At 48.1% G+C, this 57,671-nt stretch carries 42 protein-coding genes and 1 pseudogene (2 of these 43 running past the window's edge); 37 read left to right on the forward strand and 6 right to left on the reverse strand.

What is annotated here, in order from left to right:
* The 10 genes from ABEA66_RS32500 to ABEA66_RS32545 all read left to right on the forward strand — a co-directional run.
* Nucleotides 1-871: the 3' portion of an ABC transporter permease gene (locus ABEA66_RS32500; RefSeq protein ID WP_345594143.1), read on the forward strand. Its footprint begins 92 nt before the window's first position; 871 of the gene's 963 nt are visible here — the last part of the coding sequence; its start codon lies off the left edge, out of view; it ends in the stop codon at nt 869-871.
* Nucleotides 872-886: 15 nt separating this feature from the next.
* On the forward strand, nt 887-1,774 hold the full coding sequence (locus ABEA66_RS32505; RefSeq protein WP_345594145.1) for a carbohydrate ABC transporter permease: 888 nt from the start codon (nt 887-889) through the stop codon (nt 1,772-1,774).
* A 36-nt stretch (nt 1,775-1,810) separates the two neighbouring features.
* Entirely contained in the window at nt 1,811-3,346 is a 1,536-nt protein-coding gene (locus ABEA66_RS32510) for an ABC transporter substrate-binding protein (protein ID WP_345594147.1), read from the forward strand.
* A gap of 22 nt (nt 3,347-3,368) precedes the next feature.
* A complete protein-coding gene (locus ABEA66_RS32515) occupies nt 3,369-4,226 on the forward strand; it encodes a sugar phosphate isomerase/epimerase family protein (protein WP_345594149.1) in 858 nt (285 codons plus the stop codon).
* 92 nt (nt 4,227-4,318) lie between these two features.
* Nucleotides 4,319-6,088, forward strand: a complete 1,770-nt coding sequence (locus tag ABEA66_RS32520; RefSeq protein ID WP_345594151.1) for a sensor histidine kinase — start codon at nt 4,319-4,321, stop codon at nt 6,086-6,088.
* Between the two features lie 2 nt (nt 6,089-6,090).
* Nucleotides 6,091-7,200 carry a Gfo/Idh/MocA family protein gene (locus ABEA66_RS32525; protein ID WP_345594153.1) on the forward strand — a complete coding sequence of 370 codons (1,110 nt, stop codon included), beginning with the start codon at nt 6,091-6,093 and terminating at the stop codon, nt 7,198-7,200.
* A gap of 38 nt (nt 7,201-7,238) precedes the next feature.
* Nucleotides 7,239-8,354 (forward strand): Gfo/Idh/MocA family protein, encoded by a 1,116-nt coding sequence (locus ABEA66_RS32530; protein ID WP_345594155.1) that lies wholly within the window; start codon nt 7,239-7,241, stop codon nt 8,352-8,354.
* A gap of 85 nt (nt 8,355-8,439) precedes the next feature.
* Nucleotides 8,440-9,360 carry a DMT family transporter gene (locus ABEA66_RS32535; protein ID WP_345594157.1) on the forward strand — a complete coding sequence of 307 codons (921 nt, stop codon included), beginning with the start codon at nt 8,440-8,442 and terminating at the stop codon, nt 9,358-9,360.
* Nucleotides 9,361-9,567: 207 nt separating this feature from the next.
* Complete coding sequence (locus ABEA66_RS32540) at nt 9,568-9,852, forward strand: HPr family phosphocarrier protein (protein ID WP_179136190.1); 285 nt, start codon at nt 9,568-9,570, stop codon at nt 9,850-9,852.
* Between the two features lie 44 nt (nt 9,853-9,896).
* Entirely contained in the window at nt 9,897-11,096 is a 1,200-nt protein-coding gene (locus ABEA66_RS32545) for an MFS transporter (RefSeq protein WP_079913086.1), read from the forward strand.
* Nucleotides 11,097-11,470: 374 nt separating this feature from the next.
* On the opposite strand, the gene ABEA66_RS32550 is transcribed toward ABEA66_RS32545, so the two are convergent.
* From ABEA66_RS32550 to ABEA66_RS32560, 3 genes are all read right to left on the reverse strand, one after another.
* A complete protein-coding gene (locus tag ABEA66_RS32550) occupies nt 11,471-13,729 on the reverse strand; it encodes a rhamnogalacturonan lyase family protein (protein WP_345594161.1) in 2,259 nt (752 codons plus the stop codon).
* A gap of 112 nt (nt 13,730-13,841) precedes the next feature.
* Nucleotides 13,842-15,170 (reverse strand): ABC transporter substrate-binding protein, encoded by a 1,329-nt coding sequence (locus ABEA66_RS32555; RefSeq protein ID WP_345594163.1) that lies wholly within the window; start codon nt 15,168-15,170, stop codon nt 13,842-13,844.
* 267 nt (nt 15,171-15,437) lie between these two features.
* The gene (locus ABEA66_RS32560; RefSeq protein WP_345594165.1) at nt 15,438-17,261 is read right to left on the reverse strand and encodes a rhamnogalacturonan lyase family protein; all 1,824 of its coding nucleotides are present in this window, start codon (nt 17,259-17,261) and stop codon (nt 15,438-15,440) included.
* A 459-nt stretch (nt 17,262-17,720) separates the two neighbouring features.
* Between ABEA66_RS32560 and ABEA66_RS32565 the strand changes: the two genes are divergently transcribed.
* From ABEA66_RS32565 to ABEA66_RS32660, 20 genes are all read left to right on the forward strand, one after another.
* Complete coding sequence (locus ABEA66_RS32565) at nt 17,721-18,512, forward strand: Nif3-like dinuclear metal center hexameric protein (protein ID WP_377741283.1); 792 nt, start codon at nt 17,721-17,723, stop codon at nt 18,510-18,512.
* Between the two features lie 202 nt (nt 18,513-18,714).
* Entirely contained in the window at nt 18,715-20,517 is a 1,803-nt protein-coding gene (locus ABEA66_RS32570) for a sensor histidine kinase (RefSeq protein WP_345594169.1), read from the forward strand.
* Nucleotides 20,480-21,292: a response regulator transcription factor gene (locus ABEA66_RS32575; protein ID WP_192700621.1), complete on the forward strand. Its 813-nt coding sequence runs from the start codon at nt 20,480-20,482 to the stop codon at nt 21,290-21,292. Before ABEA66_RS32570 ends, ABEA66_RS32575 begins: the two co-directional genes overlap by 38 nt.
* 101 nt (nt 21,293-21,393) lie before the next feature.
* A complete protein-coding gene (locus tag ABEA66_RS32580; RefSeq protein WP_345594172.1) occupies nt 21,394-22,746 on the forward strand; it encodes an extracellular solute-binding protein in 1,353 nt (450 codons plus the stop codon).
* Between the two features lie 317 nt (nt 22,747-23,063).
* A complete protein-coding gene (locus tag ABEA66_RS32585) occupies nt 23,064-23,945 on the forward strand; it encodes a carbohydrate ABC transporter permease (RefSeq protein WP_345594174.1) in 882 nt (293 codons plus the stop codon).
* A gap of 30 nt (nt 23,946-23,975) precedes the next feature.
* Nucleotides 23,976-24,842, forward strand: coding sequence for a carbohydrate ABC transporter permease (locus ABEA66_RS32590; RefSeq protein ID WP_377741281.1), 867 nt, complete (start codon nt 23,976-23,978; stop codon nt 24,840-24,842).
* Nucleotides 24,843-24,856: 14 nt separating this feature from the next.
* Complete coding sequence (locus ABEA66_RS32595; RefSeq protein ID WP_345594176.1) at nt 24,857-25,834, forward strand: glycoside hydrolase family 43 protein; 978 nt, start codon at nt 24,857-24,859, stop codon at nt 25,832-25,834.
* 314 nt (nt 25,835-26,148) lie between these two features.
* Nucleotides 26,149-27,768, forward strand: a complete 1,620-nt coding sequence (locus ABEA66_RS32600; RefSeq protein WP_345594178.1) for a type 2 periplasmic-binding domain-containing protein — start codon at nt 26,149-26,151, stop codon at nt 27,766-27,768.
* Nucleotides 27,769-27,836: 68 nt separating this feature from the next.
* Complete coding sequence (locus ABEA66_RS32605) at nt 27,837-28,754, forward strand: ABC transporter permease (protein ID WP_225947839.1); 918 nt, start codon at nt 27,837-27,839, stop codon at nt 28,752-28,754.
* A 27-nt stretch (nt 28,755-28,781) separates the two neighbouring features.
* The gene (locus ABEA66_RS32610) at nt 28,782-29,660 is read left to right on the forward strand and encodes a carbohydrate ABC transporter permease (RefSeq protein ID WP_345594181.1); all 879 of its coding nucleotides are present in this window, start codon (nt 28,782-28,784) and stop codon (nt 29,658-29,660) included.
* Between the two features lie 59 nt (nt 29,661-29,719).
* Complete coding sequence (locus ABEA66_RS32615) at nt 29,720-32,002, forward strand: helix-turn-helix domain-containing protein (protein WP_345594183.1); 2,283 nt, start codon at nt 29,720-29,722, stop codon at nt 32,000-32,002.
* Between the two features lie 48 nt (nt 32,003-32,050).
* Nucleotides 32,051-33,814: a glycoside hydrolase family 35 protein gene (locus ABEA66_RS32620; protein WP_345594184.1), complete on the forward strand. Its 1,764-nt coding sequence runs from the start codon at nt 32,051-32,053 to the stop codon at nt 33,812-33,814.
* A 38-nt stretch (nt 33,815-33,852) separates the two neighbouring features.
* On the forward strand, nt 33,853-35,100 hold the full coding sequence (locus ABEA66_RS32625; RefSeq protein ID WP_345594185.1) for an alpha-L-fucosidase: 1,248 nt from the start codon (nt 33,853-33,855) through the stop codon (nt 35,098-35,100).
* A gap of 244 nt (nt 35,101-35,344) precedes the next feature.
* Nucleotides 35,345-36,169 (forward strand): sugar phosphate isomerase/epimerase family protein, encoded by an 825-nt coding sequence (locus ABEA66_RS32630; RefSeq protein WP_345594187.1) that lies wholly within the window; start codon nt 35,345-35,347, stop codon nt 36,167-36,169.
* A 139-nt stretch (nt 36,170-36,308) separates the two neighbouring features.
* Nucleotides 36,309-38,537 carry a helix-turn-helix domain-containing protein gene (locus ABEA66_RS32635; RefSeq protein WP_345594189.1) on the forward strand — a complete coding sequence of 743 codons (2,229 nt, stop codon included), beginning with the start codon at nt 36,309-36,311 and terminating at the stop codon, nt 38,535-38,537.
* 463 nt (nt 38,538-39,000) lie between these two features.
* Nucleotides 39,001-39,942 carry an ABC transporter permease gene (locus ABEA66_RS32640; protein WP_345594191.1) on the forward strand — a complete coding sequence of 314 codons (942 nt, stop codon included), beginning with the start codon at nt 39,001-39,003 and terminating at the stop codon, nt 39,940-39,942.
* A 28-nt stretch (nt 39,943-39,970) separates the two neighbouring features.
* Nucleotides 39,971-40,846, forward strand: a complete 876-nt coding sequence (locus tag ABEA66_RS32645; protein WP_079913129.1) for a carbohydrate ABC transporter permease — start codon at nt 39,971-39,973, stop codon at nt 40,844-40,846.
* Between the two features lie 50 nt (nt 40,847-40,896).
* Entirely contained in the window at nt 40,897-42,459 is a 1,563-nt protein-coding gene (locus ABEA66_RS32650) for an extracellular solute-binding protein (protein ID WP_345594193.1), read from the forward strand.
* A 281-nt stretch (nt 42,460-42,740) separates the two neighbouring features.
* Nucleotides 42,741-44,441, forward strand: coding sequence for an alpha-L-rhamnosidase-related protein (locus ABEA66_RS32655; protein WP_345594195.1), 1,701 nt, complete (start codon nt 42,741-42,743; stop codon nt 44,439-44,441).
* Between the two features lie 218 nt (nt 44,442-44,659).
* Nucleotides 44,660-45,421 (forward strand): hypothetical protein, encoded by a 762-nt coding sequence (locus ABEA66_RS32660; RefSeq protein WP_345594197.1) that lies wholly within the window; start codon nt 44,660-44,662, stop codon nt 45,419-45,421.
* 291 nt (nt 45,422-45,712) lie between these two features.
* On the opposite strand, the gene ABEA66_RS32665 is transcribed toward ABEA66_RS32660, so the two are convergent.
* Both ABEA66_RS32665 and ABEA66_RS32670 read right to left on the reverse strand, forming a co-directional pair.
* Nucleotides 45,713-46,288, reverse strand: a complete 576-nt coding sequence (locus tag ABEA66_RS32665) for a dihydrofolate reductase family protein (protein WP_079913107.1) — start codon at nt 46,286-46,288, stop codon at nt 45,713-45,715.
* Between the two features lie 104 nt (nt 46,289-46,392).
* A pseudogene (locus ABEA66_RS32670) lies at nt 46,393-46,652 on the reverse strand (IS1595 family transposase); the annotation flags it as partial.
* A 508-nt stretch (nt 46,653-47,160) separates the two neighbouring features.
* On the opposite strand from ABEA66_RS32670, the gene ABEA66_RS32675 reads away from it, so the two are divergent.
* Nucleotides 47,161-48,594, forward strand: coding sequence for a DHA2 family efflux MFS transporter permease subunit (locus ABEA66_RS32675; protein WP_345594199.1), 1,434 nt, complete (start codon nt 47,161-47,163; stop codon nt 48,592-48,594).
* Nucleotides 48,595-48,955: 361 nt separating this feature from the next.
* On the opposite strand, the gene ABEA66_RS32680 is transcribed toward ABEA66_RS32675, so the two are convergent.
* Nucleotides 48,956-51,010, reverse strand: coding sequence for a glycoside hydrolase family 31 protein (locus tag ABEA66_RS32680; RefSeq protein WP_345594201.1), 2,055 nt, complete (start codon nt 51,008-51,010; stop codon nt 48,956-48,958).
* A gap of 125 nt (nt 51,011-51,135) precedes the next feature.
* Here ABEA66_RS32680 and ABEA66_RS32685 point away from each other — a divergent pair, with 125 nt between their 5' ends.
* From ABEA66_RS32685 to ABEA66_RS32710, 6 genes are all read left to right on the forward strand, one after another.
* Nucleotides 51,136-52,011 carry an AraC family transcriptional regulator gene (locus ABEA66_RS32685; protein ID WP_079913110.1) on the forward strand — a complete coding sequence of 292 codons (876 nt, stop codon included), beginning with the start codon at nt 51,136-51,138 and terminating at the stop codon, nt 52,009-52,011.
* 153 nt (nt 52,012-52,164) lie between these two features.
* On the forward strand, nt 52,165-53,511 hold the full coding sequence (locus ABEA66_RS32690) for an ABC transporter substrate-binding protein (protein ID WP_345594204.1): 1,347 nt from the start codon (nt 52,165-52,167) through the stop codon (nt 53,509-53,511).
* A 203-nt stretch (nt 53,512-53,714) separates the two neighbouring features.
* Nucleotides 53,715-54,644 carry a carbohydrate ABC transporter permease gene (locus ABEA66_RS32695; protein WP_345594206.1) on the forward strand — a complete coding sequence of 310 codons (930 nt, stop codon included), beginning with the start codon at nt 53,715-53,717 and terminating at the stop codon, nt 54,642-54,644.
* Complete coding sequence (locus ABEA66_RS32700) at nt 54,645-55,472, forward strand: carbohydrate ABC transporter permease (RefSeq protein ID WP_345594208.1); 828 nt, start codon at nt 54,645-54,647, stop codon at nt 55,470-55,472.
* A gap of 166 nt (nt 55,473-55,638) precedes the next feature.
* Complete coding sequence (locus tag ABEA66_RS32705) at nt 55,639-57,078, forward strand: glycosyl hydrolase family 28 protein (RefSeq protein WP_345594210.1); 1,440 nt, start codon at nt 55,639-55,641, stop codon at nt 57,076-57,078.
* A gap of 123 nt (nt 57,079-57,201) precedes the next feature.
* A protein-coding gene (locus ABEA66_RS32710; protein ID WP_345594211.1) for a cache domain-containing sensor histidine kinase crosses the window boundary here: on the forward strand, nt 57,202-57,671 show its beginning. The gene runs 1,306 nt beyond the window's last position; the window shows 470 of its 1,776 coding nt (coding positions 1-470); its start codon is at nt 57,202-57,204; the stop codon falls past the right edge of the window.

Genomic DNA, 57,671 nt, shown 5'->3' on the forward strand with positions numbered 1-57,671 from the left:
TATGATGGCGCCGGGTATACTATATTTGCTCATTAATAACTACCTCCCAATGCTGGGAATTATCATTGCATTCAAGGATGTTAATTTTGCCAAAGGGATTCTCCATAGCGATTGGGTGGGATTTAAAAATTTCGAGTTTCTTTTCAAAACAACGGATGCTTATATTATCACAAGAAATACCTTGTTGTATAATATCGCTTTCATTATTTGTAACCTCATTGCGGCATTGACCTTGGCGATTTTGTTAAATGAGCTGCGGAATCGATTCCTGTCCCGGTTTTATCAAAGTGTAGTTTTATTGCCGTATCTCATTTCGACCGTCATTATCGGTTATCTGGTGTTTGCTTTATTGAGCGGTGATTCGGGCATGATGAACAAGCAGATCTTGCCGATGCTCGGATTGAAGGAAGTGAACTGGTACAGCGAGACGAAGTATTGGCCCCTCATATTAGTTTTTGTGAGTATCTGGAAAGGGGCCGGCCACTTGTGCGTAATCTTCCTTGCAGCTATTGTAGGTATAGATAAGGAATATTACGAAGCAGCAACAGTAGATGGCGCCTCAAGATGGCAGCAGATTAAAGGAATTACCATTCCGCTTGTGACCCCGGTTATAACCATCATGACCTTGCTGGCCGTCGGCCGTATTTTTTACTCGGATTTCGGCCTGTTTTACCAGGTGCCGCTTGATGCCGGAGCGCTGAACCCGGTAACGAATACCATTGATACTTATGTGTATCGTGCCTTATTGACGCTGGGCGATATCGGAATGTCCTCCGCTGCGGGCGTATATCAATCGGTTGTAGGCTTTATATTGGTTCTCTTATCCAACTATATTGTGAGAAAAATCAACAGCGAGAATGCATTGTTCTAGGAGGGGGGAGTTTGGATGAAGCAAAAAGAGAGCGTTTACCAGCTTATGATTCACTTGGTTTTTATCATCATCAGTGCTATGAGTCTGCTTCCCTTTGTTCTATTGGTTACCTCCTCAATAACAGACGAAAACGAAATTATTCGAAGAGGCTACTCCTTCTTGCCTGAGAAAATCAGCTTCGCTGCTTATGACTACCTGTTTCATGATCTTAGCACGATCTTACGGGCATACGGGATCTCCATTTCGGTAACAGTCATAGGGACGTTAACCAGCGTGCTCATCATCTCTATGCTGGCTTACCCCTTATCGAGAAGAGATTTGCCATATAGGAAGCTATTCTCATTCTATGTCTTCTTTACTATGCTGTTCAATGGAGGGCTTGTCTCTACCTACTATTTGTACACACAAGTATTCGATTTGAAAAATACGATTTTTGCCTTGATTATCCCTTACCTGCTGCTCAACGGATTTTATGTTTTGCTGGCAAGAACCTTTTTTATGACATCCATCCCGGTGGCGATTATTGAATCCTCCTACATGGATGGGGCAGGGGAGTTCAGGATCTTCTGGCAGATTGTTATGCCGCTTTCCCTCCCCATTCTGGCCACTGTAGGCCTATTTCAAATTATTCATTACTGGAACGATTGGTTCAACAGCTTGATCTTCATCACCGATAGTAAGCTGTTCAGTCTCCAATATATGCTTAATAAAATTTTGCTGGATATTCAATTTTTAAGCACAGCCGATTTGGGCGGAAATCAAGGCGAGATGCTGGCTGCTCTCCCCAAAGAAGGCGTACGGATGGCGATGGCCGTTATAGGTGTCGTTCCTATTCTTATCACGTATCCGTTCTTTCAGAAATTTTTCGTTAAGGGACTCACGGTTGGCGCGGTTAAAGGCTAAAGCACGGTTAATATATTCCATTTGGGAGGTTGGGTTATGAAGAAAAAGATCAAATCGGTAGGATTGGCTTCGGCATCCATGCTTTTAGTCATGTCTATGCTTGCAGGGTGTTCAGGGGGTGGCAAGCAGGCGGATAACAGCTCCGCTAACAACCCGAAGGAAGGCGGCGGAGCATCCGGATTGGCACCCTATGAAATAACGATGGCCTTCTTCACGACCACATCACAAACTCAAGGCATTCCTGAAGTCGAGAAGGCAATAAGCGAAATCACCAAGAAAAAAATCAATGCAACCGTGAAGCTGCTTCCTATCAGCTATGGCTCTTATGCGCAGCAGCTCAACCTGATGATCGCCTCTAACGAGAAGCTGGATTTGATGGTCAGCGGCGTAGGGGGGACTTACAGCACGCATATTACTCAAGGCCGTCTATTGGCTCTGGATGATTTGCTTGCCAAGCATGGCCAAGACATTACCAAGACGTTAGATCCCGCATTTCTTAATGCAGCCAAAGTAAACGGCAAGATTTACGGAGTGACGAGCAACCGGGATTTGGCCGGAGACAGGTCGCTTACGATGAGAAAAGATCTGATCGACAAATATAAAATTGATCTAAGCAAGCTGACTTCCTACAACGATCTGGACAGTGTGTTCCAAACGATCAAGGAACATGAGCCGAATATCACTCCTTTAGTTCTGTACACAAGCTCCGTTACTCCGGCAGCCGTCATGAGTAATAAATATTTTGATGTGCTTGGAGATTATATGGGCGTGCTGGATTATGAGGATAAAAATTTAAAGGTCGTCAACCTGTATGAGACTCCAAAATACGCAGGGATCCTCGATACGGTCAGAAGATGGTTTGAAAAAGGTTACATTCAGAAGGATGCCGCAACAACCAAGGATAATGGAACCGATCTGATCAAGGCGGACCGCGCCTTCTCGTTCATGACGACCTCAAAGCCCGGTTATGCTATGCAAGCGACTCGTGTTGCAGGGAAAGAAATGGTGGAATACAAAATTTCCGAACCGGTTTCCAACACGAATCAGATTACAAGGTTTATGTGGTCCATTGCTAACAACTCGAAAGACCCCGCTCGTGCGATGATGTTTCTGAATCTGATGTTCTCCGACAAGGATATTATCAATTTGCTCTCTTGGGGAATTGAAGGAAGAGATTATGTGAAAAAATCGGTTAACGTCATCGACTTTCCTCAAGGAATCAACTCAGGTAATGTTCCATACGGGGTGAACCAGGGGTGGTTATTCGGGGATCAATTCAAGTCCTATGTGTTCACGGGGGACCCGGAAGACATCTACAAACAAATGGACAAATTCAATAAGGATGCTATGAAATCTCCGGCGCTTGGCTTTACCTTTGACGCTACGCCAGTAAAGACGGAAATTGCCGCCGTTACGAATGTATTCAACCAGTACAAAAACGGCCTGGAAACGGGGACGCTAGATCCGAAAACAGAGCTTTCTCAATTCAACACAAAACTCAAAGCAGCAGGTATAGACAAAATTATTGCCGAGAAGCAAAAGCAGCTGGATGCATGGTCAAAAACCAAATAATAGAGAACGCGGAGGAATCTATATGACACTATCTATCGGATTACAATTATTTTCGGTGAAAAATGCATTGAAGCAAGATTTTATCGGCACCATAGAGCAATTAGCGCAAATAGGCTACAGCCATCTGGAAATGGTGATTAAAAAAACCGATGACGGGTTCAGTCTTGGGGGAGATCTTCCCCCCTCCGAGGTAAGGAAGCAGCTGGATCGTCTTGGATTAAAGGCGGTAAGCTGTCATACCAGGGTGAATGAAGAGACGGATTGGGAAGGAGTCCTATCTGTTAATCAGGAAATAGGAAGTACCGCTATCGGATGCTCTATCGCCTTTTTTAGCAGCAAGCAGGATGTTTTGGACTTTTGCAAGCAGTTCAATAAATACGGAGAAATCTGCAAAAAGAAAGGCTTGCAATTGTATTACCATAACCATTTTCAGGAATTCCAAGTATTTGAAGGCGAGACGGTCCTGGATTACATGCTGAAGCATACCGATCCGGAACTAGTCAAGTTCGAGCTGGATACCTATTGGGCGGTTAGAGGAGGTGTTGATCCGTTAGCGTGGATGCGCAAATTGGGAGACCGCTGCATCTTTCTTCATCAAAAGGATTTACCGGCATCCGTTCAGCCGGTCAATTGGTTTGAGGTATTTGGGGAAAACAGCCATATTACGATTGATGAGCTTTATCGAACCCAAGATCCGAAGCATTTTACCCAGGTAGGGCAAGGGTGCCTGAATATTAGGGATTACCTGCAGGAAGCCGTCTCACTTGGCCATTCCCGGTATGTTTTTGTCGAGCAGGATGCGACGGATGGGGATGAGATTGAGGGCGTGGCCACCAGCTATAGAAACCTTACGCAGCTGCTTCAACAAGCTACCCTTTAGACGGAACCGCAGGACCGGGGGACATATCCCCCTATTCTCTTCCATGATATAATTACGTAACGATAACGTAACCATCATGGGGGACCGATAAGATGAAAATTATGATGAAAGAACGGCTGAAATCGCTGCGTTTTCGTATCGGGATGGCTTTTGTCGCTATCTTTATCCCTTTGATGAGTTTAATGATCTATTACAGCTCGTATGCGGGTGATGTAGTAAGGGAACAGGTAGCCCAATCGAATAAAAACCTGGTCAGCCTGTATATGAACCAGATCGATAGAAACCTGGCGGAAGCCGATGAATACTTGTACAAAATGGTTGCCGAGGAAACCGATTTAATCTTGCTGGATCAGCCGGCGAACATCTATTCAACACAGTACCAGGAAGCAAAAATTCGTCTTTTCAACAATGTTTCAACCATGATAAACAACAACCGTACGATGGATATGTTTTTTGTTTATTCCGCAAACAATGAAGATTTTTTGCTCGGGGCCAATTCCTCCTTAACCTTTGAAGACAGGGATCAAGCGCGCTCACTGCTCATCAGCAAGCTGAATAGCGATCAAATGGATCAAAATTGCAGGCAAGCCTGGTGCGTTCTACAGCTGAATCAAGATTATTTTCTAAGCCACGTTGCCAAAATAGGGAATGTCTATGTAGGCGCATGGGTGAACGCCAAGAGGCTGATGGTACCGCTGAGTCTGATTGATCTCGGGGATGATGGCCTATCCGTATTATCGACAAGCCGTCATGAGCCCATGGATCATGTTGATTTTATTAAGCAGAACGGCATCGATCTTTCCGTGGACAATAAGATTTACAAGCCTACGGGCCAAAAGCAAATTTTTCTCGAGGTGGCTGAACGTTCCGGGAAGGGCGATTTTTATTTGAACGTATTAATTCCAGAGCAAAGAATCTTGGAAAAGCTTCCTGTTTTTCAAAGAATTGTTCAGGTCGTTACGATTGCATTCGTCATTTTGCTGCTGCTCCTGTTGCTGCTGCTTAGGAAACTCATACTCCGTCCTATCTCAAGATTGCTCCTTGCAATGAGGCGGTTTAAAGAAGGGAATTGGGAAACCCGAATTGTACCTTACACGACTTCCTACGAATTTGAAGTTATTAACGAAACCTTTAACGAAATGGTTTCACAAATCCAGCAATTGAAAATTGATGTTTACGAAGAGCAGTTGAGCAATCAAAGGGCGGTTCTCAAGCATTTGCAATTGCAGATTAATCCCCATTTCTATCTGAACTCATTAAACATTGTGTATCACCTGGCGCAATCTCGGGAGTATGAGCTCATTAAGGAGATGACGATGTCCCTTGTGGAATACTTCCGGTACATGTTCCGCAGCAATTTAAGCTTTGTGGCTTTGAGGGATGAGATTAAGCACACGAAGAATTATCTCAATATTCAGAAATTAAGATTTCCGGGACATATGGAATACGAATTGATGCTTGCGGAAGGCTTGGAAGACGTCCAGGTGCCGCCTTTGATTATTCAAACGTTTGTGGAAAATTCAATCAAGTACGCCGTTACGATGGACGACTGTGTTCGTATCGTTGTTGAAATTGGTTCAGAGCCTGCCGAGGAAGGAGAAGCCTTGCTCATTTCTATTCTGGATACCGGCGGCGGATTTCAGGAAGATATTCTTACCCGGCTTCAATCGGACGAGGATCTGATGAATGTGAGAGGGGAGCATGTGGGAATTTGGAATGTGAAACGAAGAATGGCTCTCCTGTACCCCGGCCGGACGGACATCCATTTCAGCAACTTGCCTCAAGGTGGAGCCAAAGTGAAAATCCGCTTGCCTGTTCGATTGGAAGTAACGGATAACGATAACCAAGAAAGGAAGATATAAGTATGAAAGAAGCACTGAAAATTGGAATTATCGGCTGTGGAGCCATAGCACATCAAAAGCATATGCCATCTTTGGCTAAGCTGCCTCATCTGGGGAAAATGGTTGCCTTTTGTGATGTAGTAGAGGAGAGAGCTGCTGCTGCGGCAGCGGCATTCGGTATGGAGGGAGCTAGAGTCTATACGGATTATAAAGAACTGCTTCAAGACGAATCCATTGATGTCGTTCATGTACTCACTCCGAATCTGTATCACTCCTTTATCACGGTAGACGCTCTCGAAGCGGGCAAGCATGTTATGTGCGAGAAGCCGATGGCCATTAATTCCGAGGAAGCTAAAAAGATGCTGGATGCTTCGAAAAGGACAGGAAAAAAATTGACCATAGGCTATCAAAACCGGTTTAATGAGGAGTCCCAGGTTCTATATCGTGCTTGCTCGAAGGGGGATCTTGGCGAGGTCTATATGGCCAAGGCACATGCCGTGCGCAGAAAGGGCGTTCCGACCTGGGGGGTATTTACCGATAAGCAATTACAAGGCGGAGGGGCGTTAATCGACATTGGCACGCATGCACTTGATTTGACGCTATGGTGCATGGACAACTATAAGCCGCAATCTGTGACAGGCTCGGTCTATTACAAAATGAAGGATAACATGGAAGGGAATCTGTTTGGTCCTTGGGACCCCTCAACGTTCGATGTGGAGGATTCCGCATTTGCTTTTATTAAGATGGAGAATGGAGCTACCATCTTCCTGGAGTGCTCCTGGGCGCTCAATACGACGGATGCCAGGGAAGCGAAGACCTCGTTGTTCGGCGTAGACGGCGGAGCAGAAATAAAGGTCGGGCCGGATCGAAAGCCGGAGGTTGTATTTAATAGAGCCCAGTATGGGAAATTAGTAGAAATTAAGCCGAGAACAGGGGCAAGCGTCGCTTATTTCACCGGCAAAGATGAAGCACCCGGAGTGCTGGAGGCGGAGCAATGGCTGGAATGTATTCTTCATGATACGGAACCGCTGGTCAAAGCGGAGCAAGCTTATGTCGTCACTCAAATATTGGAGGCTATCTATAAATCGGCGGAAACTGGAGCAACCATAGACTTTTTGGAGTTTGCCGAGTAAATCAAGATTAGCGTATAGCTGGATGGAGGGCCGAGTCGATGAACAAGGTAAAAATAGGTATTGTAGGCTGCGGGGTCATTAGCGGTATCTACTTGGAAAACTGCTTGAAGTTCAAGCTGCTCGAGGTTGCGGCCATCGCCGACATTGACTTGTCGCGGGCCCGTTCCCGGGCGGAGGAATATGGGATTCCAAAGGCTTGCTCTGTGGAGGAGCTATTGGGTGATCCGGACATTGAGCTTGTCCTCAATCTTACGATTCCGGCTGCCCATGCCGAAATCAGTCTCGCCGCTCTGGAGGCAGGCAAGCACGTTTATTCGGAAAAGCCGCTTGCCATTAGCACCGAAGACGGCCGGCGCATATTGGAGCTGGCACAGCGCAAAGGGTTGAAAGTAGGGGTTGCGCCGGACACCGTATTAGGCGGAGGTATTCAGACCTGCCGCAAGCTGATTGATGACGGCTGGATCGGCCAGCCTGTGGCTGCGACGGCTTTCATGATGTCTTCGGGACCGGAAAGATGGCATCCGAATCCCGATTTCTTGTACGACGTTGGCGGGGGCCCGATGTTCGACATGGGACCCTATTATTTATCAGCGTTTATTACACTGCTAGGACCTATTCAGCGGTTGACCGGATCTGCGGCCATATCGTACCCGGAGCGGACGATTACGTCGGAGGCCCGGTACGGGCAGAAGATTCCCGTACTGACGCCAACCCATATTGCGGGAGTGATTGATTTTACGTCGGGGGCTATAGGTACGCTCGTGACAAGCTTTGATATTAAGGGAGGCTCCCAAGTCCCACGCATTGAAATTTATGGGAGTCATGGAACCTTGTCCGTCCCTGATCCCAATACGTTCGGCGGACCGGTGAAAATCAGGCTGGCAGGCAAGGATTCCGAATGGATGGAGATACCATTGACGCATGCTTTAACGGACAATTCGAGAGGTATCGGATTATTGGATATGGCTTATGCGATTCGGTTGGGATATTCCCATAGGGCCAACGGTGATCTTGCCTATCAGGTGCTGGAAGCTATGCATGGCATTCATATTGCCTCCAGGGAAGGCAGACACTATGCAATGGAAGGGAAATGCGAACGTCCAGATCCGCTGCCAGTCAATATCGGAACAATGGAAGAGAACTGGTTTTGTTAAAACGATATAGGTGAAGACAAGAGCCGCAGCGAAAGTGCTGCGGCATTTGTTTACCGGGATATTATGTAAGGGAAGGATAATCGATGTGAGGCAGCTATCCCTGATTCAGCAAACTGTTCTGATTATAGCTCTTGTTTTCCTATGGGGCTTATCGTTTCCTATTAATAAAATGGTGCTCCAGTATACACCGCCAATGCTATTTGCAGGTATGCGAACGTTGGCAGGCGGGGTTCTTCTTGTTTTGTTACTGATTCGTAAAATGAGCCAAATCCAATGGAAGCAAAACTGGCGCATTTATATCATTTCCGCATTGCTTAACGTTGTGTTGTTTTTCGGGCTGCAAACATTCGGCTTGAAATTGATGTCCTCCGGACTTTTCTCGGTGCTCGTATATTTACAGCCTATCCTGGTCGCATTATTTGCTTGGATTTGGCTGGGCGAGAATATGTCGCTTTATAAGGCTATCGGCCTCGTACTGGGCATTGCAGGAGTTGCTGTTATAAGCATGAGAGGAGAGACAGGACCTATTTCCGCCATAGGGGTTCTATTGGGAATAGGCACCTCCATTAGCTGGGCGCTGGGTACTGTTTATGTAAAAAAAGTCAGTGCTTTAATGAATGTCATGTGGCTCGCCGCATTACAGTGTATGATAGGTGGACTCATTTTAATTATTCTGGGTTTTCTATTGGAGCCGTGGAGCGCTATTCAGTGGAACCCGATATATTGGGCAGGGATGGGATACAGCAGCATACTTGGGGTAGCAGGTTCCTGGATTCTGTACTTTTCCCTAGTAAATTCAGGTGAAGCCGGTGTAGTCACCTCTTATACATTTCTTGTGCCGATAGTATCGGTTTTAGCAGGAATGGCATTTTTGCATGAATCGTTCACCTTTTATTTGTTACTGGGATTATTGTTTATCGGAACTAGCATTTTTTTGGTTAACTTTAAACCAAAATCTGCATCTTACAAGTCCCCTAAAGGAAATGGGCTTAAAAAATGGGACTGAATCGGCAATGCACATGAAAAGTGAGTTATGCAGCATCACCACAGACACACATAGCAGGAGATGCCATTGACTAACAAAGCGCAGTGAGTTATAATCAGGTTATTACATAGTATTCCAATAGGAATTATTAGTCAACCAGACAACTGGAGATTCGCCTATTTCATAGGTTTGAATCTCCTTTTTATTTTCCACAGGGAGGGACTCCATTTGAAGATTTTACGAAACTACCAATTTCCAAACGGATTTTCGTTGAGGCAGATCCTCAAATTCGTCAGTGCGGCAAATCAATTCAAGAGCCAAGTCTCGTTTGCATCTGACGGTTATTTATTGAATTCTAAGGGGGTCCTGGGTATGGTACTGTTCTTCTCCCAATTCCCAAGAACCGAGGAGATCCAATTGATCATAGAAGGCACGGATGCGGATGAAGCGAATAAAATTCTCGAATCCATCTTATATTCAGGCAGTTCGTACGCTTATAGCGCAAAGTCGTAGGATAGTTATATCTTGATGAGCAAGCGAACGAAAAGGAGGGCGGGATGGAGCTTCATTGGAGACGAAATCTTAGCATATTATGGCTCGGTTTATTTCTCAACCATATAGCTTATACGTTGTCGGTGCCCTTTTTTCCGCTTTTTCTACAGACGGAGCTGGGGATCAGTAAAGGCGTCGAAGCCTGGTCGGGAGTGTCGATTTCGATCAGCTTCCTCATTAGCGGTTTATGTGCGCCCTTCTGGGGATCTCTTGCTGATAAATATGGCAGGAAATTGATGCTGGTTCGTTCGGGGATTGGGCTTGGTGCGGCTCACCTTGCTAACTATTTCGTTTACGACCCGTATACGTTCATCGCGGTCCGCATATTCCAAGGGTTAATGGCCGGCTTCAGCCCTGCGTCGGTCGCGTTGGTCGGCACGAACACGCCGGAAAAGCATGTCGGTTACGCTCTGGGCGTTATATCGACGGCGACTGCAGCTGGAGGGATTCTAGGGCCGCTGGCGGGAGGACTGTTGATCCATTGGGTCGGATTACGGGAATGCTTCATAGCTTCCGCCATAATCACATTCCTATCCGCCATCCTTGTTCTTGCAGGGGTTGTAGAGATTCACAAAAAGCAGGAAGGACCGCGGCCTTCCATGATAGACGACTTGAAGCAAGCGGGGCAGAACCCCCGGTTGATGAGGATTTACTGGTTAATTTTCCTTGTATCGACATCCGTCATGATTTTGGAACCGCTGATTACCATCTATGTCGTGCAGATCGGCGGAAGTGCGGACAAGGCTTCGCTCAGCTCGGGCGTCGTATTCTCTGCGGTCGGGATCGCTACGGTCATTATGGGCCCCCGGTGGGGAAGGATCGGCGGACGGATTGGTTATCACAAAACGTTGCTGATCGGCCTGCTCGGCGGGGGGATCGGCAATCTGCTTCAGCTCGGAGTCACTCATTTGCTTGGTTTCGGCCTATTGCGCTTCGGTTACGGGTTATTTTTCGCGGCCGTTTATCCGGCCTTGAATGCACTCATTATCCGTTATGCGGACAATGAATTTCGCGGCCGGGCGGTCAGCTTAAGCCAATCCGCCAACCAGTTCGGCATCGTCGTTGGCCCCCTGCTGGGAGGATTTATCGGTGGATGGATCAGCATACCGTTCGTATTCCTCCTGACCGGAGTCGCGCTGCTGGCAGCCGCATGTGCAATAAGAACGCTCGGTTCGGGACAAATAGACCGGACGGCATCCGGGTAATCAAGGGAGACAGGAAGCTGGCGCTATTTATGGCGTCAGCTTATTTTTTGAGCCTCCAGGTGCCTTAAAGCTGTATTCGCATCCGGAATTTTCCCCTTGACATAGTCATTATAGTATTTATCAATAATGAAGGAATCCTTTCGAAAGTCTGGCGGGTATCATCAAGTTGTCGATGAGATTTTCGAATTTAAAAGACAAAACCATATCTAACATCCCTTCAGTTATGAGAGGTTGTTTGAACTCGAGGGTCCGGATGGGCTGAGGAAGTAGCTTTGCCTTATGCTGCGTAAGTGCCTGTCATGGACGGAAGAAGGGTATGGGGTGAGCCCCATACCCTTTCCATACTGCTCCTTGTTTTGGCCAGCAAGCAGCTTTTAATGAATTACTTTGAATGAATCCTTGCCGGTGAAGGTCCTTCCGTCCCGCAGATAACCGGTGATACTAAACGGAATGCTGCCATTCAGCCCGGCTAACGCGTTGATGACTTGCTGCCTGTCAAACTTGACCGTTAATTTCCCGTTGGCGTCCCGATCAAGATCTCCCGCTTCCATCGGAGCGGATTGGGCATAGATGGTCACGCCATTGATATTCATCCTTATGGAAGCAGCGTTTACAAGCGAGACATCCTTCGAGGCGAGTTTAATGGTTGCTGTGATGTATTTTCCATTACTTTTCAAATTTAATGTTTTCGGCTGGGCTTCCACGTCTGCGTCTATTAGTTTGCCTGCGTAATAAATATTCGGAGTAGGAGGAGCAGCCATGCCATCTCCAAGGTAATAATCGGTTAAATGAGATTGGACATACCCTTTAATCGTCATCCCATTACGGTACAGCGGATTGTGAGGGAGCGTATAGATTCGGTGATCTGTTGGAATCGGTGTTGTGAAAATGATGAGCTTATTGTAATCCTTATTGGTTAATATAGCCTCTTCACGCCAGTCGCCCATAATATCGCCGAGGAACTTGGGAACCCCGCGCCAGCTGCTAACCGCATTTTCATAATTCGTAGTCGTTACCAAACGAGACACGGAGGTTGTTTGATAATTCCATTTTTCGATTTTCCCGTTATTATAGCTTTCACTCAATAAATCCCCGTCCCAGAACATACGCATTGTTGGCCACGGATTCCCTTTATTATCCTTTGTGGTGATCTGTGTGTTGCTCGGGCCGTGGTATATTCCTTCAAATGAAAAGACTTCATAACCGGGATAACGAGGGTCAATATCCCCAACGTCGCCACGACCTACATCCCATGCAGGAGGTGTAGTACTATGCTGCCAAATCATCTGACCTGTAGTGGCATCGTAATAGTACTCAAGTAAACCATAAGGGTTACGCTGCTGAATTCCGTATCCCTGAAGCCCAGGCCGGTTCGGATCCATCTTGCCGATGTAGAAGCGATCCCCGTGCACGATGTTACTGTCCGTCAAAGAATAGAGCAGCGTGCCGTCATGGTCCAATACGAAGCCGATTTGGGCAACCTCATCTTTCCCGTCCCCATCTATGTCCGCGATACGGATTTGGTGACCGTCAGCGAGGTCCTCAGAACCGCGCAGCCATTTCCAGTCTCTTACGAGATTGTCACCCTCCAAATGATAAGCAGCAATAAGCATATTAAAGCCGCCGTCAGCTCTACGATTTTTGGCATTAACGACAACACTCGGCGTTGTGCCGTTAAGATATCCGATGCCAAGCTGAGCGGCCAACGGACCGATGGAAATATAATCATCTGGAAGCTCGCTGGTGCTTTGAAGTTTTCCTGTCATGCCGTTAAGTACTGCCAGCCATTGTTTCGTATCGTTTTGATCGGTCCATACCTCGCCATCCCCAAACTTCACGCCATTGGCGATCTTGAGAAGGACTTCTGCCTTCCCGTCTCCATCCATATCATAAACAGTAAGCCCATCCCAATGTCCAACACTAACTGTAGCTGAACCAGGGGAAATATTGTCCTGATTCATGCTGTTAGGACCAAGATTTACTTCCCACAGAAAGGTTCCGTCGCGTTTGTACGCTTCAATGATCTGAGGCTTCTGGGCATCGCGAGCCACGAGATAATCATATTCACCATCACCGTCAAGATCTCCAACCCATATATGATTGATGCTGCCGCCATCACGTATTGGAACGGTGAAGTAAGGTGCATCCACAGGATTGGCTGGAAGGGTAAACGAAGCACTGGCTTTTTGTTCTTGACCGCCAATCACCGGCTTCACAAAATAAACATTATCCTTCGTCAGATCAGCCGTAGTGTCTGTATAATTAGTGCCCTTTGTCAGAACGGAACCATTCAGCTTAACGGCTTGACCGCCTGCTGTGGAACGATAAACATCAAAACCAATCCCTGAAGGATCCAATGCGAGCAACCGCCAACTGATAAATACATTGGAGCCACTGCGGACAGCAACGACTCCACGGCCCAGATCTTCCATGCGTCTTAACAAATCACCATTCGTCGGGGCAGACTGACCCGGGGATTGTTCCAAAGTAGTATAAACGCTGGCTGTGACAGAGGCTGTTTCCGCCCCATTTACGTTTGGACCACCGGTTTCATTTCCGTTTGCAGCTAATACCGAGCTGTACATAGTCGTGCATAAAGAAAGTATTAAAGATAGGCCAACTACTTTTTTCACTAAAAAATCTCCCTTCCTTGGCTGTTATTCGGATCTATCCTCTCATGGGACGAATTAAATGACTCAGAGAACCCGCTGACCGTCCTCATGCAGCTGGCATCGCGCTTTGTTATCATTTGGCTTGCTCGGCTTCGATTTTCTTGTTCGAATTTTCATCGATCGTACGAAGTGCCGTATTCATATCGGTTTCCCCTAGAACAACCTTTGGCAGCAATGCTTTGACCTCGTTTTCCGGAGTGCCGTCGTATGGTGACTTCAAGGGAATAGCTGCCGGTTTATGGGCGAATACAGCAGACCAGTTTTTATCCTTAAAGGGACTTCCCTGGGCAAAAGCTTTCTTTACGGTATCGCTTGTCAGGACAGGAACCTCACCTTTTTTGGAGATGGCCAATTGAAACTCTTCGGAAACCAAATATTTGATGACTTTTATTGCCGCTTCTTTGTTTTTACTTGTTTTTGTGACGCTGAAATAGACCGGATAAGGCTGGCTTCCGGTTCCAGGCATATCCTTGAACACCGGCAAAGTCGCGATATCCCAATTCATCCCTTCCATGGCACTGGCGCTTGTAAACACAGTACTGGTCAATCCGACATACATGGCCAGATTGCGATCCTTCACGAAATTGTCCTTGGTAGGAAGATTCCCCGATCGTACGTTCATCATGAACTCTTTGTACCCTGCATTTGAAGCCGGCTTCACATAGATTGCCTCAAGAAGCTTATTCCATAATTCGTTGGTGCTGAAGGTGGCTTTGAGCGTTTTGGGATCCACGGTCCCAAGGGAGTATTGATTCGTTCTGAGAACATGCCCGGTCTCCCCATATAGACCCACGATTTGTTGTCCGTTCTCGTTTCTTGTCAGCTGCTTGCTGAGCTCAGCCGCCTCATCCCAGGTTAACCCGTCTTTGGGATAAGGTACGCCGAACTTATCAAACAAATCCTTGTTATAGAACAAGACCACATTCAAGTTCGTGACTGGTATTCCCCATAGGCCGCCGCCGGAAAGCTGCTTCATCCCATTCACAGCCACCGGATCAAGCTGATTTAAATCGATATTTTCTTTTTTGATCAACTCGCTCATATCGTATTGCAGGTCATTTTTCACCATGGAATTCATGAAATAGCCGATGGAATCGAAATTCATATCGATCGGTTGGTTTGCGGCGAACAGCTCGCTTTTGCTTGTTCCCTTCCCAGTCTTGATATAGGTGATGGTGTAATTAGGGAATTTACTGCGGATCGCATTGCCGAACCGTTCATCGAAGCTCTCCACAGAATCGCCGCTATCGGAATGAATCACCAATTCCACAGGTTTGCTATCCCCTTCAGACAAGCTCACGTTAGATTCCTGACCCGTCTTTTCGCTGTTGCTGCACCCCGTTGCCAGCGCAGCAGCGATAGTGAAGGTGAGCATCGTACTGCCAGTTTTTTTACGATTCACTTTGTATTTCCCCCTTAATAATCGAAACTCATCCCTGCTGGCTCAAAAAACAACTGCTATTGACTGTGAATGTTAGATTGGCACACCTCCATATTTTAACTTTATCTACCATTTAAGTAATTACATATCACCTCCTTTCAATATTTGGGATAACGAATTATTGATCATAGACTAACAAACTCTCTGGGGAAATTCCCCGCATATCTTACGTATTCGCTCGGCAAATCCCGCATTTTTGGACAAGATAGGTTATATGCAAGGGCATCATTACGGCGTTAAATAAATATTGGGTTGGGGCGGTGTAGACATTCCATTTCCAAGGTAATAATCCGTTAAATGAGACTGCTTGTATCCTTTAATAGTCATACTGTTCCGGTATAAAGGGTTTTGAGCAAGAGTGTAGAGTCGTGTATTGGTTGGAAGGGGAGTAGTAAAGATGACGAGCTTTGAAAAATCACTGCTTGTTAAAATAACTTCTTCACGCCAGTCACCAAAAATATCACCGTAGAACATAGGAGCACCACGTTCACTGCGAGTGGCTGTATGGTAATTCCAGGTAGTTACCAATCGGGAAACAGAGCTTGAGCTATAGTTCCATTTCTCAATTTTTCCGTCATTAAAGCTTTCACTCAAGAGATCTCCGTCCCACCACAGACGGAAGGCAGGGTATGGTGCTGCCGTCGTTGTTATCTGATTGTTAGTCGGGCCGTTATAAATTCCTGAGAAAGACCACGTTTCGTAACCGGAATACCGGGGGTCAATATCCCCAACATCTCCACGGCCAACATCCCCCGCAGGAGGTGTAGTAGTATGCTGCCAAAGCATCGAACCCGTCGTAGCATCGTAATAGTACTCAAGCAGCCCAAACGGATTGTCCTGTTGAATACCATAGCCTTGAAGTCCCGACCTGTTAGGATCCAGCTTGCCGATATAGAAGCGGTCGCCATGTACAACATTGCTGCCCGCCAAAGAGTAACGTAATGTACCATCGCCATTAAGGACGAAGCCGATTTCCGCTATCTCGTCTTTACCGTCGCCATCCAGGTCCGCAATCCGCATTTGATGGCCGTCCGGGGCGTTTTGTGAACCGCGTAACCATTTCCAATCCCTTGTAAGGTTAGAGCCGCTCCAACGATAAGCAGAAACAACACAATTAAAGGAGCCGTCTGAGTTGCGGTTTTTCGCAAAAACAACGATGCTTGGAGTCGTTTCATTGAGATAACCAATGCCCAATTGAGTGGCTAGAGGACCAATAGAGCTATAATCGTCCGGAAGGGGAGAGTAATTTTTGAGCGCTCCCGTCATACCGTCAAGTACAGCAAGCCATTGTTTCGTATCACTGCTGTTATTCCAAACAGTACCATCGCCAAAAGTAACACCATTCGCGATTTTGAGTACGACTTCGGCTTTGCCGTCTCCATTCAAATCATAAACCGTAACGCCATCCCACATTCCGACACTAATCGTTGAAGAACCGGGTGAAATGTTGTTTTGATTGCTGCTGTTGGGCCCGAGATTGACCGACCATAGAAAAGTGCCATCGCGTTTGTAGGCTTCCAGTCTCTGAGGAGTTGTTTCGGTACGGTCCACGAGAAAATCGTATTCATGATCCCCATCAAAATCTCCGACCCATACGTTTTTAATGGCTGAGCCGCTACGCAGCGGAACCGTGACGACAGGTTCATCTGCATGGTTAGCCGTAAGGGTAAATGAAGCGCTTGCCGCTTGTTCCGCACCGCTGATTACCGGTTTCACGTAATAACTATTAGACTTGGTAAGATCGGCAGTCGTGTCCGTAAAATTGGTGCCTCCGGTCAAAACCGAGCTGTTTAGCTTGACTGCGGTGCCGCCTCCTGCAGATCGGTATATATTAAAACCAATTCCTGACGGATCCAGCGCCAGTAAACGCCAGCTGATAAAAACATTGGAGCCATTTCGAACAGCTACTACACCCCGGCCCAGGTTTTCCATTTGCCTTGGCCCGATTGCTGCGTCTGCCGAGTAGATGGGGAAAAATAATGAAGTAGTGATGAGGGTAGAAGCAACGATTAAATTCAAGCTGCGCTTTAGTAATCTGCCAGTCTTTTTCAATAAAATCAACTCCCTTATGAATGTTGAGTCGAGCTTTTGGCAATCCAGACCAGGATCCCCAGCAATAGAACGCTTACATTATACTCACCCCCCTTTAAATTTTTTTTTAGAAATCATGATTGTCCCGATAGAACGAGGCGATCCTGCCTTGTCTGTAATCCCTCCTTGGTTCGCATTTTGTTTTGAATACGTTTACATTAACAGATCAATAAACTTAATTCTTCGCTTATTTTTATGATTTTTCAAAACCCCGTTTATTTTGTTCTGGACTATACAATTTCCTGTTTGAAGCGGAAAAAGATATTTAAAAATTACAATTTTTGTTGAATTGTTCTATGTAATAAACAGGCTCTTTCCATTAGAATAAATATCAAAACGAAGGCACCAAGACAGGATCAACAGGTAGACGCAGGTCCCGCCGTTGAGCAGCGTAAACACTAGGATAAAGGAATGATGCAGTTGACAATCACCATAGGACAAGTTATTGAGCGGTTGTTGGAGAAGGGTCCGCAAAACGAATCTACTGTTGATACATTAAGATACGGATCGCCACAGACGGTAGTAACGGGGATAGCCGTTGTTTTTGTGGCTACCCAGGCAGTGATTGAGCAGGCCGCGGCTTTGGGAGCCAACTTGATCATTTCACACGAAGGTACGTTTTACCGCCACCAGGAGGATTGGATGGCAGGGGATGATCCGGTTATTATGGAGAAAAACAATTTGCTTGATCGCACCGGCATCGCCATATATCGCTACCATGATCATATTCATCGTTGGGAAATAGACGGGATTATGACCGGTTTGCTCAACGCGCTGGACTGGACGCCTTACGTTGAAGAGCATCTGCCTGCCGCAACGATTGTGCAAATCCCTGGCATGTCCCTTGAACGTACAGCGCAGTATTTGAAGGAAAAGCTGCAAATTCCATTCGTGCGTGTAATAGGGGAACCGGAGATGCCCTGTACCCGCATAGGGTTATTGGCAGGCTACCGGGGAGGGGGAGCCCTGGCACTTCCATTAATGAAGGATTACCATCTCGATCTGGTTATCGCCGGAGAAGGGCCGGAATGGGAAACACCGGAGTATGTTCGGGACGCTGTTCATCAAGGAAGGAACAGGGCATTCATCGCTTTAGGCCATGCGGAGAGCGAGGAGTACGGCATGAAGGAACTATCGGAGCGGCTGCGGGAGCAATTCCCTGGTCTTCCCGTACATTTTATTAGGGAAAAGCCGTTATTTCGTGTTGTATAGGGAAATACGACGATGATGTACATCAAGAATGGCCTGCCTGGAATGGCGGTCATTCTTGATTTTATTTTGGGGCGTCAGATCGTATCTTAATAATACGCAAGCGCTCTGCCGTTGGCGGGATGGAAGTAATAGCCAAATGAATAGGGGCTGTAGTATGATTTGGTCAGGACATGACGCAACTATGATAAGGGAGGACCCTACTTTGTGGCAGAAGGTGGCTCATTGGAATACGCTGCGCAATCAGATGCTGGCTGGATTTGTTTCCGTCATGATCATCGTTCTGATCTGTGCCGGCATCATAACGTACAACTCGGTTTCCGGGCTCCTCAATTCCAAAGCGGAGACTCAGATGAAGCAAATCGCCAGCCAAGCCGACGGCAGATTGGAAGCGGTTATTAAGCAGATCGACACCCTAACCTTGCAGGCGGTTAACGACGCGTACTTGCAGCAGCTTTTTCTGTCGATGGTTAACGGGGATAAAGCCAGCTTCAGCGACCGCCAGGCTCTGATGAAAATCGCCAATCATATCCAGGGGTACAGCGGAGGCGTGACCAACGTTGAATTGTATACCCCGGATTATGTGAGGGTATTTCCTCTTGATGAGGAAAGTCTTACCCATCGGGTCGCTTCAAGCTGGATCGAACAGGCCGACAGAGAAAAGGGAAAGCTGATCTGGGTCGGGAACGACCCGAAAGATTCCGAATCGGTCTTGGCAATTCGCAGGATCAATCTGGTTGACCGCTGGTTTTCGAACGGCGGGTATTTGCTGGTACGCATCAACCGAAGCTATTTTGAATTCCAGCCCGGACTGCCGGATAGCGGGCATCGCGAGCTGCTGCTGCTTGCCGATAGCGCGGGAAAACCGATTGTGGCGGACGGAGCGGCACTCTCCGATGTAAGTGAACTGATGGTCACCGATGCACAGAAGGTTACGATCGGGCAGCAGCGCTACATTCTCGTCAAGCAGCCTTCCGAAACGACCGGCTGGACGCTCATGATTTTGTACCCGGTCAGCGACATCACTGAAGGAATTTCCGTACTGCGATGGGCCATTCTTGTATCCGGGGCGATCGGTTCGATTTTATTTATTCTTTTGTCATTCGTGCTCTCGATGATGATTACCAGACCTATCCTTCGGCTCATGAGGGCGATGCGCAATACCCGGCAAGGCGTTCTGACGCCTAACCTTACGAAATCCTATACGACTGAGCTGAATGATTTGAATATGACCTACAACCAGATGGTGGATAACATCAACCGTCTCATTAAGCTGGTGTATGAAAAAGAAGCTCTCCAAAGCCGCACCGAATTGAAAGCGCTGCAGGCTCAAATCAATCCCCATTTTCTGTATAATACTTTGGAAGCGCTGTACTGGTCCTTGCAGGAGAAGGAGGAGGAAGAGCTCGCCGACCTCGTCGTGGCAATGTCGGATTTGTTCCGCTATGTCATAGACAGCCCGAATAAAGACGAATGGGTTACCATCGGTGAGGAGCTTGAGCATATCAAACGCTACCTGCGTATTATGAGTGTTAGGTTTGGCAGCCGCCTGGTTTGGGACATTAGCGCTCCCGACGTTTATCATCACGTTCATGTTCCCAAGCTGCTGATTCAGCCGCTGGTGGAGAACGCGATTTTGTACGGACTGGAAGGGAAAACAGGATCAGGCCTCATCACCATCCGGGTGGAGCCGTCACCTGTACAGGCATCGGAGGTGCGGATTATGGTAAGTGACGACGGCCCAGGTATGAACGAGCGAGAGCTTCATGCCATCATGAGTACCCTGAAGGCGGGAGGTGTTCCTCCAACGAAAGGAAAGGGAACCGGGACGGGCATTTTGAATGTGCAGCGGCGCATTCGGCTCTATTACCCGGCTTCCGCCGAGGGCGGCAGAGGATTATCGATTATCAGCAACCCCGGGCAAGGGACCCGTGTTAGCTTTGAGATTCCGATTCATAAGGAGGCAGCCGATGATTCAATCCGGGAAAACCATTCTTATTGTGGATGATGAACCGTTAACCAGAGAGGGCATTCGCAAAACCTTGGAGACATGGTCGGCCGGGCAGCATCAAATATGGAGCGGCAGCAATGCGGCGGAAGCCCTTGAGGTGCTATCCAGCCGTCAGGTCCATCTGCTGATCACAGACATCCGAATGCCGGAGGTAAACGGCCTGCAGCTGGTGGAAACCATGCAGCGTACCGGTCATAAACCCGTAGTTATCATCATTTCCGGACATCCGGATTTTCAGTACGCCCAATCGGCGATTCAATTAGGTGTCGTCAATTATTTGCTGAAGCCGATTCAGAAGAGCAAGCTGGTTGAGGCCGTGGAGCAGGCGCTGCGAATCGAAGAAGAGCGCGGACGCGTTGAAGTACTGGAGAAATTGGTCGATACGCGGCTCATGCAGGCCAAGACCGCTGCCAAGCAATATAGTCTGCCGGTCCAGCAAGCGATCAGCTATGTGGAGCAGCATTTGCAGGAGCCGCTCGGCATGCGCGAGGTAGCAAACCAGATTCACCTGAATCCGAGCTATTTCAGTGCGCTGTTCAAGGAACAAACAGGCTTTACCTTTAGCGAATACATAACGAGAAGCAGGCTGCAGAAGGCGAAGGAGCTGCTGCTGCAAACCAGGCTTTCGATTACGGATATTTCGGAACAGATCGGCTATCAGACGCCAAAGTATTTTATCAAGCTGTTTAAAGATTACGAAGGGATCAGTCCGAATCAGTACCGTAAACAAGCGAACGAAGCCGGAAGCATGGTTGAAAACGTAGAGACCTAAAAAAAGTGGAATAATTCCCGATGGCCGTTACCTCCTGCAACGGAAATAAAAGCGTTACAATCAATCTCGTAGTCAATATATGGTTGAGGGGGAAATGAAGCATGGCGAATAAAGCGCTTACTTGGACGTTGACCACAATGCTAAGCCTAGGTATGGTACTGTCAGGCTGCTCCAGCTCGAACGGAGGAACAAGCCAGAACTCGCAGGAACCGGCGAAAGGCGGCGGCACAAACACAACCGAATCAGCTAAGAAAGTTACGATTAAAATGATGCACCTTTGGCCGGCAGGGAGCTCGGCTACACAGAACAAAATTGTAAACGATATCATTAAAGAGTATCAGACCGCAAATCCCAACGTTACGGTAGAACAAGAGATTCTGGAGAATGAGCAGTATAAAAACAAAATGAAAGTGCTGTCCACCGCCAACAATCTGCCGGATGTGGGCTTTACGTGGGCGGCGGGGTACATGGACCCTTATGTAAAAGGCGACATGTTTGCTCCTCTGGATGATTTGCTTCAGGGCGATCTGAAAGATAAGTTTGTCAGCGGAACGACGAACGCTTACGCCTTCAGCGGAAAAACCTACGGCCTTCCCGTGGAGCTGAACATTGTGCCGGTTTACTACAATAAAGCGATATTTGCCAAGTATAATCTGCAGCCGCCCAAAACCTACGACGATTTTAAAACTATCGTGAACACGCTTAGCTCAAACGGCGTAGCCCCGATCGCGCTGGGTAACAAAGACCGCTGGACGGGTTCACTCTGGTACATGTATTTGGCCGATCGGCTGGGCGGACCGGAAACGTTGAAAAAGGCGATTGACCGTACAGGTTCGTTCGAAGATCCGAATCTGATCCGCGCCGCTTCCGAAATTAGACAGCTTGTAGATATGAACGCATTCAACAAGGGCTTCAACGGCTTGTCCAACGATGAAGGCAAGGCGGAATTCATGAACAGCAAGGCGGCTATGTACATGATGGGGACATGGGAGCTTCCGAACTATACGACGAACAAGGATGTTCCGCAATCGTTCAAAGACCAGATCGGCTTCTTCAAATTCCCGACGGTTGATGGCGGCAAGGGGAGCCTCGACAGCTGGGTTGGCGGTCCGGGGGTCGGCTTGTTCGTGGCCAATAACTCCAAGGTGAAGGAAGAATCCAAGAAATTCGTAAGCTTCTTCGTTCAAAAATGGGGAGAGCATGCGATCTCGGAAGCCGGTGTCATTCCGGCAACCAAGGTGGACACCTCCAAGGTAAAGCTTCCTCAAATGTATATTGATCTGTTGAACGAGCTGAATAAAGCGAGCAACATCACCTTGTTTGCGGACGTTCAGATGAAGCCTTCCTCGGCCGAAGTGCACTTGAACATGATTCAAGCGTTATTCGGTAAAGCGGCGACGCCTGAAGAGTTCGCCAAGAAGCATGAAGAGGCTCTGGCTAAGGAAGGCAAATAGTAGTCTAGTAGAATAAAGCATAGAGAGAAAGAGCATATTTCTGGATAGGTCTAGATTTTCGAGAAACTCAACTATTCAGAATAAGGCAGATGGGTGGAGGTGGGGCATCCCCTGTAGGAGCGGTAGCGTCCGCCTTTGTTATTGGGAATATACCGCTGTTAAACTATAAAAATAAATTTCCCGATAACAACAGCGGCTGGAAGGGGATACCCCACCGGTGTACCACGTACAGATCTGGATCTTTGGAGGTTTCTCGAAAGTCTCAGCATATCTGGATATGTCCTATCTCTCTATCGCCAGGAAAGGGGAGTGCCAGATTGAATAAAGTCATGTCCAGCAAATCTATCATTGCGCTGTATGTCATTCCCTCGCTGCTTTTAGTGTTGGCCTTAATCTATTTGCCGATCGTGTTGACGGGCTATTATGGATTAATGAAGTGGGACGGCGTCGGCAAGATGAGTATCATCGGTTTGCATAACTATACCACGCTGCTTCACGATGAATTGTTCTGGAACAGCGCCAAGCATTCTTTTCTTCTTGCGCTGTTTTCGACGCTGAGCTTGCTGGTCTATTTGCTGGTTGCGCTGGTCTTGTCCTCGCAAATTCGCGGTGCCAACATCTTTCGCAAAGTGTACTTGATTCCCATGCTGCTGTCGTCCGTAGCAATCGCCCAGCTGTGGCTGAAAATATTTCATCCGACGAATGGCGTACTAAACCATTTGTTATCTTCACTGGGAGTTAAATCTACACCCGAATGGCTCTCGGATCCTTCGATTGCCCTGTATGCGATCTTTATTCCGATATTGTGGCAGTATGCGGGGTTTTATATTTTGATTTATTATGCCGCGCTAAAAAATGTGCCTGCCTCACTCATCGAATCGGCCCGGATTGACGGCGCAAGCCCGTGGCGGATGGCTTGGTCGATCCGTATTCCGTTAATCTCCGAAGTATTGAAAGTGACCGTCGTGCTTGCCGTTGTCGGCTCGCTCAAATATTTTGATCTCATCTATGTCATGACGGGCGGCGGCCCGAACGGAGCCAGTGAAGTCATGGCCTCCTACATGTACAAGAAGGCGTTCAAAGAATACGATTTCGGTTACGCCAGTGCAATCGGCTTCTTCCTGCTGTTGATTTGCCTGGTGATGACGTGGCTGATACGCAAGCTGACAGCATCCAAGGACAACATCCAATATTCATGATGAAAGGAGAACCCGGTGAATATCCAAACGATAGAGCGTAAAACGCAAACGGCCGCCGTGAACAGCAAGCTTTTCGCACAGATCGGATATGTCGGTCTGTACATAGTTTTAACCGCCGTCGCCGTGATTCAGATTGTTCCGCTGCTTTGGCTGATGCTGTTCTCCTTGAAAAATAATGAAGAAATATTCAATTTGGCTCCTTTCGCATTCCCGGAACGGCTTCGCTGGGAAAATTACGAGAAAGTATGGACACAAGGGCATATTAGTGCCTACTTTTTCAACAGTGTGTGGATGACCGTCGTTTCTGTTGCGGTTACCGTATTGCTGGCAAGCCTCGTCACCTTCGCGTTGACGCGGATGAAATGGAAGCTGCAGTCGCTCGTTCTCGGCATTTTCATGGTCGGATTGATGATTCCCGTGCATTCGACGCTTATTCCGCTGTTCAGCTTGTTTACGCAAACCAATTTGACCAATCATCCGCTGTCGATCATCCTGACGTATATCGCCTTTAACCTGCCGATTACGATTATGATTATGCTTGGATTTTATTATACGCTGCCCCGCGAGGTGGAAGAAGCGGCAGTCATGGACGGATGCTCCGTGAACCGTATCTTCTTCAGTATTATCCTGCCGATGACTGTATCAGTCCTATCGACAGCGGTTATTATCAATATGATTTATAACTGGAATGAGTTTATTTTCGTCAACACGTTCATCAGCTCGGATAAGTATAAAACATTAACGGTCGGCATACAAAACTTCATCGGCCAATATACGACGGATTGGGGAGCCATCGGGGCTACTCTCATGATCAGTATTCTGCCGATATTACTGGCGTTCGTGCTTCTTAGCAATCGCATAGTAGAAGGGATTGCAGCCGGTTCGGTCAAAGGATGAAAGGAGCAATCGAAATGCAAAATCTGCCAATACCCAAACAACCGCTGGTTACGCATATGTACACTGCCGATCCATCTGCACATGTGTTCGAAGGGAAGCTCTACATTTACCCTTCTCACGATATTGATCACGATGGGCCTACGAATGATAATGGCGACCAATATGCGATGGAAGATTATCATGTCTTGTCTCTGGATAACTTTGAATCGCCTGTTGTCGATCACGGCCAGGTCCTTCACCTGAAAGATATCCCATGGGCTTCCAAACAGCTTTGGGCCCCGGACGCTGCGTACAAAAATAACACCTACTACCTGTTCTTCCCTGCACGGGATCATGAAGGGGTCTTTAGAATCGGCGTTGCAACGAGCACGTCACCGGCGGGTCCTTTTCTCCCGCAGCCGCAATATATCGAGGGCAGCTTCAGCATTGACCCCGCCGTTCTCGTCGATGATGATAGTCAAGCCTATATGTATTTTGGCGGGCTATGGGGAGGGCAGCTGGAGAAATGGCATACGGGCGTATTCAATCCGAATGCTGAAGGGCCCGCTCCCGGCGAGCCGGCGCTTGGTCCTTACGTTGCGCTGCTAAGCGAAGACATGCTGTCCTTTCAAAGCAAGCCTGTGGAGATTTCGATAGTAGACGAAGCCGGCAACCCCTTATTGGCAGGTGACGAGGAACGTCGTTATTTCGAAGGACCTTGGGTGCATAAATATAAGGGTTGGTACTACTTGTCTTACTCTACGGGCACGACCCACAAGCTGGTCTATGCGATCAGCCGGAATCCGGAAGGGCCGTACACCTTTAAAGGGACTATCCTAACCCCGGTCATCGGCTGGACTACCCACCATTCCATCGTCCAGTTCGAGGACAAATGGTATCTGTTTTATCATGACTGCTCCCTTTCTGATGGAGTCGATCATAAGCGCTGCGTGAAATATGCTGAGCTGCATTATAACGAGGACGGGACGATACAAACGATCGAACCTTATTAGTAATGCGAGCAACTTTTTTAGTAAAAGAAGTATCATGCGAAAAGCCTCGAGCTCTCGAGAAAGAGAGATTCGCGGCTTTTTTTATTTGAAAAAAAACTGTCGAAAGCCCCGAAAAGCCTTATGGAACAAGGCTTTGTCATAAATTGTAGATCAAGGCAAATAGAAGCGATAGCAATTTCATAAGAAATCGATATAGTAGAATTATTGAAGATATACTTCATGATGAATCGAATGTATTCTTGCATTCATAGGCTTAAGGCTACTCCACGATATGGTGCCGGTGCCGAACCTAATACGATAAAGGGGAGTGTTTTATGAAAAGTAAGATACGTTCGAAAGCATTGCCGGTAGCGGCTTCGATTCTTGCATTGTCGCTGACGGCAGCCTGCGGCAGCACGGGGCAGGATAACGCGAAAGGAAGCGGAGCATCGGCTGATAACGGAGCTTCCGGAGCTCCAGTAAAAGTAACCATGTGGACGCCTCTCAATCCTAATGCTGCAGCTGCAGTCAAGAGTATGAGCGAGCTGCCCATGATGCAGGAATGGGCCAAAAAGACGAATGTGACCTTTGAATTCCAGCATCCATCAGGAACGAGCACGCAAGATCAGCAGCAGCAATATGGCGTCATGGTAGCCTCCAACAATTTGCCGGACTCGATGCTGTGGAACTGGAGCAACATAACCGGCGGCACAACCAAGATGTTTCAAGACGGAACCATCATGAAGCTGAACGATCTGATCGATAAATATGCGCCGAATTTGAAGAAAATTTTGAATGACAATCCGCAAATTGCCAAGCAGGTCAAGGCAGACAACGGCGATATCTATGTTTTGCCTCATTTGAGAGTAGGGCAGCATGGACAATATAAAACCTTCTCGGGATTGATGCTCCGCCAAGACTGGCTCGATGAGCTGGGCTTGAAGATGCCGGAGACGATGGACGAGTGGGAACAGGTACTGAAAGCGTTCAAAGAGAAAAAAGGCGCGATCCCTTTCACCTCGCAGAAGAACTATGTGATCTCCAATTACGATTTTGCAGGCGCTTTCGGGCTTCCGGGCATGAACTTTTATGTGGATAACGGCAAGGTCAAATACGGGCCGCTTGCACCGGAATATAAGGAATATTTGGCGTTAATGCAGCGCTGGTACAAAGAAGGCCTGATTGATCCGGACTTTGCGTCTAACGACTCCAAAACGATGGATGCGAAGGTGACTTCCGGTAAAGCGGGGGCATTCTTTGGTTATATCGGCGGAAGCATGGGAGTGTATACGCCCGCATTAGTGAAAGAAAATCCGAAAGCCAAGCTTGCGGCCGCGCAATTTCCGGTGATGAAGAAAGGCGAGGAGCCTAAATTCACGCAAGCGTCATGGGAATATGACAATGTAGGCACGGTCATTTCAAGCAAGAGCAAGCACGCTGCCGACATTGTGAAGGCTATGGATTATCTGTACAGCGATGAAGGGGCTATGCTGAAAAACTTCGGTATTGAAGGTCAAACGTACAAAATGGAGAACGGTCAGCCGAAGTATACGGACCTGATTTTGAACAATCCGGATAAATTGCCGATTGCTACTGCGATGGGTAAATATTTTATCGCGAACTACAGCTTTACCGGTTTGGACGATGACCGCTATAACGATCAATACTACCTGTTGCCTGAGCAAAAGGAAGCTGTGAAAATCTACTCGAAGTACTCAAATAATACGTATAAATATGCACTTCCTCCGATCGTGCCTACACCTGAGGAAGCCAAGGAAATGTCTAAGATTAAGAACGATGTGGAGACGCTGTTGAAGGAGCAAGTAACCAAAATCATCATGGGCTCCGTAAAGGTTGAAGATTATGATAAAACCATTGAGCAAATCAAGAAAATGAATATTGATCGCGCAATTGAAATTAACCAAGCGGCGTTGGATCGCTACAACAAGCGTTAATAGACAGATGAATCGAGGGGGAGCCTGTCTGTTTCCCCTCTTTCATACGCAAGAGAGGAATGGAAAATATGGCGAAGTCCATTAGGTTGCTAACGGATGATATAAGGAAGAATCGCGCCATCTACCTGATGGTACTTCCGGTTGTCCTGTATTTCTTTATTTTTAAATATTTGCCGATGTACGGCGCTGTCATTGCTTTCAAGGATTTTAGCCCGGCGAGAGGGATTTGGGGCAGCGAATGGGTCGGATTGGATCATTTCACCGCATTTTTCAAAAGCTATTATTTCGTCCGCGTGTTGAAGAATACGTTTTTGATCAGCTTTTACAGCTTGATATTTGGTTTCCCGGCGCCGATCCTTTTAGCTTTGTTGCTGAACGAGCTTCGTCAAAAATGGTTTAAATCGATCGTGCAAACGGTTTCTTATTTGCCGCATTTCGTCTCCATTGTCGTCATTGCCGGCCTCATTATTGATTTTACGAATCGTGACGGCATCGTAAATTCCGTGATTACCTTCTTTGGAGGGGAAAGCTCCACGCTATTGAACGATCCAAGTAACTTCCGTACGATTTTCGTCAGCACAGGGGTTTGGCAGGAGCTTGGCTGGTCGTCCATTATTTATTTGGCTGCATTAAGCGGCATCAACCCTGAGCTGTACGAAGCCGCTCGTGTGGATGGGGCGGGCAGAATCCGGCAAATATGGAGCGTGACGCTGCCGGGTATTGTTCCTACGATTATGATATTGCTAATTCTTAGAGTCGGCGGTCTTATGGAGGTCGGATTTGAGAAGATCGTCCTGCTGTACAACCCTAATACTTATGAAACCGCAGATGTCATCTCGTCCTTTGTTTACCGTGAAGGCCTGGCTCAAGGCAATGATTACAGTTATACAACGGCCGTAGGCTTGTTCCAGTCGGTGCTGAACTTTGTGCTGCTGATTGGCGCTAACAGCTTCTCCCGCAGATTGACGGGGAACCAGTTATGGTAGTTACAGGTTGGGGAGGGTTTCCTGCATATGAAAACAAGAGCATCTGAGCGTACGTTCGATGTCATCAATATACTGATCATGACGATTATTATGGTTTGCACGCTATATCCGTTTTACTATGTTCTGATGGCTTCCATCAGCGATTCCAATTTGCTTATCCGTCATACCGGATTGCTGCTGAAGCCGGTAGGCTTTAATCTGGAAGCGTTCCAAATGGTGCTGAAGAACCCGAATATTTTTTCAGGCTATAGAAATACCCTTATTGTTCTGGTTGCAGGAACGGCTATCAATTTGTTGTTCACAACCCTTGGAGCGTACGCTCTTTCCAGAAAGTTTATGCTGCGGAAATACATCATGATGGCCATCGTATTTACCATGTACTTTAGCGGCGGATTAATTCCTACTTATCTATTAATTAATAATACCCTTGATATGGGTAACAGCCTGCTTGCGCTTATCGTTCCGGTAGCGATCAGCACGTGGAACCTTATTATTATGCGAACCTCCTTTGAAGCGATCCCGGAGGGTCTGCTGGAGTCGGCCAAAATGGACGGCGCAGGGGAATACCGCATCTTATTTCAAATTGTTGTCCCTCTTTCTATGCCCGTTATGGCCGTAATGGTGTTATACTATGGCGTGTCTCATTGGAATTCCTGGTTTCAGGCGATGCTGTTTCTTCAGAACCGGGAATTGTTTCCGCTGCAGCTCATTCTAAGAGAAATTCTTGTACAGAACAGCACGGATTCAATGACTACCGGTACGGGGAATGCGAACGATACGATGGCGATCGGGGAGAGTATCAAGTACGCGACGATCATGGTAGCGACGCTGCCCATCTTGATCGTATATCCTTTTTTGCAAAAATATTTTGTAAAAGGCGTTATGGTTGGGGCTATTAAAGGGTAGAGCAAAATCCGCTGATAGGAAAACAAATGAGATTTAACAAGTATGGGGGGCTTCTTCTAGTGAAACGCAGCATATATTTATTTTGGCTAATCTCCAACTTAACCATTCTATGTATTCCTATCATCATTACGATGCTTGTCCTTTTTCAGTCCCAGCATTTGTTGAGTACAGAGGTAATTCGCTCGAACAGGGCACTGCTCAATCAGATCAAGCAATCTCTTGACAACCAGTTTAAAGATATTAAGCAGATGGGCATGCAGCTGTCGCTGGACCCTAAGGTTGTCAGTTATGTGGATAAAGCGGATTACAGTGATGTGCAAACCAGGCTGGATACGTTAGCCTTAATTCCTTCGCTTAATTCTTATTCAGCCTCCAACGGGAACATCAGTGAAATGTATGTCTATTTGAAAAAGCAGCATTTTGGCGTTACAACGTCGACGATGAACGAGGAGCCGCTGCTCTTTCAGCTGCATCACGGGAACGAAGGCATCACGCTGCAGCAATGGAGAGAACGTATGGAGCAGCCGTACTTCGGAAGCTTTCTCTCTTTAGCCCCCGGCAGTCTGGTTTATTTGCAATCCTTACCTCTTCAGATTGGCGATAACCCGCCGGCTACTCTGGTCGTTCTGCTGAATGAAGAGCGTCTCAAAAATGAGATCTCGAATATTCAAATTGCCCAAGCCGGCACCGTAACCATTCTCGATAAGGAGAATCATCCGATTCTGTTTACTGGAGACCCGGATACCGCTAGTCAACTCGATTTTAGCCAAATCCAGTCTTCGGAGGGCTCCTTTAACCAGCAGCTGGGCAAGGAAGAAGTGACGGTATCCTATATAGCCTCTGTAGAAACGGATTGGAAGTATGTGTCCATCATTCCGGCCAAAGTATATTCCGCCAAGGTAAGTCAGCTGCGCAGCTGGATCTATGTCGCCTTGCTGCTCTGCTTATTCGTAGGCGGACCGTTATCCATCTGGATCACAAGGCGGCATTATATGCCGATCCGCCGCATGGTGGACAGCGTATCTCCGAAGGTGAGATCCAATCTGGAAGGCATCGGAGATGAGTTCTCGCTGCTGCAGTCCTTCATGACAGAGAATGCGGCTATGCAGGATTTGGCCAACCAAACGATCCAGAAGCAGCAAAATGCGTTAAAAAGCCATTTTCTCGCACGGCTTCTGAAAGGCAGGGTGGAAAGCGGCTCAGCGCTGATCCAATCGCTGGAATCGTTCGATCTGCGTTTTGAGACGAATCGGTTTGCCGTACTGTTCATGCATATCGGCGATTATTCAGCCTTGTTCAAGGATAATGATTTGCGCGACGCGGAATCGAAGCTGCAGTATGTTTATTTCATCGTAACGAACATTACGGAGGAGCTCATTAAACGCAGGCACGCCGTACATTCGACGGAAGTGGATGGCATGATGGCTTTCCTTGTCAATATTTATGGCGATGATGAGGCACGCGCTAAGCAGGAATTGATCGAAATCGCCCATGAGGCGCAGAAGGTCATTCAGGATAATTTTTATATCCAGGTGACGATTGGGATCAGCGGAATTCATTCCTCTCTGAGTGGAATCCCGCATGGATTCGATGAAGCCCTCGAAGCATTGGAATATAAATTCGTCATCGGGCCAAGCCAAATCATTCCGTTTGACCGGATCAAGCGGCCCAAGAATGAGCTGTATTATCCACTGGATATGGAGCGGCAGCTGATTAATCATATTCGTACGGGACAATATGAAGAGGCTATGGAAACCGTCGGCGAATTGATAGCTACGAACGTATCGGATGGTACGCTGTCCCTGCAGCTCGGCAAGCTTCTCATGTTTGAATTGATCGGGACGATTCTGAAAGCCATTGAGCATATGGATCACGGGACGAACGAGCTGGCTGCGGAGAAGCATGAGCTCATTAAACAGTTGACCCAGTGCGAATCGTTTACGGAGATTGAGGATGAAATATATCAGTTTTTGAAGACCGTGTGCGATTACGTCGATTCCAAGAAAAAGAGCCATAATACGAATCTGAAGGAGCAAGTGCTTACCTATATTGAGGACAATTTGTCCGATATCGACTTGAGTCTGACGTCGACTTCTCATCATTTTAATGTGAACGGGCCCTATTTATCGAGATTTTTCAAGGAACAAACAGGAGAAACGTTCATCGACTATGTGAATAAGCAGCGTGTACAATGGAGCAAGAAGCTTCTGCAGGAATCCGAGGAGACGATTACGGACATTACGCAAAAGGTCGGATTCTCAAATAGCAATACGTTTATTCGAGTGTTTAAACGATACGAAGGGATTACTCCCGGGCAGTTCAGAAAAGGGGAGCAGCCGTAAAGGCGATCCCATCAGCCAGTTTCATTCTCTTGAGGAGGGGGACACGTAATGCCTATTTTGCAAGCAAAAAATCGTCAGTTTCTTTTGGATGGGGAACCGTTTCAAATCTTATCCGGAGCCATCCATTATTTTCGCGTCGTGCCGGAGTATTGGGAGGACCGTCTGCTCAAGCTTAAAGCGTGCGGATTCAATACGGTGGAAACCTACCTCCCCTGGAACCTGCATGAGCCGAAGGAAAATACCTTTTGCTTTGAAGGACTTGCCGATGTCGAGGGCTTTATTCGCCTCGCCGGTGATTTAGGGCTGCACGTCATTGTGAGGCCTAGCCCGTATATTTGTGCGGAATGGGAATTCGGCGGTCTGCCGGCTTGGCTCCTGCGCTATTCAGACATCAGGCTTAGATGTATGGATCGAACGTATTTGGAGAAGGTCGATCGTTATTATGATGAGCTGATCCCCCGCCTCGTCCCGCTGTTAAGTACGAACGGCGGACCGATTCTGGCGGTGCAGATCGAGAACGAATACGGCAGCTACGGCAATGATAAGGCATATCTGGCTTATTTGCGGGACGGGCTTATCCGGCGCGGAGTGGACGTGCTGCTGTTTACCTCCGATGGCCCGACGGATGGAATGCTGCAAGGCGGGACGCTGCCTGATGTATTAGCTACCGTCAATTTTGGTTCGAAGCCTGAGGAGGCATTTGAGAAATTCCGTGAATACCGGCCTGATGAGCCTTTGATGTGTATGGAATACTGGAACGGCTGGTTCGATCATTGGTTGAAGCCGCATCATACGAGAGAGGCAGACGACGTGGCGGATGTTTTCGAACGTATGCTTCAGGCAGGCGCTTCCGTCAATTTCTATATGTTCCACGGTGGAACTAATTTCGGCTTCTACAACGGGGCGAACTTCCAAGAGAAGTATGAAGCTACGGTTACCAGCTACGATTACGATTCGCCTTTGTCCGAATGCGGAGATGAGACGGAGAAGTTCCATGCTGTGCGCCGGGTCATTTCCAAATATCAGGGGGTTCCTTTGGAGAGCTTTCCTCCCATGCCTCAACCGACCATTAAAAAAAGCTATGGCCGCATAGCGTTAAATGAACAAGCCGATGTTCTGGCCCATTTGCCGCTGCTGTCTGAGCCTGTCCAGCGAACCTGTCCCGAGCCGATGGAGCTGCTCGGCCAAAGCTACGGATTCATCGTATACTCGACGCAAATCTCGGGACCGCGTACCGGTGAGCTGCTGCATCTGGATGAGGTTCACGACCGGGCGCAGGTGTTCCTGGATGGCGTGTACCAGGGCACCGTTGAACGCTGGAATCCCCAGCCGATCGAGCTGACGGTTTCCAAGCCGGGAGCCAGATTGGACATTATCGTTGAGAATATGGGCCGGGTGAACTACGGACCCAAGCTGAAGGATTATAAAGGAATCACTCATGGTGTTCGGCTGAACAACCAATTTCTGTTCGATTGGACGATATATCCGCTTCCCCTTGAGAGCTTGGCTTCTATACCGTTTGAGAAGACTGCAGAAGAAGCTGCCGAAAGGAAGGACCGGCCTGTTTTTTACAGAGGAGAGCTTGAGGTTGAGGAACGGGGAGATACGTTCATTCGTATGGAGGGCTGGACCAAGGGCGTCGTGTGGATCAACGGCTTTAATCTGGGCCGTTACTGGAATCAGGGACCGACGCGTACGTTATATGTGCCGGCTCCGCTGCTGCGCGCAGGCCGTAATGAGATTGTTGTTCTTGAGCTGCACCATACGGAGAAGACAACGATTGAACTGGTGGATACGCCTGATTTAGGGTGAGAAGCAAAAGATGATGTAGAGATGAGGGGATGTTGGCTATGACTACAAAACCAGTACCTACCGCCAGACAGCTTGCCTACCAGGATTGGGAATTCGGCTTATTCATTCATTTCGGCTTACGTACCTTCTATGAAGGCTATGTCGATTTTGATTCCAGGCCAATGGACCCAGCCGCTTTCCATCCTGTCGATCTGGATTGCGATCAGTGGATTCGTACGGCAAAGGAAGCGGGTATGCAGTATGCGGTATTAACGGCCAAGCATCACGACGGCTTCTCCAATTGGCCGACTTCTTACAGCTCCTTCACGGTTGCTGCTTCTCCTTGGAGAGGAGGCAAGGGGGATGTGATCCGGGAGTTCGTTGATGCGTGCCGCAAATATGATGTGAAGCCGGGGCTTTATTATTCCCCTTACGACGGCTCGGCCGACTTCTATACGCAGGATGCGCAAGCGTATGACGATTACTTTGTCAATCAAATCACAGAGCTTCTGACGAACTATGGTGATATCGATATTCTCTGGTTCGACGGCTGCGGCTCCGAAAATCATACGTATGATTGGCCGCGGATCATTGGCGAAATACGCCGGCTGCAGCCTAATATTTTGATATTCAATATGGGGGATCCCGATTTCCGATGGGTCGGTAACGAAGACGGCATAGCACCTGTTCCTTGCTGGAACGCGGTCAGTTCAACGTCCGTTTCGATTTTGACGGAGGATAAAGAGGAGCTGCCCGATACCCTCTGGCTTCCGGCAGAGTGTGACGTTCAGATGCGTGCCAGTTGGTTCTACAGCGACAGCGATGAACCTACCATGAAGAGCTTGGATGAGCTCATGGGGCTGTATTATTATTCGGTTGGCCGCGGAACTAACTTACTGCTGAACATTGGGCCCGATCGGGAAGGGAAGCTGCCCGCTAAGGATACGGAGCGGCTTCTCGAGTTCGGGGCGGAAGTCCGCAGGCGCTTCGGGAACCCGCTGGCCACGATTGCCCAATGCTCAAAGGACGGTCAGACTTGGGTCTACGAGCCCACAGAGGCTCATTTGCTGGACCATATTGTGATCCAGGAGGATCTGACCGGGGGCGAATGCATCCACCGCTTCAAGATATCGGTCGTGACCGCCAAATCTCATCGGGTCGTCAGTCTCTACGAAGGCCAGAACATCGGGCATAAGGCCATAATTCGCCTTCCCGCGGTTAAGGCTTCCCGTGTGATAGTGGAAATACTCGAGTGTGATGGAGAGCCGAGCCTGCGGGAGCTTGCTTTCTTTTACACCGGAGGGTAGAAAGGGAATGAATAGCTCACCCTTTCATCGCTGCTGAGCAGTGGTGGAGGGGTGATTTTTTTTGCTTTTTTCCCCTTTTGACTAAAAAACATGTGCGACCCATTGGATATCGCAAAAGGATTTGAAGCATTTCAGCCTAATTCTTTAATAATTACAAATAATATTTAGTTATTCTATAGAATTTGTCATAGCCCAACTTTATAATGTGGACAGATCATTACGCCTATTAAAGGAGAGGTTTTCTGTGATTACGTTAACCGGATTCGCGGATGAGATATCATCTGATTTAGAGGAACAGCTGGACGTGCTTGAATCGGAAGGTATTTATCATCTTGAGCTTCGCAGCGTATGGGGAAAAAACGTGTTGAAGCTTTCGAACGAGGAAACGGTGAAGGTGAAAGAACGGCTGGATCAGCGGGGATTTCGTGTTTCCTCGATCGGTTCACCGATAGGCAAAATAAAAATAACCGATGCTTTTGAACCTCATTTGGAAGAGGCCAAACACGCCATTCAGCTTGCCAAGTTCTTTGCTGCAAGGTATGTCCGTATTTTTTCCTTTTATATTCCGGACGGAAACCCGGCTGACTATCGAGCAAAAGTATTAGGGCGCATGGAACGGCTGACCCGTTTGGCGGAGAGCGAAGGGGTAATCCTGCTGCACGAGAATGAAAGCCATATATACGGTGACACGGGTGAGCGGTGCTTGGATATATTGCAAGCCAATGCTTCCGCACACTTGCGTGCCGCTTTTGACCCGGCAAACTTCGTACAATGCAAGGTGGAACCTATAACGCAAGCTTATCCGCTGCTGAGCGAATATATTGCCTATATCCATATTAAGGACGCATTGATGGAGAACGGTAAGGTAGTACCTGCCGGAGAGGGCGACGGACAGCTGCGTCAGCTTATCCATAAGCTGAATGAGCGTGGATATTCAGGATTTTTGTCTTTGGAGCCGCATTTGAAAGCGGAAGGGAAATGGCAGGGCTTTGATAAGCCGGAGTTATTCGTTGTTGCAGCCAAAGCCTTAAAGCAGCTGTTAGCCGAACACAATATAACCTGGTCATAGAGTTTGCCCTTCTTAATAAAAGCAGCCCCTACGGCCCTCCTGACGGAGAGCATAGGGCTGCTTCCAGATCTTTTATCTGAAATCGCATTCAACAGGGGGAAAATGATAAATACCGAGAGATCATAGGAGGCTGTCTGAAATGAGGATGAGCTGGTACTACCGTATGATGTTATCCTATACGCCGATTTTTTTCTTAGTCATCTCTTCCGTCATTTTTATCTTCTTTACCACCTTGAATCATGCCTCGGAGAACCGGTACATCGAGACGAACAAGGCGATCGTCGAACAGATGATGCAGAATTTGGAGGCTGATTTGAAGCTTATTGAGCGAAATGCGGTAAGCGCTTTAATTACCGACCGAAAGATAGAACAATTTTTTTTCGAGCAGCAAATGGCCATCTATGATTATTATGTCATCCAGCAGAATCTGATCGCTTTGAAGTCTACTTTTCCGTTCCCCAGCTCCATTTATCTGTATGATGAGGCAAATAAACGCATTCTTTCCGATTCCAACATTTACGATTTAGACACTTTTGCCGACCGGTCGTTTTTGGTAGATGCTTCACGGCAATCAACCAGATCAGGCTGGACCGAGCCGCGGGACTATACCTTATCGACAATCGATAACAACAAACAGAAGGTCGTTTCGATCGTGAAAACTTACTCCTACTCCACCCTCCAAAAAGGAACCATAGTCATTAATATTTACGTCAGCTCGCTCATGGAATTTCTGAATAAGTACAGCCAGGAGTATCGGGGAACGATTCATATTCTGGATACCGACGGTCAACAGTTCCAGACGCCGGCGGCGGAGCATTCAATATCATCCCGTCTGCGGGTGGCCTCGGATTATACGGGATGGACCTATTACACCGACACCATCAATGCATCAGGCTATTCTGCGCTATCCTTATTATCCAACGTGTGGATCATCACGATCCTTGTCATCATTGTACTGGCGCTTATCTGGTTTACTTTCATCACTCACATCCACTACAGGCCAATTCAAAATCTGGTCGACAAGATCAATGCAATAACGGTCAGAAAAAGCGGCACACGGGGTGTCAAAACGCATCTCAACGAATTCAAGATCATCGAATCGGCTATCGACAGTCTGCTTGCCAAAGCGATCGATTACAATACTCTGCAAGAGGCCGAGGCACTGCATCGCAAGCGGATCCTGCTGCAAGAATTGACCGTCGGCCATCGGAAGCTAAGCGATTTAAAATGGAAGGAAGACGCCGTTTCACTAGGACTGCCGGCGGATTACGATAGGATCTGTGTCGTCGCCGTCGAAATTGACCGGTACAGCGTTTTTACGGAATCCTATAAGCCGGGTGACCAGCATCTTCTGAAATACATCCTGGAGAGCGCCTTTATCGAGTTAGCTAATGACCGCGGTGTACAGCAGTGCTGCGTTTGGACGGAACCGCAGCAGGCCTCATTTATATTGTTTCTGAAGGAGCCTCACAGCCCTTATCCAGAGACGATTTATCGTATGTGTGAGGAATACCGCGGCTGGATTCATGCAAATCTGCAATTAACCGTATCCGTTGGTATCGGCACCGTGTCGAACGGAATGGAGGCCATCGCACAGTCATACCGCCATGCGTGCATCAACGTATCCTACAAGGCCGTATTTGGGACCAACTCCGTTATCGACAACCGGCTGGCCGAATCTAAACCGGATAACGACTCCTATGCTCTATTCAGCACCATGCCGGAAATGGTTCATCTGCTCCGGAAGGGTGACAATCAATGGCGAAATAAGCTGTCCCAAATCATGGGAGAACTGCAAAGCAGAAGGCTGGGCAGAGCGGAATTAGCCTCTTTCACGACTAGTCTGGCCCAGTATATTGAGAAAGAACTGACCTCCATGCCGGTTGAATTGACAGCAGCCTGGCATGAGTCCTATAGCGACCGTTTTGAAGCTCTTGCAGAAAAAACGGAAACATTGGGAGAGCTGCATCGGGACCTGGAAGTCGTCATGAGCGATCTGGCGATGGACATAGGGAAGATGCTTGAGACTTCCAGCAGCAAATCAATTGCTATGCGCATGAAAGCATATATCGATGCAAACTATACCGATTCGGAGCTGTCCTTAGTGGGAGTCAGCGAGGAATTCGATATGCCTGTCAGTAACGCTAGTCTGCTTTTCAAGAAGGAGATCGGCGAGAAGTTTATTGATTATGTATTAAAGGTTCGACTCGAGCATGCGCGCGGCATGCTGGTTGAAACGGATGATCCGATTCAGTCCATTGCGGAAAAAGTCGGGTATTCCCATGTACTTTCCTTTCATCGTGCCTTCAAGAAAGTGTTCGGGTTTCCGCCTGGCGAGTACCGGGCGATCTATCGAACGCATCGATAGAGGATCTAGTCCTCCGCCTGTAAAGCTCCGTACAGGAGCTTCAGGTTGTTGAGACCTGGTTTTGCGTGAACTATGCCACATAAGGAGGTGGGGTATGCCTCGGAGGAGTTTACGTCCGCCTTTGAAACCCGTGAAGATACCGCTAAATCTAATAACCCTTCACGGGTTTCAACAGCGGCTGGAGGGGTATACCCCACTGGGAGTATATTGGCAATAGTTCAAGCTTAACAGGGTTTTTCAACAGTCCCAAGCTCCGAACAGGAGCTTTTCTTTTTATCCTCAAAAAGAAGTTAAGTCTCAAAAAAAGGTAAAGCAGCCTAAAACCCTTTCCACAAAACGGAAGCTAAGCCTCAAATTATTGTATATGTTCAACATGACCGTCCGGATGATACAGTATGACCTGTGAGACCAGCCCAACCATGCATGGGGTGTTTGGCAAATTATTTGAATAGAGGGGAGACTTATGGCGATAACAACAAAGCCGAGGATCCGGGAAGCATCACGTTGGCAGATAAAAGCCCTTGTCCGCGACTGGCAGCTTTACATCCTGCTCGTGCTCCCAATGCTGTATTTTCTAATATTTAAGTATGTCCCTATGCTCGGCGTTATCATTGCGTTTAAGGACTATAACATCTTCAAGGGAATTCTGGGGAGCTCTTGGGTGGGCCTTGAAACCTTCCGGGAAGTATTCAAGATGCAAGGGTTCTATCTCGCATTGCGGAATACGTTCACACTGAATCTGCTTGATCTGCTCGTCAGCTTTCCGATTCCTATCCTGTTAGCCATTCTTCTCAACGAGCTGCGTATTCAATGGTTCAAGAAGGGGGCGCAGATGGTCCTTTACCTGCCGCATTTTATTTCATGGGTCATCATTGGCGGCATGGCGGTTCAGCTGCTCGCTACAAATACCGGTATCGTGAACAGTGTATTGAAATCCTTGAACCTGGAAGCGATCCCCTTCCTGACGGAGCCGGTGTATTGGGTCTTTACCTATCTTGGAATCGGCATCTGGCAAAGCGCGGGATGGGGGACCATCATCTACCTGGCCGCCCTGACGGGCATCAATAAGGAGTTGTACGAGGCTGCAGATGTTGACGGAGCCAGCCGCATTCAGAAAATTTGGCACATTACGCTGCCCGGGATCAAGCCTACCATCATCATCCTGCTCATTATCAATATCGGCCACATGGCAAGCATAGGCTTTGACCGGCCGTTCGTGCTCAGCAATCCGCTCGTGACAGATGTCTCCGAGGTTATTAGTACTTACGTGTATAAGATCGGTATCCAATCGGCTCGCTATACCATCGCTACGGCAATCGGATTATTCCAGGCGGTCGTCGGCCTGATCTTCCTATTGACTGCCGATTATGTATCCCGCAAGGTCAATGACCAAGGCATCTGGTGAGGAGGAACGTTTCATGAACAGCCAAGGTATGGCAACAAAAACTGCAGATAGCGGCGCTAAGCTGTTGGACGGGATCATCATTGGATTGATTGGAATTGCCAGTGTGCTCTGTCTGATCCCCATGCTTCACATCCTGGCCCTTTCCCTAAGCGGGAACAGCGCCATCTTGGCCGGTAAGATCACGATTATCCCGATGGAGATCAATCTGACGGCTTACAAATCCGTGTTTGGCAATGCGCAAATGATTCGTTCCCTTTTATTCACGATTCTTCTGGTGGCGCTATTTACGGTAATCTCCATGGTCATGACCATTATGGCCGCCTATCCGCTGACCAAAAAACATCTGAAAGGGCGCAACTTCTTCTTATTTGTGATCGTTGTAACGATGTTCTTCAGCGGCGGAATGATTCCGGAGTATCTCCTTATCAAAAATCTGAATCTGCTGGATTCCATCTGGGCGTTGATTCTGCCGGGCGCCATTAATGCCTTTTACTTACTCATCATTAAAACATTTTTTTCTTCGATACCGGCGGAGCTTGAGGAATCCGCGCGAATGGACGGTGCGAGCCAATTCCGTATTTTGCTTAGCGTCATCCTTCCTTTGTCTCTGCCTGTACTGGCGACTTTAAGTCTCTTCTATGCAGTGGGCCGCTGGAACGGATTTATGGACGCACTCCTTTACATCACGAATTCCAACCTTTATCCGCTGCAGCTGCGATTGTACGAGATGGTCATGAACAGCCAGATCAGCGATATGGCAGAGGGACTTAGCACGACACCTCCCGTACCTGAAAGCCTCAAAGCGGCGTCCATTATGTTCGCTACTCTCCCGATTCTGTTGGTATACCCCTGGCTGCAGCGTTACTTTGTTTCCGGCATGATGATCGGCGCCGTCAAGGGATAACGTGTTCTCAAGACTTATGAAAGATATTTTACCAAAAAGGAGTAGGTCAAATGAAAGTAATGACAAGCAGATGGTCAAAAAGCCTGGTCGCCGTCGTTTCCACAACGACCCTTTTGGCAGGCTGCGGAGATAACAATTCCGGTAGCAGTACGGAGAAAAAGCAAGCGCCAATAACACTGCGCATCGAGCTGTTCGATCGGAATAATACGCCAGCGGGCGCGCCGCCTATTACGAACAATTTTATGACGAAGTATATTCAGGAGAATTTCGGTGACCCGAACAACATTAAGGTCCAATTCGAAACGGTGCCCCGTACCCAAGAAGTTGAGAAGCTGAATGTTCTCATGGCGGCCGGTCAAGCCCCTGATCTCGTATACACCTATGATACTCCTACCGTTCAGAAATATGTGAAGGATGGGGGATTGACCGATCTTGGGCCGCTTGTCGAAAAATATGGCCAAAACCTGAAAAAGGTGTTAGGCAGCGACGTATTGAGCTATGGGGTGTTTGAAGGCAAGCAGTACGCTATTCCGGCACGCCGGATGCTGCTCCCGCAGAGTACGACGCTAATACGGCAGGACTGGCTGGAAGAAGTGGGCCTGCCAGTACCTAAGACAACGGAAGAGTTCTACAATACCTTGAAAGCGTTTAAAGAGAAAAAGCCCGGTAAATCCGGCGATAAAGTCATCCCGTACTCCAATATTGATCCCTTTCATATGAAGCCTATTCAATATTCGTTCTGGGAGTGGGACAAAATATCCGACTCGGACCTGTTTGCAATGCCGGAATGGCTTCTTCCAGGCAACAAGGAAGGCCATCGCTTTCTGAATAAGCTGTACAACGAAGGGCTCATCGACCGGGATTTCCCGCTCACGATGAACAAGGATTTTCAGAAATTTCAGAAGGATCTGATCAGCGGTGTAGCCGGCGCCGGTACGGCAAATACGAACGAACCGGTCTATCAGGGATATTTGGCAGAAATTTCCAAGGCGGATCCTAAGGCGAAGCTTATTCCGATTGATCCGTTCACCACGCCAAAAGGCAAGCATCCGAAAGCCTTATATTCGCCGAACGGCATGTATATGTTCGTGCCTAGTACGAGTAAAAATGCAGAAGCTGTCGTGAAATATTTGGACTGGATGGCGCAGCCGAAAAATATCATCGCGCTCCAGAACGGAACCGAAGGAAAAACCTACGAAATGAAGGACGGTATTCCACAGACGCTGGACAACGAGGAAGCCAAGCAGACGCTGTATAACTATCCGGATTACAACATTATTCTCAACGGCAAGTTTGTAAGTACTACGGATGAGAATCTGAATATTGCCGCGAATGCGTCCGACCCCAAATATAAGGATTTTACCATTTCAAGCATCAAGCTGGGCAGTACAGACGGAGTCATCAAGCCTAACGTGAACACGCCGATTCAATCGGAAATCAAGTATGCCGCGACCCTTAAAGCGAAGAACGATGAAATCTTCGTTAAAGTCATTACGGCAAAGCCAGCCGACTTCGATAAGGTTTATGATGCCGAGGTGAACGATTATATGAAAATCGGCGGCCAAGAGGTTATGGATGAGAAGCGTAAGGCATTTGAAGCCAATAAGAAATAACCAGGCGGCATAAGCTGGCTCGCGAAAAAGCGGAAAACAATCAGCCTCTTCACTGGACGGGAGGCTGATTTTTCTATTCCGGTAGGTCTGTTCATATTCAAGTCCGATAGGTGAGAGCTTATCAGCAGCCATTCTTCCCAGGAAATGATTGATTAATGCTAAGGGTCCGAGTAATGTAAAGATGGACAGCAAAGTTACTAACAGCCAAACTGATGATTGGCGGTAAAGTTTCGATATCGTTTCGTTCCTGCATAACCCTAAGGAAGAAAGGAAGCGCAGCTATGATACCTTCTTGGAAAAATGTAAAGCTGAACAAGGAGCCTCGAACCCGGTATTACATAGATCCGGTTCGGATCGTCTGGAAATCGGAGGAGTCGATTCTTGAGCGTCCGGAGCTGCTTCTAGCCGGTCGAGACGGTCAATCCGTGTTGAGCTCACCTATGGATAAGGCTTGCATTATGCATCATGCCGGTACAGCGCCTGGATTTTTGCTGGATTTCGGAACAGAGCTGCATGGAGGAGTGCAAATCTGCATAGCAGGAGGCAGCAACAAAGACCGGAGAACGGCGAGGCTGCGTGTCCGGTTCGGAGAATCGGCCATGGAAGCGATGAGCGAACTCGGCGGAAGCACGAATGCTACGAATAACCATGCCGTGAGAGACGGTGTGTTCGAGGTCAGCTATATGGGGGCGGAAGAGGTCGGGAATACCGGATTCCGCTTCGTCCGGATCGATTTTTCGGACGAAGGTCATTTCGTGCAGCTGCTTAGCGTTCGTGCTGTGGCAGTGATGCATGACGTGGAGTATAAGGGCAGCTTCCGCTGCAGCGACGAACTGCTGAACCGGATTTGGGACACTGGGGCATACACTGTGCATCTCAATATGCAGGATTATTTGTGGGATGGGATCAAGAGGGACCGGCTTGTATGGACAGGCGATATGCACCCGGAGACCTCAACCCTTCAGACCGTGTTTGGATATCATGATGTGGTTCCGCGGAGTCTGGATTTCATTCGGGATGAGAGTCCGCTTCCGGGTTGGATGACAACGTTTCCCACTTATTCCATCTGGTGGATTCTGGTCCACCATGACTGGTTCATGCATAACGGCGACCTGGATTATCTGCTGAAGCAAAAGCTTTACATGACAGGACTGCTTCGTCAGCTTGGGGCTTGCGTTCGAGATGACGGTACTGTAGACATCCCAAATCCATTCCTGGACTGGCCGTCCTCTACAAATCCCGAAGGAGTCAGAGCGGGAGCCCATGCCTTGTTTATATGGTGTATGGAAGCAGGGGCGAAGCTTTGCAAATTTATGGCTGATGAAGAAACATCCGAGTTTTGCCGCCGGACCGAGGCCAAGCTTCGGGAGGTAACGCCGGATCATAATAATAGCAAGCAGGCGGCTTCCTTGTTGGCGCTTGTCGGACTGCTCGATCCGCTAAAGGCCAACGAAGAGGTCATCGCACCGGATTCGCCCAAGGGCTATTCGACTTTCTACGGCTATTATATTCTTAAGGCACGCGGGGAAGCAGGAGATATCCAGGGCAGCCTGGAAAGTATTAAGGCTTACTGGGGCGGCATGCTGTCGCTTGGAGCAACTACGTTCTGGGAAGATTTCGACATCAGCTGGCTGGACAATGCGGCACGAATCGATGAGTTGACGCCGGATGGCAAGATCGACGTGCACGGTACGTATGGAGGCTACTGCTATCAGGGCTACCGGCATAGTCTATGCCATGGCTGGGCTTCCGGTCCGACGGCATGGCTGAGCGAATATGTGCTGGGCGTTCGTGTAGCAGAGCCGGGATGCCGTACGATTCGCGTTATTCCGCAGCTGGGAGATCTGGAGTGGGCGGAGGGTACCTTTCCGACACCTCATGGCATCGTCAGGTTGAAGCATAGTAAAAAAGCGGATGGTACGATACACTCAGAGATTGAAGCACCAGAGGGTGTAACCGTACTGGAGGGTATCATAGATTAGCTTATAGTTAGAAGCACTTGAAAGCTGCCGAAGCCTGTCGGCGGCCTTCAAGTGTTTTTGGCATGTAGGCGTTTTTTTCAGCAAATATAAAGGGAATTCTCAGTGCTTGTTAAGTGGAAGCTCAGGGGAGATTCAGGAAAGAAGCCTATACTTGGTCTTGTAAGCAGCAAGAACATACAACATTCTTAAAACAAAACTAACGTAGAGGTGGAATAACCATGAAAAACATTAGCAAAAAAGTAATCACAGGTACAATCGCAGCTTCCTTCTTACTCGGCGGCTTAGGCTATCTCGGCGTCTCCCAGAATCAGGCTTTTGCTGAAACGACAGGCGGCTCGACAGATATCACCGCAACTACACAGCAGAAGGGACCGGGACATGGGTTCCGCGGCAACAATATCGTGAAGGAAGCCGCGGCGGTTCTCGGCGCTGATGAGAGCTCGATTCAAGAGTCGGTGAAAGCAGGCAAAACATTAGCGGAGATTGCAGCTGCAGCCGGTACATCTGAGGATACATTCCTGGACAAGCTCGTAAAATCCGAGAAAACGGCAATTGCCGCACAAGTTACAGCTGGAACCCTCACCCAGGAGCAAGCGGATAAGATCGTAACCGGCCTGTCCGACCGTTTGAAGCAGCAAATTGAGAACACCAGACCGCAAGGTCAAGGCGGCAAAGGCCCGAATGGCCCTGGCGGACGCGGTGATATGCATATGGGTCTGATGGGCAATTCCGAATTGCTGACGAATATTCTCGGCCTTACCCAAGATGAACTCCGCACGGAGCTTGATGCCGGCAAATCCATAGCCGAGATAGCAGCAGCCAAAGGCATTAGCGAAAACGATCTGATCAGCAAAATTAAGGATGGCTTGACAGATTCCTTGAAGCAGTTTGTCGAGTCCAAGCATACTAAACCGTTTGACATTCCTGCCAAGGATGCTCAGAGCGGCAAGGTTGATTCTAACGAGACTACAACGAATTAATCGAGATTTAAGGGAGAGGAGAGAGAGTGGCTCGCCATTGCGGGCTGCGCTCTCTTTTTTTGTATTAGGCTATGTTTGACCCATGTTGTTGATATTTGACAAATAAGAACATGCGTTCTATAATTGGGATTAACATTACGTCATTAAGATTCACGCGAAAGCTTTCGCACAATAAGTAAAAGGCTATGTTAAATTCTAATGTTGATTTGTGACCATAAGAAAACCGCCTTGTGAAAAGGCGGTAAATTGAGTTATCATCCCACGTCAGTGTAATCACCTTAAGTGACAAGGTCATCTTACGGTCTGGTAAACGAGACCTATGGCTCCAGAATCAAAGGTCTTGTTCTCGATTAGCTTAAGATTGATCTTCTCCTTGAGACCTTGGAATAGCGGCAATCCCTTACCGATCAGGACGGGAGACACCGTAATTTTATACTCATCAATTAAATCAAGCTGCATAAGGTGGTGCGCGAACCTAGGACTGCCTAGGATGACCATATCCTTGCCTGGCTGCTGTTTGAGGTTATTGATCTCTTCCTCGATATCTTCTTTCACGAGTCTGGAATTATTCCATTCGACTTTCTCCAGCGTCGTGGAAAAAACGATTTTGGCTGTCTTTTCGATCCACTCGGCATGATCTCGTTCATGCTGCGAAGCTGATGGGTTCGAAGGCACAGATGGCCAGTAATTATGCATCATCTGATAAGTCTTACGTCCCCAAATGACAGTGTCGGCAGTACTCAGAATATTTTTCGCGTGTTTCTCCAAATCAGCATCGTAGGAAATCCAGCCAATGTCCATTTCACCATTCGGCCCTTCTACAAAACCGTCAAGCGATGCGTGCAAAAATAGAACGAGTTTTCTCATTTTTACTACTCCTTTGTTCATGAGGGATAACTACTCATATATTAACTTCATTTTAGCATAATTCAACTTGGATTGTTTCTTATGGATTGCTAATCCCAAACCTGCCTATAAGCAGTAAGCCGAAGCTTTGTGTTCGTGTCGTGTGACAGTAAACAGGCACGATTTGACCAACAACGAACCCTCATATGAGGTCTTCTCGTTCGTTGAAGCAGTTTGTTTGTAAGGTCATTAAAGGTTTGGCGTCAGGATTTACAACGGTAACGTTGACGTTTAACCTTCCCAGCACGTGTTTTTCGGCGTACTTCCCATAACGAACGACAGAATGCGTTTTGCAATGCGGTCAAACAAGCCCATCTTTGTGCCGGGAGCTGCCTTGTGGTAAGAGGGAACTCCGTTCGCAGTATACTTGATGAACGGCAGTTATGGAATGATATTCTTTGTAAGAGTTAACGAACTTTATGAATTAACAATTATGAGATTGCGGAAATTAAATTAGTTGATACTCTTCCACTGGACCGCTTTATTTTCTAAGGGATAACTACGAAAAAAAATAAGGGATACTGTGGGCACTGTCGGAATTCAATAAGAAATAACTTAGAAGAAAACTTTCCATTGTCAGGAACCGATTTGGTTTATATACTGGTATATATTTTGTATGTATTAATACTAATACAGCGATATAAGTAACGGGCCATCAAGCTGTAGCCGCGCAGCAGGAAATGAAAATATTACCAGTCATTTTATATTTACAAATAAAATACGTTTCTGGTATTGACATATAGAACTGTTACCATTATTGTAACAGTTAGCGAGCGATTACCGTATCGCTTATAAAAATAGAGATTTTATAGGAGAAGGAAGTGGAGACTACAATGAAGCAATATAATACGCGAGCCATCATGGCGTCGTTGCTTATCTGCGGTTTCGTCGGCATGTTCAGTGAAACGGCGCTCAACATCGCGATAAGTAATTTAATGAACGTGTTTCACATAACGGCCGCGACAGCGCAATGGCTAACAACAGGCTTTCTGTTGACGCTCGGCATATTAATGCCGATGACGGGGCTGCTGCTGCAGTGGTTTACAACAAGGCAACTGTTTATCGTCTCCCTTGTGAGTTCAATTATGGGTACACTCATCGCGGCGCTGGCATATAATTTCGAATTGTTAATGGTCGCCCGAGTCTTGCAAGCCATTGGTATGGGCTTGTTAATTCCGCTCATGTTCAACACGATCCTCGTCGTTTATCCGCCAGAGAAGCGCGGGGCTGCAATGGGCTTTGTCGGTCTCGTCATTATGTTTGCGCCGGCGACCGGTCCCACAGTGGCGGGTCTCCTGATCGAATATTTATCGTGGCACTACATTTTCTGGCTATCTCTGCCGTTTTTGGTAGTAGGCCTGTTGGTGGGCCTCAAATATTTGGAAAATGTAACCGAACCTACGAAGCCTCACATCGATCTATTGTCCATACTATTATCCACGATCGGCTTCGGTGGGGTCGTATTCGGCTTCAGTAAGGCCGGTGAAGGGGAAGAAGGGTGGAGCAGCCCGATTGTGGTCGCATCCATCGTTATTGGGATGATTGCGCTCTTGTTATTCGTGCTGCGTCAAATATTTATGCGCGAGCCGATTATGAACTTGCGTGTATTCAAGTACCCTATGTTCATAGTAGGGCTGTTGATGGTCTTGTCCTGTATGATGATTATCCTGTCCAGCATGATCATTCTGCCGATGTATCTGCAAAGCGGCATGAAGCTGTCCGCATTTACTGCCGGACTAATGCTGCTGCCCGGCAGCGCGCTGAATGGTATCCTCTCGCCCCGTATGGGACGCTTGTTTGACAAGTATGGTCCGAAGTGGCTGGTCATTCCCGGCCTCATTATTGTAGCAGCTATGCTGTGGTTCTTCTCCGGCATTACGCTGGCTTCTTCGGTCGCATTGATCGTTGCCCTGCATATCGGTCTAATGGTCGGCATCTCTATGGTCTGGATGCCTGCTCAGACCAACGGTCTGAATCAGCTGCCTCCGGAGCTGTATCCGCACGGCACCGCCGTCATGAATACACTGCAGCAGGTTGCTGGCGCAATCGGTACAGCCGTAGCTATTAGCATCCTGACCAACGGCACGGAAAAGTATTTGCATGAATCCCCTGCGCCTAGTGAGCCGATCGAGATGGCAAACGCGATGACCTTCGGCTCGCAGAATGTGTTCTTTTTTGCGATGGTTGTCACAATCATCGGTCTGGCTGTAGCGTTCTTTATCCGGCGTGTCGTCGTCAGCCGCGCGGCGATGAGTTCTATGCATTGATTTACAGGGAGCCGTAGGCTCCCGAGATTGTTAATAAACCTGAAAATCTGAAAAATAACTCTGGTACCCCGGTGGGGTGTCCCCTTCCAGTCGCTGTTGTTCTCGGGAAATGTTGATCATATTTGCTATAGCGGTGATTTCCCGAGAACAAAGGCGAACGCTATCGCTCTTCCAGGGGACACCCCACCTATCTCACCCTTCACATTTTTCTGTATGATATAGGTTTTTCAACAAACTGCAGGGAGCCGTAGGCTCCCTGCAGTTGTTTTTTTCGGAAAGCGGAAGCTGCGTGGTTATCGATGCCACGGCTTCGAAGCTGATTCAGGCGCTTTACATGGTGCACCCAGCCAGCCATCGATGGTTACACGTTATACCGCCTGCCCTCAAATTCGCCGGTCCTCTCAGAGTGTAGGCTGCCATCAGGGTTTAATGTAACTGTAACCCAATTGTACTGTCCATCACGGTAAGCAAACGAGCTCCCGTCGTCCTCATATAAAGTACAGCTAGCTGCACTTGCCCCATACGCTTGGAAGCTAACGTCGAACACGGTGTCGTCACCCACATAAGGCACAGGTTCAGCGAGAGGAAGGAGTGTGCCATCCTTAACGAATACCGGAATCCGTTCAAGCCCCGGAGCCATGGTATAGGATTGTCCGCCTTCATAGGTTTCATTCGTCCAGAAGCAGTGCCAGGTTCCTTGAGGAAGATAGACACTTCGCTCCGAAGTTCCCGCGATAAGCGGTGCCACCAGCATCGATTCACCCATCATATAGGCATCATCGATCCCGTACGTATTCGAATCATCCGGATAATCCATCACGAGAGCGCGGAACGGAGGCCTGCCTTCCATGCTGTATCTGGCATATGCGGTATACAGATAAGGGATCAGAGCCATGCGGGTTTCAAAGAGCGTGCGGCAAATATCCCGGATTTGCTCATAATTGTCCAAGAACTCGCCTTGGATGTTCTTGTCCCGATCCACTTGCATCCAGGGCGGATTAGGGATTCTCCAGCAATTCAGAAGCGCCATCGGTGAGAAGACGGCGGTCTGGATTCTCCGAATCAAGTCCTCCGGCGATTCGGCTTGGCGCACCTCCGGTGACCATAGCAGTCCCGAGAACCCGCAATTGGCGACGCCGCGGATGAACACTTTATGATTATACAAGTCGCTGTAAAGGACAAAAGGATATGGCGATGCCAATGCGCCGGAGGCGCGAACCTGGGATAACGTCCGTCTGCCCGCTTGTTCGAAAGGAGCCAGAAGGGTCGCCTGATAGAGCGTTCCCAGCATATTGTGCATTTGCTCTCCGTCCATACCTGAAGGAAACAAAGAAGTATCCGGGAACGACCAGTTGGAATGAACGAAGTCCGAGCTGTCGCACTCATCCAGCTTGAAGCCAGCAATCCCTTTGTTCACAAACTCTTTCTCATGATGCTCTGCAAAAATTTCCCTCGCCTCCGGAATCGATAAATCAGGAACCAGCCCTTCCCACACCTCATAATCCCCGGAATGGGGCTTTAATGCTGAATATATAGGGGATGTAGGGTGCACGAAGAGATGCTCCCACAGATTGACCCGGTAATTCAGGTCATACAATTCATCCAGCATGTTCTCATATTCGGGGAAGCGTCCTTCATCCCAAACAAACGAGCAGGAGTAGGCTTTGGTTTGCCATCCGGGCTCGAAGCCAAACACATCCACGGGCATGCGATCTTCCCGGAAGGTACGAGCCAGCCTCATCACATCCTCCTTCTTGGCTGCACTGTACGCGCGGTACCACATGCCGAGCCCCCAAGCCGGAGGCAGACAGCCCCCGCCGGAGAACAGATTGTAGCGCTGAACGGCCGTCGCTAATTCAGGGCCTTCAAATACATACACATCCATTCCCCTGGCAGCCGGGACATCCACGACAACCGTCCGATTTCCCTCCGACACCTGATAACCGTACAATTCAATCTCCGAAGTGCCAACCGTTTTTGCCACATGCTTCTTGTGCTCGGAATCGCCTTTGCGAAGATTCGTTCCACAATAGAACGTCGCATACCGTGCCGTATCCACATAGACGCCGTAGCCAGCGGTGGATACATAAAAAGGAACCGGTGCATGGCTGTCGCCGGTATCTGCCACTGGATCGCTGTTCACCCGGATGACCTTCTTCCTGCCGGTATGATCGAGGCGGTGCAGCTGCAGGCCGAAACCGTAAATATGCTCTTCAGCCGAAAGCGGCAGCTCGATATGAATACCTCTTGCCGTCTGTTTAATGCTGATTTCTTGTGCCGCCATGGGCGGAATACCCGGGCATTCCAGCTTGCTGAGCTGCTCTGTTTGCATTTTCGTTTCACGAAGCTGCACGGGAGTGTGTGCTTCCGGCTGGCCGAAACGAAGTCGCCAAATTCCGTTTGCGATTTGTTCCATAATAATCCCTCTCTCATGAAGATGTTAAAATAACAATATTTCCCCCATTATACCGCTCCGATTATGTCCAAAGTTATGATAAACTACGAGAAAATGTTAGATTTTTATCCAACTGGGGAGGAAGCATGAACAAGCTGTTTGAACCCGTTTATTTGGATCAATCATCCTTATTCTGGGATTACCGGATCCGCATTGAGCATGGCTATAAAGGATATTATCATTGGCATCAAATATGCGAATTCGTGCTGGTGCATGAGGGGCAGGGAACCATTGTGGTCAATCAGCAAGCCTACGATATAAAGCGCGGGATGTTTTTCTTTTTTCCGCCCTATCAGCTTCATCAGGTTTACGCGGATGTCTCTGTGAGTCATCCTTATTTGCGGTCTATTTTTTATGCAGACCCCTTATTGATAGAGAAGCAGCTAAGTTCTTTTCCAAGGCGTCAGACAAGGTTTACAGACTTATGGAAAGGCGCGGCTCCATCACTTGGGTTTGATCTAAAAGACAAGGCGCAGGAAATGGAACGGATTTTCGAGCAATATGACCAGGCATATCGCTGCGGCAGAGGAGAGGAGCTGGAAGAAATTACATTGCTATTTTTGCAAATAATAAACCTGCTTCCGCTGTCCGATGTGCCAAATGACGGCAAGCAGCCGATGCTTAAGAACGGCGGAGCAGGCCGCTACTCGGAAACGATCATGCGCTGGATTGAAGAGCATTATCACGAGGAGGTCAGTCTCGAGCTTTTGGCCGAGGAGCTCCATCTGTCGCCGAATTATATTTCCAGAGTGTTCCGGCAGGAAACGGGCAGCGGGATCAAGGATTATTTGACGGCCCGGCGTATTAAGCAGGCATGCCGCCTACTGGAGACGACGAATCGCCCGGTAGAGCAAATCGGATATGAGGTTGGCTTTGACAACCATTCGTATTTTATCCAGCTTTTCAAGAGAGTCGTCGGAGCCACTCCGCTACAATACCGTTTTTCGAGAACAAGGCGTTAAACATCTTAAATTTCATCACTTCGAAGTTAAAAAACAGCATACTAACCATTTTCGGCGTGTGATAGTCTTAAATCACGAAATCAGAAACGGGAAAGCAGCCATCCACCGGTTTCTGAGGCTAGAAGGGTTCAATAAAGGGGAGGGTAACTAGAAATGGTTAAGACTAGAAAAATGACAGCGGCATTCGCAAGTGCAATTGCCTTATCGGTTGCATTAACCGCCTGCGGCGGTCCCTCGAATTCCGGCACGGACACAGGGGCTTCAAGTTCCGGAGCAGGTGCTTCAGCGTCCAAAAAAACCGTCACGTTCACGATAGGGTATGCTACCGGCGACCCGGCAACGAAGCAAGCGATGGCGGATTCCATTGCGGCGTTCACGAAGGCCAATCCGAACATCAAGATCAACGACCTGTCTGAAGGCGGCATGGCCTCCTATCTGGATTGGTTGAAGACGAAGGATGCAGTAGGCGAATTCCCGGACTTGGTCGAAATGAGAGATACCCAGCTCTTCTCCGAAGCCGGCAAGATCGCTGAGCTCCCTGCGGAATGGGTTGGATTGTTCGCAGACGCACCGAAGCTGAACGGTAAAATCTGGACCGCTCCGATTGTCGGAACGGCGCCGCAAGGGATCATCTACAGCAAAAAAGCTTATGCAGACGCAGGAATCGCTGCCGAACCGAAAACCTATGACGAGTTCCTGGCTATCCAAGAGAAGCTGAAAACCAAAGGGATCACACCGCTGACCTTCGGCGGCAAAGATATTTTCCACTGGGGATTCTGGGTGAACAAATTCCTGATGGATGATGTGTTGGCGGATGACCCGAACTGGAACTCCAAGCGGACCAAAGGGCAGGTCAGCTTCACCGATGCGGGCCCGATGCAGGCGATGAAGGATTTTAATGAATTGTTTACCAAAGGGTATGTGGATAAAGGCTACCTGAGCACGGCCGACAATCAAACCGCGTCGATGCTTGTTACGGGAAAAGCGGCGCAGCTGTTCTCTGGCCCGTGGATGTTTGCACAGATTGCACAAGCCGATCCGAAATTCGATTTTGGCTGGTATCCGGTACCTGACCGGAAAGGCCGTATCGTGGTCAATGGCCTTAACAGCCTGCAGGGCTGGTCTATTTCGACCAAGGCCAATCAGGATGCCGATAAAAAAGCGGCGATTTCGGAATTTATCAAGTTCTTCTTCTCCAAGGAGCAATATTCCAAATTCCTGAAAGCGGTCAATGGATTGCCGACGACCAAGGAACCTATCACTTACGATTCGGCTCCGCAAATGAAGCGTGTGCTCGAGGTCATGAGCGATCCGAACACGATTAAGACGCTTCAGATCAACTCGTTTTGGGGCGAGAATCAAATGCCTCCGCAATGGCGGAATTGGTATTACAAGCTGATCCAGGATTGGCTGACCAAGGGCGATTTCAGTGCAGATTATATGAAAAAGGCCGATGCCGAATGGGACGCTAACGTGAAAGCAAATGCGGCCGGCAAATAAACGGCAGCTTGAAGAGATGAGAAAACCTCTATCGAGGCCTTTCAGAGACGTGCGACCGCGTTTAAAGGTAGGTTTTATCGCCAAATAGAATTTTCACATTCGATGACCTCGGAGTTTTATAAATTCTATTATGGTAAAACATGCCTCTGCTGCGGCAGAGGCACAATTTCGCTAAAAAAGCGGTCATCTAGGAGAGTGAGAGCATGGCGAATTCGGAGCCTATACGGGCGATGACCGGTATACATTCAGTACCCAAAAAGAAAAAGTGGTTGACCTATTCCTTTTGGTTTATTCTTCCTTCTTTCTTGCTTTATACGCTATTTGTCATTTATCCAACGTTAAACAGCTTTAATCTAAGCTTTACGAACTGGGACGGCGTAAGCAGCGAGATCCATTACATCGGGCTGGACAACTTCAAAGAAATGTTCAGCAGCGACCGGTTCTACAACGCTTTGAAAAATACGCTGATCTTGTCCGTATCTCTAGTTGTTCTTGAGAATGCGGCAGCGCTTCTGCTGGCCATGCTGGTGGACCAGGTTCGCTGGTTCAAAAATTTATTTCGCAGCATTTTTTATTTTCCCGTTTTGCTCAGCGGTATTGTCATGGGCTTTGTTTGGGCTATTATTTTCAACTATAACTTTGGAGTCGTTTCGCAGTTGCTTGACAAGATAGGACTCGGTGCGCTTAAGATCGACTGGCTGGGCAATCCTGACTTTGCAATGATCGCGATAGTCATCACTACCGTCTGGAAGGGCTCCGGGTACTATATGATCATTTATTTAGCAGGTCTGCAAGGGATTCCAGCGGAGCTTCATGAAGCGGCGGCCATTGACGGAGCGGGCCGATGGCAGCAATTCCGGCATATTACATTCCCGCTCTTAGCGGGGGCAATGACCGTCAGCGTAATGCTCTCGATGATCGGTGCTCTCAAAATCTTTGACCAAATTGCGGTCATGACCGATGGAGGCCCGGGCTTCGCCACGGAAACGTTAACCTACATTGTGTATAAAGTAGGCTTCGGGGAGCTTCGCCAAGGCTATGGAACGGCACTTTCCCTTGTGTTGTTCATTCTGATTCTCATTGTCTCCTTGATCCAGATCAAGCTGCTGAGGAAACGGGAGGTGCAGATGTAGATGTTCAAGTCAAAAAGGTATGTCGATCTGATCTTGTTTGCCATCACGGCAGTGCTAGCGGTTCTGTTCTTTTTCCCGGTGTATTTCAGCCTGATATCTGCGTTCAAAACCAACGGGGAGATATTGCGGGACGCCATAGCGATGCCAAGCAGCTTGTATTTGGACAGCTTCCAATATTTGCTGACGAAGACCCGATTCCCATCCGCGATGTTAAACAGCCTGATCCTGACAGTGACCTCCGTCGCATTCATGATTCTGCTCATCCCGATGGCCGCCTATGCGATCGAGAGAACGGGGAAAAAGTGGACCCGTGCCGTATATGTTTACTATTTGGCAGGAATGATGGTTCCGTTTCAGGTCTACATGATTCCCCTGTTCAAAGAAATGAAAACCTTGGGGCTATACGGAACATTAACCGCTCCCATTCTCATTTATATATCCGGCTCGGTCGGCATGGGCGTGCTGCTGTTCACCAGCTTCATCCGGGGCATTCCGGTTGAAATCGAGGAAGCGGCGGCGATTGACGGCTGCTCCAAAGTACGTATATTTTGGCAGATCGTGTTCCCGCTTTTGGGACCTTGTACGGCCAGCATGGTCGTGCTGCAGGGTCTTGGTATCTGGAACGACTTCCTGATGCCAAGTCTGGTGCTCCAATCGGCCAAGAGAACGATGATCGTGGAAATATTCAAATTTGTAGGCGAGCTGGCTTCGCAGTGGGATATGGTGTTCGCCGGCACGACCATGTCTATCGTCCCTGTACTGATTGCCTTTATCGCGCTTCAAAAGTATTTCGTGAAAGGCATTGCTGCTGGCGCAACCAAAGGGTGATGCCCTTAAAGCCGCTTCTGATTCCTACAGGGGCGGCATTTTTTACCATAATAGACTTTATAATTTCGGGGCTCCCCGCAAAGTACCTGAATCAGCTTCGAAGCCAAGGCCCCACTTTGTGGGGTTATCTTATTGTACAATTTCTATCGAAAGGTTGTCCGATAATATGAACCGGGTATTGGTGTATGACGCCCCGCAGGGAGCGGCCTCAAATGATGATTTTAGGGTAAGTGTACGTACTCTGGATGGGGAATGGCAGGAAGTATTCGTTTATGAGATCAAAGTGGATATGCACCATGTTCGTCGCGGATCGACGGTCTATTTTGATATGGAGGGTACCGTGGAGATCCGGGTGGAAAGCAAGCATCAGATGATTCGAAACGCTGCGATCCGGCCGCTTTCCGCTAAGATAAATTACAGCCATGACGAAAGGGCTGTCCTGTTTACACTGGAACGCCCTCAAAAGCTATCGATTGAGATTAACGGGGATCGTTTCTCCAATCTTCATTTATTTGCCAATCCTATGGAGCACGATGCTCCTAGTCCGGAGGCGAATAACGTACTGTTTCTCAAGCCGGCCATTCATCGAACGGAGGATATATATCGTATGGCGCGGACTCCCAAGACGGCGGATGGCATAACGCCGGATACGATTTATTTTGCACCGGGAATCCACTACTTGGAAGAGACAGTGCTTCGAATACCATCGGGAACGACCGTGTACTTAGCCGGAGGGGCGATTGTAGTTGGTTCCCTGGTCTGCGAGCATGTTCAGGATGTTGCTATCCGGGGGAGAGGAATGCTCGTCTTATCCGATTTTCATCGGTTTTCCGCTTTCCGCGGGGTCCGCATCGTCTTCTCGGAGCGTGTTACCGTTGAAGGAATCATAACTGTGGATCCGCCTCATTACAGTATCTATCTGGGCCAGTCGCGGCATGTGAGCATAACCAATTTCAAGACCTTCAGCACCCGGGGGTGGTCGGACGGAATCGATATGATGTCGTGCTCGCATATTGAGATTGAAGACGTGTTCCTCCGTACGTCCGACGATTGCATTGCGATCTACGGCTCGCGCTGGGACTTCTATGGGGATTCCCGCCACATTACCGTTCGTAACGCCATATTATGGGCGGACGTAGCGCATCCATTAATGATCGGAACGCATGGCGACCATCACCGCAATGGGGATCTTATTGAGGATATTTTATTCGTGAATATCGATATTTTGGAGCATCATGAGCCGCAGCCAGGCTATATGGGAGCTATGGCCATCAATGCCGGCGATCGAAATTCCGTTAGGAATGTAACCTACCGGGATATCCGGGTAGAGGATTTCGAGCTGGGCCGGTTGATCGATCTCCGCGTGGTATGGAACAAGGATTACAACCCGGTACCGGGAAACCGGATAGAGAATATCCGATTCGAGAACATCACCTATAACGGGGCAAATCGGATGGCCAGCCAAATCTTCGGATATGATGCCGACCGTCCCGTAACCGGGATTCGCTTCCAAGGACTTCAAATTAATGGAGAGCTGATTTTGAACCCGGAGCAAGGACATATCAAGGTTAACGAGTTTGTGCAGGAACTTTCTTTTACGGAATAATCGCTTCAAACCGAGAGGCGGGCCAACAGCTTTTTCCTGCAGGTTCCGGTTGGGACAAAAGGCAAAAACTGCTATGATACAAGTAAAACCCTGTCCATACCAAGGAAAGGAGCCCCTGAAGACATGTTTCGGCTCTTTCGGCTGCGCCAAAGTATTTTCGTTAAATTCGCTTTTTCGTTTATCATTGTTGGCTTGATTCCGCTCCTTATATTAAGCTTTTTTGCCTTAAACACATTCGGAAATTACATGGAAAAATACACCATCAATAATTTCGAGCAAATGGTGATGTATGCGGGCAAGAACGTCGATGATCTCTATACGAAATACAATAATATTTCCAAATTGATGTATTCTTATGGACAGCAGGGCCATTACGGCCAGCTGGGAGAGGCGATAGCGAGTGCGTCGGCGGAAGGGAATCTCCGGGTTTCCGCTACTGTAGATGATTTTCTTAAGACCGTAGTGGCAACCGATGTTCATATCCGAAGCGCCGCATTCGTATTTTCCTCCGGCAGCTACCAGGATCTCAGCCGGGAAGGGAGCAGGATTGACTTCCGGTCTATATTCCCGCCTCCGCAATGGCAAAAGGTGGT

The sequence above is a fragment of the Paenibacillus vulneris genome, assembly GCF_039543185.1.
GTDB lineage: Bacteria > Bacillota > Bacilli > Paenibacillales > NBRC-103111 > Paenibacillus_S > Paenibacillus_S vulneris.

Bases quoted from the DNA above. Each gene is read 5' to 3' on its own strand.
- ABEA66_RS32645 (WP_079913129.1), top strand. From the start codon at position 39,971: ATGGCAACAAAAACTGCAGATAGCGGCGCTAAGCTGTTGGACGGGATC.
- ABEA66_RS32545 (WP_079913086.1), top strand. From the start codon at position 9,897: ATGGAGCTTCATTGGAGACGAAATCTTAGCATATTATGGCTCGGTTTA.
- ABEA66_RS32510 (WP_345594147.1), top strand. From the start codon at position 1,811: ATGAAGAAAAAGATCAAATCGGTAGGATTGGCTTCGGCATCCATGCTT.
- ABEA66_RS32685 (WP_079913110.1), top strand. From the start codon at position 51,136: ATGAACAAGCTGTTTGAACCCGTTTATTTGGATCAATCATCCTTATTC.
- ABEA66_RS32605 (WP_225947839.1), top strand. From the start codon at position 27,837: ATGGCGAAGTCCATTAGGTTGCTAACGGATGATATAAGGAAGAATCGC.
- ABEA66_RS32690 (WP_345594204.1), top strand. From the start codon at position 52,165: ATGGTTAAGACTAGAAAAATGACAGCGGCATTCGCAAGTGCAATTGCC.
- ABEA66_RS32635 (WP_345594189.1), top strand. From the start codon at position 36,309: ATGAGGATGAGCTGGTACTACCGTATGATGTTATCCTATACGCCGATT.
- ABEA66_RS32680 (WP_345594201.1), bottom strand. From the start codon at position 51,010: ATGGAACAAATCGCAAACGGAATTTGGCGACTTCGTTTCGGCCAGCCG.
- ABEA66_RS32525 (WP_345594153.1), top strand. From the start codon at position 6,091: ATGAAAGAAGCACTGAAAATTGGAATTATCGGCTGTGGAGCCATAGCA.
- ABEA66_RS32700 (WP_345594208.1), top strand. From the start codon at position 54,645: ATGTTCAAGTCAAAAAGGTATGTCGATCTGATCTTGTTTGCCATCACG.
- ABEA66_RS32660 (WP_345594197.1), top strand. From the start codon at position 44,660: ATGAAAAACATTAGCAAAAAAGTAATCACAGGTACAATCGCAGCTTCC.
- ABEA66_RS32665 (WP_079913107.1), bottom strand. From the start codon at position 46,288: ATGAGAAAACTCGTTCTATTTTTGCACGCATCGCTTGACGGTTTTGTA.
- ABEA66_RS32610 (WP_345594181.1), top strand. From the start codon at position 28,782: ATGAAAACAAGAGCATCTGAGCGTACGTTCGATGTCATCAATATACTG.
- ABEA66_RS32520 (WP_345594151.1), top strand. From the start codon at position 4,319: ATGAAAATTATGATGAAAGAACGGCTGAAATCGCTGCGTTTTCGTATC.
- ABEA66_RS32640 (WP_345594191.1), top strand. From the start codon at position 39,001: ATGGCGATAACAACAAAGCCGAGGATCCGGGAAGCATCACGTTGGCAG.
- ABEA66_RS32675 (WP_345594199.1), top strand. From the start codon at position 47,161: ATGAAGCAATATAATACGCGAGCCATCATGGCGTCGTTGCTTATCTGC.
- ABEA66_RS32515 (WP_345594149.1), top strand. From the start codon at position 3,369: ATGACACTATCTATCGGATTACAATTATTTTCGGTGAAAAATGCATTG.
- ABEA66_RS32620 (WP_345594184.1), top strand. From the start codon at position 32,051: ATGCCTATTTTGCAAGCAAAAAATCGTCAGTTTCTTTTGGATGGGGAA.
- ABEA66_RS32650 (WP_345594193.1), top strand. From the start codon at position 40,897: ATGAAAGTAATGACAAGCAGATGGTCAAAAAGCCTGGTCGCCGTCGTT.
- ABEA66_RS32575 (WP_192700621.1), top strand. From the start codon at position 20,480: ATGATTCAATCCGGGAAAACCATTCTTATTGTGGATGATGAACCGTTA.
- ABEA66_RS32625 (WP_345594185.1), top strand. From the start codon at position 33,853: ATGACTACAAAACCAGTACCTACCGCCAGACAGCTTGCCTACCAGGAT.
- ABEA66_RS32705 (WP_345594210.1), top strand. From the start codon at position 55,639: ATGAACCGGGTATTGGTGTATGACGCCCCGCAGGGAGCGGCCTCAAAT.
- ABEA66_RS32600 (WP_345594178.1), top strand. From the start codon at position 26,149: ATGAAAAGTAAGATACGTTCGAAAGCATTGCCGGTAGCGGCTTCGATT.
- ABEA66_RS32595 (WP_345594176.1), top strand. From the start codon at position 24,857: ATGCAAAATCTGCCAATACCCAAACAACCGCTGGTTACGCATATGTAC.
- ABEA66_RS32655 (WP_345594195.1), top strand. From the start codon at position 42,741: ATGATACCTTCTTGGAAAAATGTAAAGCTGAACAAGGAGCCTCGAACC.
- ABEA66_RS32530 (WP_345594155.1), top strand. From the start codon at position 7,239: ATGAACAAGGTAAAAATAGGTATTGTAGGCTGCGGGGTCATTAGCGGT.
- ABEA66_RS32580 (WP_345594172.1), top strand. From the start codon at position 21,394: ATGGCGAATAAAGCGCTTACTTGGACGTTGACCACAATGCTAAGCCTA.
- ABEA66_RS32505 (WP_345594145.1), top strand. From the start codon at position 887: ATGAAGCAAAAAGAGAGCGTTTACCAGCTTATGATTCACTTGGTTTTT.
- ABEA66_RS32695 (WP_345594206.1), top strand. From the start codon at position 53,715: ATGGCGAATTCGGAGCCTATACGGGCGATGACCGGTATACATTCAGTA.